This window comes from Streptomyces sp. E-08 (assembly GCF_049913095.1).
Taxonomy (GTDB): domain Bacteria; phylum Actinomycetota; class Actinomycetes; order Streptomycetales; family Streptomycetaceae; genus Streptomyces.
This window is the reverse complement of sequence record NZ_CP183971.1, coordinates 2,997,615-3,055,285: the sequence shown is the minus strand read 5'-3', so window position 1 is coordinate 3,055,285 and position 57,671 is coordinate 2,997,615. Positions and strand designations below refer to the sequence as shown.

Below are 57,671 nucleotides of genomic sequence, written 5' to 3'. Positions count from 1 at the left end.
GAGCTCAACACCCTCTTCCGCGCCGCCTGGCCCGGGCACCGGGACGCCGACTTCGGTCCCGTCCTCGCCCGCAGCCTGCTGCGGGTCACCGCCCGCCGCGCCGGACGGCTCGTCGGGTACGTGAACGTCGTCGGGGACGGCGGCGTGCACGCCTTCCTCCTCGACACCACCGTCCACCCCGACGAGCGCCGCCGGGGCCTCGGCGTCACCCTCGTACGGGCCGCCGCCGGGGCCGCCCGGGAGCGCGGCGCGCACTGGCTGCACGTGGACTTCGAGCCGCACCTCACCGAGTTCCACGAGCGGTGCGGCTTCCGGCCCACGGCCGCCGGGCTCATGGCGCTCGACGCCCCGACGAGCGACGACCCCACCGCCGGCTGACGCCCCGACCGCTCCGTCCCTCGGCGCCCCGACCGCCCCAGCCGCTCAGCCCTCCGCGTCGTCCGGCCAGACCCCGATGTGGTCCTGCTCCAGCTCCAGCGCCACCCGGTGCTCCATGCCCAGGGCCTGCGTGTACTCCGCCGGGAGCTGGAGCCGGCCCGCGCGGTCGAGCATCGCGTACTCCCGTGCCACCAGCGACTCCTGGCCCTGCGCATCGACCTCTGTGCGGCGCAGGACCTCCGAGGAGGTGCGGCCGTCGCGGATGGCGACCGTGCGGCGGACCTCGGAGGCGACCGCCTGGTCGTGGGTGACGATCACGATCGTCGTGCCCAGCTCCTCGTTGGCGCGGCGGAAGGCCGCGAAGACCTGCTCGCCGGTGGCCGAGTCCAGCTCGCCCGTCGGCTCGTCGGCGAGGAGCACCGAGGGGTTGTTGGCGAGCGCGACGGCGATGGCCACCCGCTGCTGCTGCCCGCCGGAGAGCTGGTGCGGCCGCCGGTCCCGGATCTCCGGGATGCCCAGCATGGCGAGGAGTTCCTCGGCCCGCTCCGTCTTCTGCCGGGAGCGGCCCCGCAACTGCATGGGCAGGGCCACGTTCTGGGCGGCCGTCAGGTACGGCAGGAGGTTCCGGGCGGTCTGCTGCCAGACGAAGCCGACGACCTCGCGGCGGTAGCGCAGCCGCGCCTTGCCGTCCATGCCGAGGAGGTCGCAGCCGGCGACGCGGGCCGCGCCGGCGGTCGGCACGTCCAGGCCCGCCAGGATGTTCATCAGCGTCGACTTGCCGGAACCCGAGGCGCCGACCAGGGCCATCAGCTCGCCCTCCTTCACGAGGAGGTCGAGCCCCTGGAGCGCCTGCACCTCCACGCCGTCCGTGGTGAAGATGCGGACGAGCCGGTCGCAGGCGATGAGCGCGTCATGACCGTAGGAGGGCCGGTCGCGGTGCGCCGTGGCCCGCCGCTCCAGCTCCTCCAGGGTCGTGTCGGACGGGGCCGTGTCGGTCTTCGTCATCGTGCGTCTCCTGCCCTGAGTTCCTTGATCGAGCCCCTGCGTCCCGCCCACCACGCCTGTCCGACCGCTGCGAGTCCCGTGAGGACGACGACGGCGAGCGCGGGCAGCACCAGGGACCACGGGTCCGCCCGCAGCGGGGCGCTGTCCAGCGGGGCGAAGCCCGGTGCCGTCGCGAGCGCCAGCCGGAAGAGGTCGATGCCCGGGGCGAGCAGCGGCACCGTCGCCCAGCCGACCAGCATGCCGCCGAGCGCGGCGAGGACCGCCTGCGGCAGGGCCTCCAGGCCGAGGAGGCGCCGCGACTGCTTCCGGGTGAGCCCCATGGTCCGCAGCCGCGCGAGGAAGGTGTTCCGCTCGGGCGCGCTCTGCAGCAGCGAGAGCAGCACGGCCACCACGGCGAGGGCGGCGCCCGCGCCGATCGCGCCCAGGTAGATCCGCTCGGCGCCGGACTGGAGCGGCGAGTCCACGTACAGCGTGCGCTCCTCGCTTCGCAGCTTCACGGCGAGGGAGTCCGACTTCGCCTTCACCGCGGCGCGCAGGGTGGCTCCTTCGACCGTCCCGCTGACGAGCAGCGAGGTGTCGGCCCGGTGGGTGAGGTCGGCGCTGTTGACGAGGAGGAAGTCGGCGTCGTCCAGGGCCGGGGTGGCCGAGCGGACCGCGACCACCTTCACCCGGAAGACACCGGCCGCGGACACGATCTCCTGCGGCGTGCGGCCGAGCCGGTCGGCGACGGCCGGGGAGGCGATCGCGGGCAGTACGCGCTCGGTGTCGGCGATGGCGCCCTCGCCGCCCCTGCCGATGGAGGCGAGGAGCCCGGCGGGGAAGGGGCCGAAGCCGGTCCGCTCCGCGAGCCGGGTGTACGAGGCGGGGTCGACGCCCACGATCGGCGCGCTCATCGGCAGTGCGGCGGTCCCCTGTGCCGACGGCAGGGAGACCCCGTACTCGATCTGCACCGGGGTCACGTCCCGAACGCCCTTCAGACCGCGCACCGACTCGGTGAGCCCGGCGGGCAGCGGGGTCCACTCGATCGGGCTGCCGATCCGGGCGTCCGCGCCGGTCGCCAGGAGCGCCGCCCGGTCGCGGGCGTCGGCGACGCCCGCGAGGACGGAGCCGCCGAAGGCCGCCGTGCTCAGCGCGAGCACGAGGGCGAGCAGCGGGAGGGTGCCCGAGGACGAGGCGCGTCCGGCCCGGGCCAGGGCCAGCGGCCCGACGGCCCCGCGCAGTCGGCGGGCCGGGCGGCCCAGCCACCGCAGGGGCAGCGGATAGATCCGTACGAGGACCATGGCGGCGATCAGGCCGACGAGCACGGGCGCGGCGCTCACCAGGTGGTCGCCGGAGTCGCCGGTGCCGCGCAGCCGCAGTGAGGCGACCGCGCCCACGGCGAGGACGAGCAGGGTGAGTTCGAGGACGGTGCGGCGCCGGGAGGGGCGCGCGGTGAGCAGGTCGTCGCGGCCGCCGTGCAGGCGCGGGCGCCGGTGCGCGACGACGGCCCGGACGGGCAGCACGAGGATCGCGAGCAGGGCGACGAGGGCGGTGGCGAGGACGGAGGGGGCGAGGGGGATGTCGCCGGAGCCGCCTTCGGGCGGCCGGACGGTCGTCACGGCGAGGACCAGGGCGAGTGCGGCGGCCGGCAGGACGACGGCCGAGGTCTCGCCGAGCAGGCGCAGGCCGATGCCGGTGAGGGAGGCGCCGCGGGAGCGGATCAGCGACAGCTCGCTGTCGCGGCGGGCGACGAAGAGGCCGCCGGTCATGGCGAGGACGACCGCGGCGACCGCGCCGATCCCGAAGACGGCGACGGCCACGACCGGGTTGATGGCCTCGCGCATCGAGCGGTACGACTCGACGATCGCGTCGAGCTGGGTGGTGAGGGTGGCGTTGCCCTTCACGGCCCGGCGCATCTTGACCAGGTCGGGGCCGCCGTTCGCCGAGTCCAGCGCGGCGGCGAGCATGTCGGTGTCCCGCCCGGAGAGGTGTCCGGCCTCCGGCATGTACCGGAAGAAGACCTCCGGGTCACCGGTGGTGGCGAGGACGGCGGGCGCGGACTCGGGGGAGAGCAGCAGGGCCGCCTGCCAGTAGTACTTCACCTCGTTGCCGACCATCGCGGCGAGCGCGGGGGTGCGCAGCAGCTGTTCGACCGCCCAGTACGGGGACTCGGGGGAGCGGGGCTCGATGATCCCGGTGACGGTCACGGCGATCGGCTCCGGGCTGAGCTTGCTCGGCACGTGCACGACGGAGCCGGGCTTCAGGTGCATGGCCTCGGCGGTCTTCGCGGTGACGACGGCTTCGGGGGCGGTGGCCGTCCCCGCGGCCGGCCGGCCCTTCCGCAGTGTGGAGTGCTCGGTGAGAGCGGACGGGGAGGCGAGCACGAACTCGGGCGGAAGCCCGTCGGGCCGGGGCAGCCACGGGTCGGTTCCGGTGACCCGCTTGACCGTGCGGACGCCGTACACGGTCTGGTCCGGGTCGGTCCGGAGCGGCGCGGAGAACTGGGCGCGCACGTCGTCGCGCTGTCTCTGGAGGACGTCGGTGGTCAGTCGGGCGCCGTGCTCGTCCACGGGGATCGGGTAGGTCAGTTCGAGGACGGAGCTGCGGGGTGCCGCGGTCCGGATGTCGTGGCGCAGGCCCTCCGTCTCGTACCGGTCGACGGCCCGCGGCAGCGCGGCCGCGAGGTACCCGGTGACGAGGACGAGCAGGGCGAGGGAGGCGGCGGCCCAGGGTGCGGTCCGCAGCCGGGTCCGCACCCAGGGCGCCACCGCGCGGGCGGGCTTGTCGGACCGGGGCATGTCGGGGGCCTTCCTGCGGACGGCGTGCGGGTCGGTGCCGTCGTCGTGGCTGTCGCGGTGCGGGGCGGTCGGCGGCATCAGTTGTCCCCCTGGTGGCGCAGGGTCACGGCCGGGTCGGCGCGGCGCAGGGCGATCGAGGCGACGATGGCCAGCGGCAGCGCGGCGACGCCGGCGAGCAGCAGGGCCACCTGGCCGAGGGGCAGTTCGACGAGGACCGGCGGGACGGGCCGGGTGGCCTGGCCGGTGAGGACGACGAGCGGGACGACGGCCCTGGCGAGGACGGTGCCGAGCCCGATGCCGACGAGCAGCCCGATGCCGATGAGGAGGCCCTGTTCGGCGGCGACGAGCCGGGCGAGCTTGCGGCGCGGTGCGCCGAGCGCGCGCAGCACGCCGAACTCGGCGGACCGTTCCCGCATCGCGCCGGCCGAGCCGACCGCGAAGCCGACGGCGGCGAGCGCGGCGGCGGCCGCGGCGACCGCCATCAGGGCGGCGTTGGGGCCGGCGCCGAGCGGGTCGCCGAGGAGTTCGTCGGCGACCTCGTCGCGGACGAGGACCTGGGCCGGGTCGGCGTCGGCGCGGGCGCGCAGGGCCTTGGCGACCTCGTCCGCGCGGCCGGGGTCGGTGGTCAGCCACCACTCGGTGGGCGGCAGGGTCGCGGTCCCGCCGGAGTCGGCCGAGAGGAACTGGTTGACCGAGGCCAGGTCGAGGAGGATCGCGCCGCCGTCCTCGGGGGTGGCGACGCCGGACGCGAGGGAGGCGGTCCGGCCGCCCGGACCGGTGGTCGGCAGCTCCTCGACGACGCGGTCGACGGTGACGTCGACCTGGCGGCCGGCGATGCCGATCTCGATCAGGTCACCGGTCTTGGCGCCGGTCGCCGTCATGAACGCCGAGGTGGCGACGGCCGTGAGCTTCTTGGGGGCCTTCGGGGCGGGGGCGTCCAGCCGCAGGGTGAACTCCGGCGGGCTCTGGAAGACGGTGGGCTTCACGCCGACGATCGGGTACGCGACGGAGTACGGGGCCGGGCGGCCGCCCGGCCCGGCGGAGCCGGCGCGGGCGAGCGAGGTGCCGCTGTTGCCGTCGGACTGCTCGAACCCGGAGGCCCAGGCCCCGAGGACCTGGCCGGGCGCGTGGGTGGTGGCGGTGCCGTCGGCCTTCACCGTGGTGAGCCGCTCCACGCGGAGGGTCTGGGTGGCGTCGACGCCGTCGGGGACGGTGCCGCTGAGCTCCAGGCCGGTGAGGGTGAGCAGACCGCCCGAGCCGCGGCTGCTGTCGGAGCCGGGCACGGCGGTGAGCGCGCCGAGGTCGATGGTCAGCCGGTGGGTGCGGTCGTCCGCGGGCAGTTGGCCCAGGGCCTGCCGGTACGGGATGCCGGTCGGGTCTTCCAGGACGGCCGTGACCCGGGTCACGGCCATGTCGGCGGACCGGGACAGGCGCAGGTCGGCGGTGAGCGTCCGGGTCCCCGCCGGCAGCGGGAGACCGGGGCGGGCGCCGGACCTGGGCGTCAGCGGGGCGAGCAGGGCCGGGGCCGGGACGCCGGCGAGGTCGGAGCGGAGCAGCAGCCCGCCCGCGTTGCGGGTGTCGACGGCCAGGACGGCGGCGTTCTTGCCGGAGACGTCCAGGGAGGTGCGGTGGACGGGGGCGGCGGCCTTGACGCCCGGCACGGTGGCGAGGCGTTCGGTCTGCGTCGGCTCGCCGGGGCCCGCGCCGAGGACGCGGATGTCCGTACCGACGCGGAAGTCGGCCTGGTCGCTCTGCGAGCGCTGCCACGAGCCGCTCTGCCCGATGGCGAGCATGCCCATCGCCACGGCGAGGACGAGGAGGAGGACGGGGCCCGCGCCGCGCAGCGGCCGGCGGCTGAACTGCCAGCCGGCGAGGGCGGCGGAGAGCCCGCGCCCGCCGGCCGCGCGCCGCTCGGCCAGCTTGGCGGCGGGCGGCAGCAGACGCAGCGTCAGGACGGTGCCGGCGAGGAGGGCGAGGGCGGGCGCCGCGACGAGCACCGGGTCGATGGAGCCGCCGTCGGTCCCGTCCGCGCCGAGGGTGCCGCCCGCGGCGGCCGGACGCTGGAGCTGCCAGTACGCGACGGCGGCGATGGCGAGGAGGCCGAGGTCGGCCCCGGCCCGGACCGGAGCGGGCAGCGCCGCCGAGCGGGCCTTGCGCAGCGAGACGACGGAGCCGTCCCCGGCGGCGAGCGCGGGGGCCACGACGGCCGCCGCGCAGCACAGGGCGACGACGGCGGCGACCAGCCACACCTGGGGCGAGGGCGAGGTGTCGAGGTGCACCCCGAGCTCGGAGAGCGCCGACCGCGCGGCGAAGAGCCTGGTCAGCGGCCCGGAGAGGAGCGGGGCGGCGAGCGCGGCGGGCAGGGCGAGCAGCAGTGCCTCGGCGGCGGCGAGCCCGGTGATCCGGGCGCGGGAACCGCCGCGGGCCCGCAGCAGGGCCGTCTCGCCGGCGCGCTCGGTGCTGAGCAGCCGGGCGACGAGCAGCAGGGCGTACGCGGCGAGCAGCACCAGCTGGACGGCGACGATCAGGAGGGTGGAGCGGGAGACGAGCAGGGCCCGCTGGGTCTGGTCGAGGACGGTGGGGAGCGCGGTCGACGCGGAGATCGTCGTGCCGAAGGCGTCCGTGGAGGCGGCCAGCCTCTTCGGGCCGTCGGTGGCCGTGGCGCGCAGGGCGTCCATCCGGTCGGTGGTGAAGCCGGTGAAGTCGGCGGACCCGACCCAGGTGGTGTCGCCGGAGCTGAGGACACCGGAGGTGAGGACGGCCGGGTCGACGTGGAGCGGGCCGTACGTCGTGAAGGCGACGGTCCGCACGCCGCGGCCGCCCGCCCGGTCCAGCTGCCAGTAGAGGTCGGAGGTGTCGACGGGCCGGTAGACGCCGGTGATCCGGGCCTTCACCTTCCGGTTCTCCAGCCGGTCGGTGAGGTCGAGCACGGTGCCGGGGCCGACCTTGAGGCGTCGGGCGGCCTCCTCGGGCAGCGCCGTCTCGACGACGCCGCCGGCCCGGGCGGAGGAGGGCCAGGCGCCCTTGACGAGCGTGAGCCGCGAGCGGTCGAGCGCGGCGAACTGTGTCAGGTCGGGGTCGCCCTTGCGGGCGGCGGGCGGCTGGAGGGTGCGGGGCAGCGCGTAAGGACCCGAGTGTTCGAGCCGCCGTACGGTCACCGGCAGACCGGCGAAGGTCTTCCGCGTGCCTTCCTCGACGGCGGCGTCGGCGCTCGCCCGCTTCCCGGCCGGCACCTGTCCGCCCACGTGCAGCGTGGTGGAGGCCGCGGACCGGCCCCGCAGGGTGGCCTGGAGCGCCGCGTCCCCGATCGCGCCGGAGAAGGCGGCGAGGGTCGCGAGCACGGAGGTCGTCAGGAGCACCGCGAGCAGGGCCGCGGCGAGCAGCAGCCGGTGCGCCCTGACGCGCAGAAATACGAACCCCGTCACCCATCCCCCTGGACCCGCTGAAGTTTCCTCGGATGCTTTCAGAGGGCACGCGCCGCTGGTAACCGCTTCCCTACGGACCTTGATGGGATCGTGACCGTTATTCGGCGTTCCGTGTCCGGAACGTTTCAGTCCGTGCCGCTGCGCGGCCGCTCGGTCAGCCGGCCGTGTTCACCATCGACGCCGCCGCGTACGTCAGGTAGCGCCACAGCTCGCTCTCGTGCTCCGGTGCGAGGCCGAGCGAGTCGAGGGCGTCGCGCATGTGCAGCAGCCAGGCGTCGTGGGCGGCCTGGTCCACGGTGAACGGGGCGTGGCGCATGCGCAGGCGGGGATGGCCGCGGTGGTCGCTGTAGGTGCGGGGGCCGCCCCAGTACTGCATGAGGAAGAGGGCGAGGCGCTCCTCGGCCGGACCGAGGTCCTCCTCGGGGTACATCGGGCGCAGCAGCGGGTCCGCCGCGACGCCCTCGTAGAAGCGGTGGACCAGGCGGCGGAACGTGTCCTCGCCGCCGACCTGCTCGTAGAAGGTCTGCTCCTGCACTGTTTCCCCGGGAATCTCGTTCACCGTTCCATCGTCTCAGATGCCCGGGCGGAGGACCGGAGGCCTAGGACCGCTCGAACGGGCGCTCGCCCGCGGCCCCGGAGGGCGGGAGAGTGGGGGCATGGGTGCGCTGCGGGACGAGTACGCCGAGGCGGGCGCGCGGGAGCGGCACGCGCTCGTGCGGGAGATCGAGGCGGAGGGCCTGCTGACCGATCCCGCCTGGCGCGCGGCCTTCGCCGAGGTGCCGCGCCATCTCTTCGTCCCGTACTACTACGTCTCCGCGCCCGGCGGCTACGAGCGGCTCTGGTCCGGCGACCCCGAGCCGGAGCGGCGGGACCGCTGGCTGCGCGGGGCGTACGCGGACACGGCGATCGCCACCCGGGTACGGGACGGGGACCTGGTCTCCTCCGCCAGCCAGCCCTCCCTGATGGCGCTGATGCTCGACGCCCTGGACGTACGGGACGGGGACGACGTCCTGGAGATCGGCGCCGGCAGCGGCTACCACGCGGCCCTGCTCTGCCACCGGCTCGGCGAGGAGCACGTCACCACCGTCGACCTGGACGAGGAGATCGCCGAGTCCGCCCGGACCCATCTGGCCGCCGTCGGCTACCGGCCCGCGGTGCTCGCCGCCGACGGCGCCCGCGGCTGCCCCGAGCGCGCCCCGTACGACCGGATCGTGGCGACCTGCGCGGTGCCCTCCGTCCCGTCCCCCTGGCTCGCCCAGTGCCGGCCCGGCGCACTCGTCCTCGCCCCGCTCTCCACCGGCCTGATCCGGCTGCGGGTCCACGACGCCGGGCACGCGGAGGGCCGGTTCCTCGCGACCTCCGCGTACTTCGTGGCGCTCCGGGGCGCGGCCGCGCAGGGGCCCGGGCGGCCCCCGCCGCGCCACGGCCCGGCCGGGGACGAGCGCTTCCTGTTCCTGTGGGGGCTCGTCGGCGGGACCCTCGACCGACGCGAAGCGCTCTCGCTCTGGCTGCGCGAGCGGCGGCCGGAGCGGGAGCGCTTCGGGGTGACGGTCAGCGGCGACCGGCAGTGGGCCTGGCTGGACGACCCCGGAGGGCCGTACGCCTGGCCCCTGCGCTGAGGCCGTCCGTCAGGAGAGGCGGATCGTGATCGTGGTCCAGGCGCCGACGTGCACCCGGTCGCCGTCCTGGAGCTGGACGGGGACGTAGGGCTGGATCGGCTCCTCGCCGCCGTTGACCGTGGTGCCGTTGGTGGAGTTCTGGTCCACCACCGCCCAGGAGCCGTCCGGCTGCTGCACGAGCACGGCGTGCTGGTGCGAGACGCCCGGGTCCTCCGGCGGCACCGACAGGTCGATGTCGGGGGACTCGCCGGTGGAGTGCCGGCGGCGGCCGATGGAGACCTGGTTGCCCTGGAGCGGCAGGTGCTTGTCCGGCGAGTACGCGGGCAGGTTCAGGCCCGTGGCCTCCGGACCGCTGCGCTGCATCATCGCCATGAAGTACTCGCGGTCCGGACCGATGACCGCCGTCCAGCTCAGGGGCTGCTGCGGCTGCGGAGGCGGCTGCGGCGGCTGGTACTGCTGCGGAGGCTGCTGCCCCTGGTGCGGGGGAGGGTCCTGGTGCTGCGGGGGTCCCTGATGCGACGGAGGGCCCTGGTACGGAGGCGGCTGCGGCGGCTGGTGCTGCTGCGGGGGCGGAGGCGGGGGCGCCTGGTGGGGCGCCGGTGCCTGCGGTCCCGGGTGCTGCGGCGGTGCCTGCGGTGCCTGGTGCTGCGGGGGCGCCTGAGGTGCCTGGTGGTGCGACGGCGGCGACAGGACCCAGTCGTCGTCCGCGCGCGGCTGCGGAGGCGCGGGCGGCGCGGGAGCCTGGGCCGGGGCCTGGAGGTACGCGGGCGGCGCCGGCGGCTGCTGCGCCTGCGGGCGCTGCGGCGGGGCCTGGTGGTGCGTGGGCTCGGCGCCCAGCGGCTCGGCCGGCCGGTTCACCTGCGAGGGCCGCGAGCCCTGGTAGCCGAACGGGTCCGCCTGCTGCGGGGGCTGCTGCTGCGGAGGCGAGGGCGGCGGGGACTGGAAGCCCGGCGGCAGGTTCAGTCCGGGCGGCGGCCCGGGCTGCTGCGGCGGGGCGTTGTGCGGGGCCAGCGGCGTGTACGAGGTCGCCGTGTTCGTGAGGAAGTTCCAGCGGCACTCCTCGCAGAACGGCGCCATGTGCTCGCGCGGCGTACGGCACTGCGGGCAGAGCTCCGCCTGGGCCGTCGCGTTCGGGTCGCCACCGGGGCCGAAGCCGCCGGGAGCCGCGGGCGCACCCGGGCCGAAGCCGCCCGGACCGCCCTGGGGGCCGCCGGGACCGCCGGGCGCGCCCGGCGGCGGGCCCATCGGGGGCTGGCCGGGGCCGCCGGGGCCGGGGTATCCGTACGCGGGGGGCGGCGGCGGGGGAGGCGGCGGTACGGCACCCGTCGGCGCACCCGCCCCGGCCATGCGATGGCCGCAGACCTCGCACCAGTCGTCGGAGACCGACTGGTGTCCGTTCGGGCAGGTCGGCATGTCGGTGCTTCCCCCTCTCGTCGTCCGGCCCGGTGGCCGGGCTACCTCTTGACGCGAACGGTCTTGGTGGAGCGGGTCTCGAGTGTCATCTCGTCCGCTTCCGCGACCTTCGCCTTCAAACGCACAGTACCGGTCGCCGCGTCGACGACGTCGACCACCTTCGAAAGCAGTTTCGCCGTATCCGCGTTGCCGGAGGCCGCCGCGAGCTGCACGGCACGGCCCAGTTTGGCCGTCGCGCCGTCCCGATCGCCCGATTTGCGGGCATCGAGACCCTGCTGGATGACGTCCGCCAGCTCCGCCTGGCCCGTGTAGTGGGCGACCTGCGGGTTGATCGACGTCGACATCGCGAGGTCGTCCGTCCACACCGCCCGTACCAGCCCTTGAGACAGCGGGCGCGGGTCGCCGCCCGCCGGGTCCGGGGCGATCAGGGAGACCCGGGCGGCGAGCATCTCCTGGCCGACCGCCGCCTGCGGGACCCGCACGCTCACGTGGTAGTCGCGGGACTCGTCGCCCCACGAACCCGTCGGGTAGTCCCCGGCGCGCGGCCCGGCCTCGGTGCGCCGCCCGGTCAGGTCCTCGACCGCGGGCGCCACCTGCTTCACGAACATGATCTCGACCCCCACCGGGGTCCACAGGCGCAGGGCGACGTCCGCGACGCCCTTGCCCATCGCGTGCTCCATCATCGCCGTGAAGTCGGCCGTGAGCCCGGCGGGGTCGGCGACGATGTCGGCGGTGCCGAGGAGCGCCGAGGCGATCCCGGTGACCTCCTTGACCTCCCAGTCCGTGCCGACCCCGCGCGCGTCGCAGGTGAACCGGCCCGCGCAGGCGTCGAGCGCGGCGCGCAACTCCTCCGGCGACTCGTGCTCGTTGCGGCCGTCGGTGAGCAGGATGCCGTGCCGGATGGTGAGTTCGGCGGAGGAGAGCAGCCGGTCCGCGAGCCGCAGCCAGGTGCCGATCGCCGTGCCGCCGCCCGCCGAGAGCCGGCGCAGAGACTCCTTGGCCTCGGCGCGGGTGCGGGCGTCGGCGACGGCGAGGCCGCCGTTCCCCGGGTAGACCTCCTTGGCCACGTGCGTCCCGGCGACGAGGGCGAAGCGGGTGCCGTCGCGCAGGGTGTCGACGGCGGCGGCGGTCGCCTCGCGCGCGCCGCGCATCTTGGTGGCGGGGTAGTCCATCGAGCCGGAGCAGTCGACCATGATGACGACGCCGGCCGCGGCGGGGCCGCCGCTCGCGAAGCCTCCGGTGGTGCCGCCGCCGGTCGAGGTGACCGTGACGATCGCGCTGACGTCCCGGCCGCCCTCGGGCAGGAACTCGTTCTGGTAGACGTCCACCGAGAACTGCGGCACGGTCGACTTGGAGAAGTTCGCCATCTGTTTCGGGCTCCTCAGGGCAACGACTTTGAAGGGGACGGGGATCGGCGACCGCTCTCAGGCGGATCCTGCCCCTTGCGGTGCGACGGTGAACGGGACGAGCGCGACCGTGATGTTGTCGTGGCCTCCGCCGTCCAAGGCGTGGCCGACGAGGACCTGCGCGCCGTGCAGCGGGCGGTCCGCCGCGTCGGCCGGGACGACCCTGGCCATGTCGTCGGCGCCCTCCGCGTAGTTCCACAGGCCGTCCGTGCAGACCACCACCACACCGGAACGGTCCGGCTTGAACGCGGCGGTGTGCGGGTCCAGTTCGTACGAGTCGGCGCCGAGCCAGCCGGTGATCGCGTGGGCGCGCTCGTCCGCGTACGCCTCGGCCTCGTTCATCAGGCCCGCCGCGACCATCTGCGCGGCCCACGAGTCGTCCTCGGTGAGCCGGGCGGGCGGGGTGCTGCGGTCGTCCGGCACCCAGTAGGCGCGGCTGTCGCCGACCCAGCCCACGACGAGCAGACCGGCGGCGACGACGGAGCCGACGATCGTGCAGGCCGGGGCGTTGCGGTGGCGGTGCGGGTCGTGCTCCGCGCCGTCCTGACCGGGCTCCTCCGCGAGGGAGTTGACGGCCTCGGCGGCGGCCACGATCGCCTCGTGCATCGCCTGCTGCGGGTGCGTGCCCCGGGGGAGCGCGGCGAGCAGCGAGGCGCCGGCCGCCTCGGCGGCCGCGGCGGAGGCCTCGTCGGGACGGGTCGCCGAGGAGACGCCGTCGCAGACGATCGCGAGGATGGCGGGGGAGCCGTCGGGCAGGGTGGTCGAGGAGACGGCGAACGCGTCCTCGTTGCGGTGGTGGCGCAGCCCGCGGTCGCTGACGGCGGCGACGCCGGTCAACTCCCGCTCCATGTGGTCGCGCTCGCGCGGCTGGGCGTGCCCGCAGTTCTCGCAGTACCCGTCGGAGTCCACCCGCCCGGCCCGGCAGGCCACGCAGAGGACGGGGGCGCCCGCGGCGACGGGGGCGGCCGGGGAAGCCGGGGCGGCCGGGGCGGGATCGGCGCGCACGGCGGTACGGGGGTCGGGCGCGGCGAGCTCGAAGTCCCCGTCGGGGGTGGCGCCGGGAACCCCGGGCGCGGGAGCCGTGGCCGCGGGGCCAGTGCCGGGGGCCGGCTTCCCGCCGGGCGCTGGAGCCCCGTCCGCGGTGCCGGCTGCTCCGGCCGTGGTGCCTGGCGCCCCGCCCGCGGTGCCGGGAGTCCCCGCCGCCGCGCCTGTCCCGCCCTCCGCCGGAGCCGGGCCGTCCGTGTGGACCGCCATCGTCGGGAGGTCGTGGCCTCCGGAGTCGGTGCCCGGGAGGTCGCCCGGGTGCTGGGTCGCCGTCGAGAGCGAACCGGGGTCGCGCGGCGGGGCGTCCGGCCAGGTCACGGGGGTGCCGATCGCCACGGTCGGGCGATCGGAACCGGCCTCGGCGGCCGGTACGGCCGACAGGTCGTAGCCGCACGCCCCGCAGAACCGGTCACCCGACTCCAGCGGCTCAGCGCAGCCCGGGCAGGCGGCGAGTCCGTGCGACGGCTTCGGCTTCTGGGACATCCTCACACCCACGTCCGGGGGCGGAAGCGGTTGGCCCGCTCCACCAGTTCGATCCTCTCCTCGCCCCGCTGGGCGAGCCGGGCCAGCACCCGGTACGAGCGTTCGAGGCCGAAGCGCAGTCCGCGCTCGTCCAGTTCACTGCCGAGCAGCAGCGCGCCGCCGCCCGGTGCCGCACCGGGACTCCCGGAGAGTACCCAGTCGAGGGCCGTCCCGAGGACCTCCGTCGACAACCGCTCCCGGCGCACCGCGTCCAGACCGAAGCCCTGGAGCGCGGAGACCTGCGCGGCGGCCGCCGTCAGATCGGCGCCGAGCGGCTCGTGCGCCGGGCGCCTCCGCAGCCGCGCCCGCACGGCCGCGACCCGCGCCGCCGTGTAGTGGATCGACGCCTCCGGTACGGACTCCAGCGTCTGTACGGCTCCGGTACGGTCGCCCGCCGCGAGCCGCACCCGGGCGAGCCCGAAGGCCGCGCTGACGAAGCTCGGGTCCGTCGCCCACACCAGGCGGTAGTACTCGGCCGCGTTGTCCAGCTGGCCGAGGACCTCGGCGCAGATCCCGAGGGCCAGCTTCGGCGCCGGCTCGCCCGGGAAGGCGTCGTACACCGCGTCGAAGGCCAGCGCCGCGTGCTCGTGGTCCCCGGTCACCAGGGAGGCGATGCCCCGGTACCAGACGACCCGCCAGTCGTCCGGGTCCCGCTCCTCCAGACCGGCGAGGGTCCGCGCGGCGGAGGGCAGGTCGCGCAGCTCCAGCTGGGCCCGCAGGGTGCGCAGCCGCAGCTCCGCGGAGGGTGCGGGCGCGCTCTGGAGCGCCCCGAGGAGCTCGCCGGGGGCGGCGGCCGCGAGACCGGCGAGGAGACCGGCGTTGGGGTCGCCGGTGTCGACGCGCGGCACGGGCAGCGCGAGTGCGGTGGCGGCCGCGTCGACCGGCGCGAGCAGCGCGCCGAGCCCGGGACCGGGGAGCGCGGTCGCCCCGGCGGGCGGCGCCTGGCCCGGAATCGCACCGGGCGGCAGCTCGCCCGGAGCCGTCCCGGACCGCCTGCGGCCCCGGCGGGCGCCGAGCAGTGACACGGCCTCGGTCAGTTCGGCGAACAGTGCGGTGTCCGTGACCCGCACCTCCGTGCCGAACAGCGTCGAGAGGGCCGGGCGCGGCCGCCCCGACTGGAGGGCCACGACCTCGCGCAGCACGCCCGTCAGCTGCTCCGCCATCTCCTGCGCGGAGGCGAACCTGCGGGCCGGGTCCGGGTCGGTCGCGCGGACGAGGAAGCGGTAGAACGACTCGTACGTCCGGAAGACCTGGATGTGCTCGGGGTCGGGCAGCGAGTCCAGGAAGACGTTCGTGTAGCCCTGGAAGTCGAAGGTCATCACGGCGAGCGTGCGGGCCACCGTGTACAGGTCGCTCGCCACCGACGGGCCGACCTCGGCCACCTCGGGCGCCTGGTAGCCGACCGTGCCGTAGATCGCGGACTCGTCGTCGTCCATCCGCCGGACCGCGCCCATGTCGATGAGCTTCAGCTGGTCCTCGGACTGGATGGCGTTGTCGACCTTGAAGTCGCAGTACAGCAGGTTCCTGCTGTGCAGGTGCCCGAGCGCCTCCAGGGCCTCGATGCCGTACGCGCAGGCCTGCTCCACCGGCAGCGGGTCGCGCCGGCCGTCGGGGGTGCGCCGGTCGTTGGCGATCTCCTTGAGCGACTTGCCGCCGACGTACTCCATGACGATGTAGCCGTCCAGGGAGCCGGTGCGCTGGTCGAGGTGCTCGACGAAGTTGTAGATGCGGACGATGTTGGAGTGCTCGATCTCGGCGAGGAAGCGGCGCTCGGAGATCGCGGCGGCCATGGCGTCCTGGTCGCCGGTGTCGAGCAGGCCCTTGAGGACCACCCACCGGTCGGAGACCGCCCGGTCCACCGCGAGGTAGATCCAGCCGAGCCCGCCGTGCGCGAGGCAGCCCGCGACCTCGTACTGCCCGTGCACGATGTCCCCGGCGCGGAGCTTCGGCACGAAGGAGTACGGGTGCCCGCACTTGGTGCAGAAGCCCTCCGTACGGCCCGGCCGGTCGCCCCGCGAACGGCCCACCGGAGCCCCGCAGTCCGAACGCGAGCAGAAACGCTTCCGCTCGGGAACCTCGGCGTTCTCCATCACCGCGCCCCGCGGGTCCGGCCGCGGCACCTCGGGGATCGTCACCAGACCCGCGCCCAGCCGGTTCCGGGCGGACTGCCCGGTCGACGAGCCCGAGCTGCGCACCGACACCGAGCGGCCCGTGGAGGCACCGGACAGCGAGCGCGAGAGCCGTCCCGAGACCGAACGCCGGGAGGTCGACGAACGGGACGAGGCGCGCGAGGAGGCACGCGAACTGCTCCGCGAGGAGCCCGAGTCCGGGCCCCCGACGCCGCCCGCCCCCCTGCCGGGCACGGCCATCCCGGTCGGGGTCGACCCGATCAGGCCTCCGGGCGCGACGACCGGCGCGAGCCCGCAGGTGTCGCAGTACAGCTCGCCGCCTCCCATGTCCTCGTACGAACCCTCGCACGAAGGACGCTGACAGCTCCCCACACCCGTCTCCCCGCTCACCACTGTCGTCCTCCCGCGTCTCCCGCGCCCCGCGTGTCCCTCGGCCCGGACAACACGTCCGCCACCGCCTGCTGGTAGCGCAGCACCGCCTGCTCCGCGACCCGCAGATCGCAGGGCGCGCTCCACAGCATCCGGCGCGCCGCGTCGTACCGCTCGACGAGCAGCGGGTCCTCCGCCGCGCCGAGCCGCGCCACCTTCGCCTTGTACGCGTCGAGCCGGCCGCGCAGCTCGGCCCGGACCGCGAGCGGCGCGGTGACCGCCGTCAACGACTCGCGAGCCCGCATCAGTTCGTCCTCCGCCTCCCGCTCCAGGGACTCCAGGAGCGGGGAGAGCCGATGCCACTGGGCGTGCCTGCGGTACTCGGCGGCGGCCGCGAGCCGCTCCTGCAGCACGATCGGCGGCCCGCTGACGGCCGGCACCTCGGAGGCGGCGATCTTGGCGAGGACCTCGCCGCGCGCCGACCGCGCCTCGGCGAGCGTCCGGTCCGCCCGCGAGAGCACGTCCCGCAGCCGCAGCAGCCGGTCCTCGGAGTCCTGCCGGACCGCGAGGACCGCCTCGATCTCGCGCCGGACCTCCTCCAGGGCCAGGGCGGCCCGGTCGTACCGCTCGGTGTCGGGCCGTCCGCCGCCGGGCGCCGAACTCCCCGCCGCCGGCCGCCAGAACGCCAGCGGGTCGGTCACCACCTGGGAGCGCAGCGCGGTCAGCTCGGCCGTGATCGCCTCCAGTTCGTCCCCCGCCGGGTGCTCCCCGGGCCGCACGCCGACCGAGTGCGCCAGCGAACGCGTCCGGCCCAGCTCGGCGGCGAGCAGGTCTATCCGCGCGGGCAGCGCCGACCAGACGGCGTCGGCGGTGACGACCAGGTCGAGCGAGGAGGCGTACAGCTCGTTCATCCGCCGGACGAGGCCCTCCAGGCTGAACCGCTCGGTGAGCAGGGCGCCCTCGGCGGCCCCGCCCGGGACGAGCACGGTGTCGCCGCGCAGCCGGTCGGTCAGCTCGACGAGCTCCTCCCGGCCGGGCCAGCGGCGCCGCGCGCGCAGCTCACGGGCGTCCCGCAGGGCGCCGGTGTACACGTCGAAGCAGGTCCAGAGCAGGGTGATGGTCCGCTCGGCGGCCGCCCAGCGGTCCCGCGTCGTGCCGGTCAGCTCCGCCCCTTCGAGCAGCCTGCGGCCCGCGTGGTCCTGGAGCGCGAGGAGCGAGTCCTCGACCGCCTTGTGCTCGGCGCCGAGCCGCGCCAGCGCACGGTCCACCTCGTCCCGGTCCATCACCGGCCCGGGGGGTCCCGTGACGCCCATCGGTCAGTCCTTCCGCTTCGTGTACAGGGTTGTTCCTCTGGAGCGCGTGCCGGTCACTTGTACAGCGGGGCGGGCGGCCCCGTTATCCCCGGCAGGTCCTTCGCCAGCCACTCCTGGTACGCCTTCTGCCAGGGGCCCTGCCGGTAGCCCACCAGGACCTGGTTGACCCGGCGGACCAGGTCGTCGTTGCCGAGCTTGGCCGCCACCCCGTAGTACTCCTCGGTGAACGGCCTGCCCTTGAGCTCGACCGCCGGGTCCTGCGCGGCCTGGCCGGCCGCGAGGGCGTTGTCGGTGACGACGGCGTCGACCTCGCCCATCTGGAGCCGCGCCAGGCAGTCCAGCTGGTTGGGGACGGTCAGCAGGTCCTTGTCGTCCTTGGTGCCGTCGCCCTCGTCCTTGAAGACCGCGCCGAAGGACTTCTCCTCCAGGGCGTCGTAGGCCGTGGAGCCCTCGGCGGTGCAGACCCGCTTGCCGCTCAGCGAGGAGTCGTAGCCGGTGATGCTCCGGTCGAGCTTGGGCGCCAGGACCTGCTGTCCGGCCCGGAAGTAGGCGGTGGAGAAGGCGACCTGCTCGATCCGCTTGCAGTTGATCGTCATGGTGCGCACGACGAGGTCGACCTTGCCGCTGTCCAGCGCGGCGATCCGCTGGTTGGTGGGGATCGTCCGGAAGATGATCGCCTCGGGGTCGCCGAGGACGTCCTTGGCGACGGCCCGGGCCAGGTCGATGTCGAAGCCCTCCAGGACGCCCTTCTCCGGGTTCCGGTAGCCCCAGCGGTAGCTGGACTGGTCGACGCCGACGATCAGCTTCCCGCGCTCCTTGATCGCCCGGATCGACGGGCCGTCCGCCGACGAGGGCGTGAGAGAGGCCTCGGGGTGCTCGCAGGTGTCGGCCCTCACCTGGACGCCGGTCCCCACGCCGGGGCCGCTCGTCCGCGGCGCGGCCGCCGCGTCGCTGCCGCCCTGCGCCAGGGGCAGCAGGGTGAGCGAGGCGGTGAGCCCGCAGGCCACGGCCATCGCGGCCACCCCGCCCCAGCCCCGAAGCCGCCCGACCGCCCGCCGCACCAGCGGGTCCGTGCCGCTCGCGGTCCGCCGCACCAGCGGGTCCGTGCCGCTCGCGGTCCGCCGTGCACGCGGGTCCGTGCCGCTCGCCGTCCGCCGCACCAGCGGGTCCGTGCCGTTCGGCATCCCGCCCCCTCTCACCGGTACTCCGACAGTCTGCGGTTGATGCCGAGCACGGCGCCCGCCGCACCCAGGATCCCGAGGGCCGCCGCGCCCAGTGGCAGCGCGGTCAGCGCGTCCCTGGCGTCCCCGGCGGAGCGGGTGAACTCGTTCTGCTCGTGCGCCAGGGCCTTCTCCAGGGCCGCGTCGACCTCGTCGAAGGACCGGCCCGTGGAGTCCTTGGCGCCGACGACCCGGCCGAGGGCGCCCTCGTAGTCGCCGGCCTCGTCCTTGGCGCGGGCGTCCTTGTGGCGCTCCCGCCATTCGGCGGCGTGCTCGGAGGACTCGTCGACCGGGCCGCGCCCGGCGTCGTCGTCGGCGAGCTCGCGGGCCTTGGCGAGCGCCGTCGTCAGGGAGCCCATGCTCGCGGTGTAGTCCGCCTCGTACTTGTCGTTCCTGCCGTCCTCGGTGAGGACGGCGCCCCGGGCGACCAGGGTCAGGTTCTCGTTGGCACGGGCGGTGAGCGAGCTGATCCGGGCCGTGTTGAGGACCTGGAGGGACTCCTGCCCCTGCGCCCGCGCGCTGTCGAGACCGCTCCGCGTCACGGTGTGCGCGGCGACGAGCCAGAGCAGGACGACCACCGTGGCGGCGGTGGCGGCGAGCAGCCCGTGGTTGAAGACCCGGTTGGTCCGGGCGTAGGTGCGGCGCTGGGCCCAGAGGAGCACGCCGAGGGAGAGCAGCCCGAGCGCGAGCGACAGGTAGGGCCGGGTGCGGGCCGAGTCGTCGTCCCGGTGCAGCCGCTCCGTCTCGGCCGCGTACAGCCGCTCGGCGGCCGGCAGCAGCGAGGTGGACATCTGCTGGTTGGCGTACCGCAGATAGGCGCCGCCGAGGGGCAGGCCCTGCCGGTTGGCCGCCCGGGCGCGCTCGATCAGGCCCGTGTAGCGCGGGAGCTGTTCGTTGAGGGTGGCGATCTCGCGGGCCGAGTCGGACGAACCGTCGGTGTTCGCCGCGGCCTTGACGAGGAGCCGGGAGGCGGTGGTGATGTCCCGGGTGTACCGCTCGCGGGACTCCGCGGGCTCCAGGGTGCCTGCGAGGAACCCGGCGGCGGCGGTGGTGTCGGCGTCGGCGAGGGAGCGGTAGACGGCGGCCGCGTCGGCGCTCAGGGGCTGGCTGCGGCTGACCACGTCGTCGGCGGCGGCGGCCCGGTCGGTGACCTCCAGGGCGGTGACCGCCCCGAACGCGACGACGAGCAGCGCCAGTACGGCCCCGAGGATCTGGAGCCGGCCGGGCTCGGTGGTCGCGGCCTCCCGCAGGCGCTCACGGCCCACGGCCCAGGCGCCGCGCCCCGCGGGCGGTGTGGCGGCGGGTGCGGGCGACGGCTGCCCGGGCACCGTGCGCGGACGCGCGGACGCCGGTGCCGTGCCCGGCGCCGCCGAGGCGGCGGACGCGTTCGGCGGGTGTGTCACTTGACCTCCCCCTCGGTCGCTGACGTCGGCCCGTCCGGCCGGGGGCCGGTGGGACCGGTTCCGGTGGAGGAGCACCCGGCCAGCAGTATGGCCTCAGGGGGCCGTCCGCACACCGGGATTGACTGGATCTTGTGCCTATCGTGCCGCATGCCTCCCGTGCCCCAGTAGGCGAACCCCCTCACCTTGAATACGCCTTCAGGCGGGAATCGGTTCCGTACCGGCCATCGCTCGAACAGGTGAACATGCGTGCGGGGCGCCCCGTCGCCCGACGGAACACCCCGCACCCACCCCGCGATCAGACCTCGTACCGCGCCCGCAGCCGGGCCTTCGCCTCCGGGCCCGCGGACGCCTCGTCCAGGGCGAGCAGCCCCGCCCCGAGCACCGGCGGCGCGGTCACGAAACCGATCACGGCCTTCGGCGCCCGCGCCGCCAGGAGTTCGCGGATCCGCTCCTCCAGCCGCGGGTGGCGGGCGGCGAGCACGCTGCCGCCCAGCATCACCGGGGCCTCCTCGTGGTGCAGCCCGAGCCGGCGGAGCGCGACCGCGGCCATGGCGACGACCTCCTCGGCGAGCCGGTGCACCAGCGACAGCGCGATCGGGTCGCCCGCGGCCGCGACGGCGAACAGCACCGGCGTCAGCTCGTGCCGCCGCTCGACCGTGATCCGGCCCAGGTGCAGCGCCTCGATCAGCGCGTACATCGACTCCAGGCCGAAGTGCGCGGGCAGCGCGTCGGCGAGGGCCGTGGGCAGGCCCCGCCCGTCCTCGGCCCGCGCGGCGAACCACAGGGCCTCGTCGGCGAGTCCGCCGCCCCCGCCCCAGTCCCCGGAGATCTTCCCGATCGCGGGGAAGCGCGCGGTCCGCCCGTCCGGCGTCATCCCGACGCAGTTGATCCCCGCCCCGCACACCACGGCGACGCCGCGCGGCTCGTCGAGCCCGGCCCGCAGGATCGCGAAGGTGTCGTTGTGCACCCGCACGGACCGGCTCCAGCCCCGGCCGAGCAGCTCCGCCTGGAGCGCGGCCTCCTCCACGGGCAGGTCGGCATTGGCCAGACAGGCCGCGACATGGGCGAACTCCACCGGCACACCGGCCTCGGCGCACGCCCGGCCCACGATCTCCGCGAGCCCGTCGACCGCCGTCGCCACCCCCACCACCGGCGGCTGGAACCCGCCGCCGCGCGCCGACCCCAGGACGGTGCCGTCCTGGGCGAGCACCGCGACGTCGGTCTTGCTGTTCCCCGCGTCGACCGCGAGGAGAACCCCGTTCGCGCCCCCGTTCACACCCACGCGAGGTGCTCCCGGTTGTGCGCGATCAGCCGGTCGGTGAGCCCGTCGGCGTAGGCGTACTGCCCGACCAGCGGGTGCGCGAGCAGCGCCTTGAACACCCGGTCGCGGCCGCCGCGCAGCGCCGCCTCCAGGGCCAGGTCCTCGTAGGCCGTGACGTTCGCGATCAGACCGGCGTACAGCGGGTCCACCGGCGCGACCGGCAGCGGTGTGGCGCCGTGGGCGCCGACCGCGGCCTGCGTCTCGATCACGGCGTCGTCCGGCAGGAACGGCAGCGTGCCGTTGTTGTACGTGTTCACCACCTGGTACGGCGATCCCCCGCTGCCCAGCAGCGAGGCGGCGAGGTCCACGGCCGCCTCCGAGTAGAAGGCGCCGCCCCGCTTGGCGAGCAGCGCCGGCTTCTCGTCGAGCGACGGGTCCCCGTACATCTCCAGGAGCTCCCGCTCCATCGCCGCGACCTCGGCCGCCCGCGAGGGCTTCGTGCCGAGCTCCCGCACCACCTCGTCGTGCGCGTAGAAGTACCGCAGGTAGTACGAGGGGACGACGCCGAGCCGGTCGAGGACCGGGCGCGGCAGGCGCAGGTCGTCGGCGACGGCGTCGCCGTGCTCGGCGAGCAGCCGGGGCAGCACGTTCTCGCCCTCGGGGCCCCCGATCCGTACGGCCCGCTCCCAGGTCAGGTGGTTGAGCCCGACGTGGTCGAGGTGGACCTCGGACGGGGCCACGCCGAGGAGCCTCGCGAACTTCCGCTGGAAGCCGATGGCCACGTTGCACAGGCCGACGGCCTTGTGCCCGGCCTGGAGCAGCGCGCGCGTGACGATGCCGACGGGGTTGGTGAAGTCGATGATCCAGGCGTCCGGGTTGGTACGGCGGACCCGCTCGGCGATGTCCAGGACGACCGGGACCGTGCGCAGCGCCTTGGCGAGGCCGCCGGCGCCGGTGGTCTCCTGGCCGACGCAGCCGCACTCCAGCGGCCAGGTCTCGTCCTGCTCGCGGGCGGCCTGCCCGCCGACCCGCAGCTGGAGCAGGACGGCGTCGGCGCCCTCGACCCCGGCGTCGAGGTCGGCGGTGGTGACGATCTTCCCGTCGTGGTCCAGCTTGGCGAAGATCCGCCGGGCCAGTCCGCCGACGAGTTCGAGGCGCTCGGCGGCCGGGTCGACGAGGACGAGTTCGGTGATGGGCAGGGTGTCGCGCAGGCGCGCGAATCCGTCGATCAGTTCGGGGGTGTAGGTGGAACCGCCCCCCACGACAGTGAGCTTCATGAGATGACTCAGCCCTTCACTCCGGTCAGTGTGACTCCCTCGACGAACGCCTTCTGCGCGAAGAAGAACACGAGGATCACGGGGGCCATGACCAGGACGGTCGCGGCCATGGTCAGATTCCAGTCGGTGTGGTGTGCGCCCTTGAAGGACTCCAGGCCGTAACTGAGCGTCCAGGCGGCCGCGTTCTCGGAGGCGTAGATCTGCGGCCCGAAGTAGTCGTTCCAGCAGTAGAAGAACTGGAACAGGGCCACGGCGGCGATGCCGGGCTTCGCCATCGGGATCACGACCCGTATCAGGGTGCGGAACTCGCCGCACCCGTCGATCCGGGCGGCCTCGACGTACTCGTTCGGGATCGTCAGCAGGAACTGGCGCAGCAGGAAGATGGCGAAGGCGTCGCCGAAGGCCATCGGGACGATCAGCGGCCACAGCGTGCCGGAGAGGTCCATCTGCTTCGCCCAGAACAGGTACATCGGGATGATCACGACCTGCGGCGGCAGCATCATCATCGAGATGACGAGCAGTAGCGACAGATGGCGGCCGCGGAAGCGGAACTTCGCGAGCGCGTACGCCACGGGGATCGAGGACACCACGACGAGGACGGTGCCGAGACCCGCGTACAGCAGGGAGTTCTTCCACCAGGTGAGGAAGCCCTCCGTCTGGAAGACCCGGACGTAGTTGTCCCAGTGCCAGGAGTTCGGCGTCAGGTCCCGGGTGAGCGCCTGCTCGTCGCTCATCAGGGAGGTCAGGAGGACGAAGACGAACGGGAGCACGAAGAACAGGGCGGCGGCGATGCCGAGCGAGTGCACGGCGATCCAGTGCAGCAGCGACCTGCGGCGGGCCCGCTTCTCGGCGGGGCTCGGCACGGTCCGGACGGGGGCGGTTGCGGTCGTCATGGTTCAGTCACCCGAGCCGATCAGGCCGCCGCGCCGGCGCATCAGCAGCGCGGTGAAGGCCATGGAGAAGGCGAAGAGCACGAGCGCCACCACGCAGGCCGCGCCGTAGTTGAACTGGTTGAAGCCGAGGCTGTAGACCAGCTGCGGGAGGGTCAGCGTGGAGTCGTCCGGGTAGCCGGGCTGGAAGGCGGCCCCGGATCCGCCCATCTTTCCCGAGGCGACCTTGGCGGCCACGATCGGCTGGGTGTAGTACTGCATCGCGCCGATGATCCCGGTGACGACCGCGAAGAGCACGATCGGTGAGATGTTCGGCAGCGTGATGTAGCGGAACCGCTGCCACGGGGACGCGCCGTCCAGCTCGGCGGCCTCGTACTGCTCCTTCGGCACGTCGAGGAGGGCGGCCATGAAGATGACCATGAGGTCGCCGACGCCCCACACGGCGAGGACCGTGAGGGCCGGCTTGGCCCAGTCCGCGTCGTTGAACCAGGAGGGGGCGGGGATGCCGACCGTCTCCAGGAACGCGTTGACCGGCCCGGTGCCGGGGTTGAGCAGGAAGACGAAGGCGAGCGTGGCGGCCACCGGCGGGGCCAGGTACGGCAGGTAGAAGAGGGTGCGGTAGATCCCGGCGCCCTGCTTGATCTTGGTGATCAGCATGCCGATGCCGAGGCCGAAGACGACCCGGCAGGTCACCATCACCACGGCCAGCCAGAGGGTGTTCTGCAGGGCCGGCCAGAACTTCGGCATGTCGGAGAAGACGTACGTCCAGTTCTCCAGGCCCCGCCAGGTCGGCGGGTTGAGGCCGTCGTACCGCATGAACGAGAAGTACAGGGTGGAGATCAGCGGATAGGCGAAGAAGAAGCCGAATCCGATCAGCCAGGGCGACATGAACAGTGCGGTGCGCAGCGCGTTGCGCCGGCGCTTGGACCGCAGGGTGTTCCGCGCCTCCGGGGAGGCGGCGGCCGGGGCGGCCGCCTCCTTCGCGGTCAGGGTGTCCGTGCTCATGAGGGGGGACCGGCCGTCACTTCGCCGCGGCGATGTCGCGGTCGATCTGGGCCGCCGCGTCCGCGAGGCCCTTCTTGAGGTCGGTGACCTGGCCGTTCTCGTACTTGTGGGCGAGGTCGGACAGGGTCTCCTGGTAGGTGGGGCCGTTCACCGCGCCGTCCATGGTGGTGGACTGGGGGTGCCGGGCGATGTCCAGGAAGACCTTGAAGCGGTCGTCGAACTTCAGCTTCGGGGACTTCAGCGCCTCCAGGGTGGAGGGGACGTTCCCGATGTCGTTCGCGAAGCCCACCACCGCGTCGGTGTCCGTGGTCATGTACTTGACCAGCTCCCAGGCCGCGTTCTGCTTCTTGCTCTGCGGCGCGATGCCCATGATCGTGCCGGAGAGGTAGCCCTTGCCGTACTCGGCGATCTCGTCGTCGGCGACCGGCAGCGGCGCGATGCCGACCTCGAACGGCACCTTGGCGTCCTTGATGAAGTTCAGCCGCCACTCGCCGTCCAGCTGCATGGCGACCTGCCCGGTCTGGAAGGGGTGCTTGGCGCCCCACTCGTCACCGAAGGTGGTGCGGTACTTGTCGAGCTTCTTGAACCCGCCGAGGGAGTCCACCAGGGACTTCTGGTACGTCATCATCTCGGCGAAGGCCGGGTCCTTGGCGACGTTCGACTTGCCGTCCTTGTCGAAGTACGTGTGGTCCCACTGCGACATGTAGTGCTCGACGACGGTCTCGTAGCCGAGGTAGTTCGGCATGAAGCCGAGCTGCTCGTACGAGTCGCCCTTGGGCTTGGTCAGCGCCTTGGCGACCTGGGCGAACTGGGACCAGGTCTTCGGCGGCGCCTCCGGGTCGAGACCGGCCGCCTTGAAGGCGTCCTTGTTGTAGTACAGCCCGTACGCGTCGGACAGCAGCGGCAGCGAGCAGCGCCTGCCCTGGAACTGGGTGTACTCCTGGAGGACCTTGGGGAAGGTCTTGTCCAGGTCCAGCTTCGACTTCTCTATGAAGGGCTTGAGGTCGGCGAGCGCGCCCGAGGCGCAGAACTTGCCGACGTTGGAGGTGGTGAACGAGGAGACGACGTCCGGCCCGTTCGAACCGCCCGCGCGCAGCGCCTGGCCGAGCTTCTCGTCGTTGATGTCGCCGACGACCTTCACCTTGATGTTCGGGTGGGTCTTCTCGAAGCGGGCGACGTTGTCCTCGATCGCCTTCACCTCGGCGGGTGCCGACCAGCCGTGCCAGAAGGTGATCGTCGTCTGCGCGTTCGGGTCGTCCGTGGCCGCGTTGTTCGCGGAGCCGGTACAGGCGGTGGCGAAGAGGGCGATCGAGGCGGTGGCGGCGAGCGCGGCGGCGGCTCTGCGGGGTACGGGCATGACGGTGTCTCCCTGGGGCGGAGGGGCTACGGGGCAGGAGGTGGTGGTCGGTGGGTCAGCGCGAGGTGTCGAAGACCTCGTCGCGTGTGGTGGCGAGGGCGCTTTCGAGGGCGCCGCGCAGCACCGGGCGCCGGGGCACGGCCGCGAGGACGAGACGCGGCCGGGCGGCGGCGAGGTCGGCGAGTTCGGACTGCACCCGCGCGCGCAGGGGTTCGCCCCCGGCGACGAGGACGTCGCCGGAGAGCACGATCAGTTCGGGGTCGAGGACGGCGACGAGGGAGGCGAGTCCGGTGGCGACGCGCTCGGCGTAGCGGTCGAGCAGCTCCGCGTACCGTGGGTCCTCGCCGTGCGCCTCGGCGGCGTGCGCGAGGAGTCCGCAGGCGACCGGCACGTACGGCTGCTCGGGGGTGTCGATGCCGACGGCGCGGGCGATCCGCGGCACGGCCTGGACGCCGGCGAGCTCCTGGTAGCCGCCGGAGTTGGCCTTGGCGACCTGCCGTACGAGCGGGGTGCCGGGCACGGGCAGGAAGCCGACCTCGCCGGCGCCGCCGGTGAAACCGCGGTGCAGCCGCCCGCCGAGGACGAGGGCGGCGCCCATGCCGGCCTCGTTCCAGAGCAGGGCGAAGTCGTCGTGGCCCCGGGCGGCGCCCAGGCGCTGCTCGGCGAGGGCGACGAGGTTGACGTCGTTCTCGTACTCGAACGGCATGGGCAGGACGGCGGCCAGCTCTTCCAGGAGGGTGGGGGAGTGCCAGCCGGGCAGGTGGGAGGCGTAGCGCAGGCGTCCGGTGGCCGGGTCGAAGGCGCCGGGGGTGCCGATGACCAGGCGCCGCACGTCCTCGCGGGTGATCCCGGCCGCCGCGACGGCCCCGTCGAGGGCCTCGGTGACCTGGCGGACGACCCCGGAGGCGGCGCGGCCGGGCGTCCGCAGCTCGAACTCGCCGGTGATCTCGCCCGTGATGTCGGCGACGGCGGCGTGGATGCGGAACTGGTTGACGTCGAGTCCGGCGGCGTACGCGGCCCGCGCGTCGACCGCGTAGAGCTGGGCGTTCGGTCCGGGCCGGCCCTCGGTGGTGCCGGTGGCGACGACGAGCCCGGCCGCTTCGAGCCGGGCGAGGAGCTGGGAGGCGGTCGGCTTGGACAGGCCGGTGAGCTTGCCGATCCGGGTGCGGGAGAGAGGGCCGTGCTCCAGGAGCAGGTCCAGGGCGGCACGGTCGTTCATGGCCCGCAGGACGCGCGGCGTGCCGGGGGTTCCCGGGGTCGTACCGGCCATGATGATCCACCTGCTCCTGCCTGAGCCACACTGTTAGGAAAGTTTCCTATTGGGTTGGGAGGAAGGTAAGGCGGCCGTCACCGGGGCGTCAATACCCGGGAACGCGACACGCCCCCGAAGGCAACCAAAGCGTTACCCGCGGGAGCGTGAAGGGGGAGGGGGTTACTTCGAGAGGTCCGGCCTCGGCAGCGGGGTCGCCGCCGCCGACTGCGGCGAGGTCGCCGAGGCGAACGCCGAAGGGGCCGCAATGCCGGCCGTCGGGTCGGCCGCCGACTCCTCGGCCTGCGGCGGAATCCCGCCCACGATCCGGATCCCGGCCTCGTCCAGACCCCGCTTGATGCGCCAGCGCAGCTCCCGCTCCACACCCAGCTTCTTGCCCGGCATCGTCTTCGCCGAGACCCGGACCGTCATCGAGTCCAGCAGCACCTCGCTCAGGCCGAGCACCTCCACCGGACCCCAGAGGCGCTCGTTCCACGGCTCGTCCTTCGCCATGGCGTCGCCCGCCTCCGTGATCACGGCCCGCACCTTGTCCAGGTCCTCCGTCGGCCGGACGGTGACGTCCACACCGGCCGTCGCCCAGCCCTGGCTCAGGTTCCCTATCCGCTTGATCTCGCCGTTGCGGACGTACCAGATCTCGCCGTCCACCCCGCGCAGCTTGGTCACCCGCAGGCCCACCTCGACGACCTCGCCGGAGGCCACGCCCGCGTCGACCGAGTCGCCGACGCCGTACTGGTCCTCCAGGATCATGAAGACGCCCGACAGGAAGTCCGTCACCAGGTTCCGCGCGCCGAAACCGATCGCCACACCGGCCACACCGGCCGAGGCGAGCAGCGGCGCCAGGTCGATCTTGAAGGCGCCGAGGACCATCAGCCCGGCCGTGCCCAGGATCAGGAAGGACGCCACCGAGCGGAGCACCGACCCGATCGCCTCCGAGCGCTGCCGCCGCCGCTCGGTGTTCACCAGGAGACCGCCGAGCGCCGTCCCCTCCACCGCCTGTGCCGAACGGTTCATCCGCTCGATCAGCTTCGTCAGGGCCCGCCGCACGGCCATCCGGAGCAGCAGCGCGACGACCAGGATCAGCAGGATGCGCAGCCCGGTGTTCAGCCAGGTGGACCAGTTCTCCTCCACCCAGCTCGCCGCGTTGGTGGCCTTCTCCGCGGCCTCGTCCAGGGTCACCGGCATCGGATCGGGTTCGGTGGCAGCCGCAAGGGCGGACCAGGACACGGGACAACCTCCAGGCATCGCGTACGCAGGCCATCCACACTAACGGGGCGTCGGACGTGGTCCCGTAGCCGTGTTCGAGGGAGAGACGGACCTCACCTGGGCACATACCGGGGAGAGATGCCGATGTGGTCGAGAACACCCCCGGGGCCGTCACCCCGATTCCGGTACGTGGTGGCGCCGCGACCAGGCATGAGGAGAGACTGAGAGCAGTTCGTCCCGGCGCGAGCCACGCGCCGCCGGCGTCATAGGAGGCATCCGTGCCGCATGTCCTGGTCCTCAACGCGTCGTACGAGCCGCTCGGCGTCGTACCGCTCCGCCGCGCACTCGTCCTCGTACTGGAGAACAAGGCTCTCCTTCTCGAGGAGTCCGGCGCCTTCCTGCACAGCGAGACCCAAGTCCTCCCCGCTCCCAGTGTGGTGCGACTGAAGCGCTTCGTGCGGGTCCCCTACCGGGGGCCCGTTCCCCTGACCCGCAGGGCGCTCTTCGCGCGCGACGGCGGGCGCTGCGCGTACTGCGGGGGCGTCGCGACCAGCGTCGACCACGTCGTCCCGCGCAGCCGCGGGGGCACGCACGCCTGGGAGAACGTGGTGGCGGCCTGCCGTCGCTGCAACCACGTCAAGGCCGACCGGCACCTGCGCGAGCTGGGCTGGCGGCTGCGGCACCAACCCGCCCCGCCGACCGGCCTGGCCTGGCGGATCATCGGGACCGGACACCGGGACCCCCGCTGGCTGCCGTACCTGGAGCCGTACGGCGCCGAGGACGTCATGGCCCGGATCGACTCCGTCGCAGACACCCCCGTGAGGGCGCTGACGACGGGTTGAGCCGGGCCTTTCGCGTACGCGGAGGCCTCCGGTCGGAGCGGCGCGCCCCTCAGGGGGCGGGCCGCTCCTCCGGCGTGTCCTCCGCGGGCGTGCCCTCGGCCGGTGCGCCCTCCGCGGGTGCGCCCTCTGCCGCCGTGCCCGGTGCGGGCGTGTCCTCCGCCGGTGCCCCGGGCTTCTTCTGCGGGGCCACCGCGTACGTCTCCACCGACCAGAGCGAGTAGCCGAAGCGGGTCGCCCGCGTCTCCCCCTGGACCCGTAGGAAACGGGTGTCCGCCGCGTCCATCCGGACCGACTCCCGGCCGCCCCGGCCGTCCGCGACGGTCGCCGCCGTCCGCCAGACCCGCCCGTCGGCGGAGACCTGCACCCGGTAGCGGGAGGCGTACGCGTCCTGCCAGTGCAGCACCACCTGCCCTATCCGGGCCGGCTCGGGCAGCTCCAGCTGCCACCAGGCGCCGTCCTCCGCCGGGGACGACCAGCGGGTCGCCGGGTCGCCGTCCACCGCCGAGGCGGCCGGGAAGTCCGGCGTCTCGTCGCCCGAGGAGGAGGCCGTCGCCGACCGCGCCAGGTCCGGGCCCGCCGTCCGGGGGAAGGCCCGCACCGTCAGGACCCGCTCCTCGCCCGCGAACGACACCGGCACCCGGTACGAACCGGCCGGCACGCCCGCCGCCACCGACACCTCCAGAGGGACGCTCGTCCGCGCGCCGCGCTCCACCACGGCCTGCTCCGGCAGCCGCACCACGATCCCCTTCGGCGCCTTCGCCGTCAGCGCCCCGCGCACCTCGCCCGCGCGCCGGCCTGTCAGCTCCACGTCCACCCGCTGCGCCGGGCCGCCGATCTCCGCGTCCGTCTCGGTCCTGGCCAGATCGAGACCGGCGCGCGGCCCGTCCGCGAACCACGGCACGAGCGAGCGCACCCCGGGCGCCGGGCCGTCGCCGCTCCACACCACCCGCAGCGCCTCCGCCCGCAGCCCCTTCAGCTCGGTCTGCGTCCACCCGGACGCCGACAGCGGGCCGAGCGGCCGCCAGCCCTCGCCGGGAACGTACGCCTCCACGCGCGCGTCTCCCGCCGTGTCCGGCGCGGTCATGACCGTCAGCGCCTCCACGGACCGCGCCCGGTCGAGCCGCACGGTGTACGAGCCGGGGGCGCGGTCGGCCGGTGCCGCCGGGGTCCGGTCGGCGCCGGTCCAGGCGGCCGACTCCTTCACCGCGCGCGTGAGGAACGGATCGAGGACCCCGGAGCCGACCGTGACCCGGCTCGTCCCCAGGACCTTGCGCTGCCCCTCCAGGTCCAGCTGTGCCCGCCAGGCCGCGGCGCCGTCGCCGCGGGCCTGCGCGAGGAGCATGTCGACCGCCGTCTCGCCCGCCCGGCCGTACCGGGAGAGCTGCTCGAGCCAGGGGCCCGTCTCGTCGTCGAGGGTGCCGCCGGCCGTGGCCGTGAGCCGTTCGGGGGCCCGGCGCATCACGGTGAACGCGGCCCGCAGCTCGCGCGCCGCCCTCTCCCGCCCGGATGTGCCGGTGCTCGTGCGGGACGCCCAGAACGCCGCGAGGAGCGGCTTCAGGTAGGCCGATTCGCCGGCCGGGTCGAGGATCGACGAGGAGCCGTTCCCGGCGAGCGCGCGCAGCGCCCCGCGGGCGGCGGGGTCCGGGCCCGCGAGGTCGTCCACGGCCGCCTGCCACGACTCGCGGGGCCGGTAGCCCCTCGGGTTCCAGGCGTAGTCGGCGGCGGTGAAGAGCGGGACGCGGGAGGCCGCGGACTGTTCCATGGCGTGCGCGAGGTAGGCGGCGGAACCGGCGGCCACGGCCGGCTCCCGGCCGGTCGCGGGGCCGAGGAACAGCCGGTCCTGCGCGTAGTCGTTGACCGGGTAGTTGTCCATGGTGACCAGCGGGTGGCCGCCCAGGGCCTCGCGCGTCCCCGCCAGTTCGCCGCCGGTGATCGTGCGCGGGACGACGCCGACGCCCGTCCAGGCCACCCGGACGCCCGTGTCGAGGGCCTCGGCGAGCGCCGTGCGGTACGCGCTCGTGCCGTCCTGGTAGTACTCCGTCGGCATCACCGTCAGCGGTTCGGCGTCCGGGTGCCGCTCGGCGAGGTGCCGGGCGACGGCGTTCGCCACGCGCGCGTGGGCGGTGGCCGCGGCCTCCGGTCCGCGCCCGAAGACGTCGGCGTCCTTGTCGCAGTGCCACTCGTCGTACGAGGAGTCCTGGAACTGCAGCTGGAAGGAGCGCACCCCGAGCTCCCGCATCGCGTCCAGCTTGCCCGTGAGCGCCGCCACGTCGCGGGCCGAGGACAGGCACATGGACTGGGCGGGCGCCACGGCCCAGCCGAGCGTCACGTGGTTGGCGCGGGCCCGCTCGGCGAGCGCCCGGAACTCGTCCCGCTGCGCGGCCGGGTAGGGCTCGCGCCACTGTGCCTGGCGGTACGGGTCGTCGCCGGGCGCGTACAGATAGAGGTTCTGCTTGGTCCGGCCCAGGAAGTCCAGCTGGGCGAGCCGCTGTTCCCGGGTCCAGGGGCGGCCGTAGAAGCCCTCCGTGACGCCGCGCTCGACCGTGCCGGGCCAGTCGCGGACGACGACGCCGGGGACCTCGCGGCCGGTGCCGAGGAGCTGACGCAGCGTCTGGACGGCGTGGAACAGGCCGTCCTCGCCGACCCCGTCCAGGACGACGGTGTCCCGGCCCTGGAAGCGGCCCGTCGCGAGCCGGTAGCCGCCGCGGGGCAGATCGAGGCGCTCGGGCACGCGCAGGGCGGTCAGCGCCTCTTCGGCGCGAGAGCCGGTGCCGGTGCCTTCGGTGTCGCTCTCGCCGGTGGGCCCGGCCGCCCGCAGGACCGGGCCCCGGCCCGGCAGCGCGGTGTGGACGGTCCGTACCCCGGCGGCCCGCAGCACCTCGCGCAGGGCGGCGAGGGCGTACGGATCCGCGTCGGCGTCCGCGAGGAGCGTCACCTCGTCCCCGAGGCGTACGGAGGGCCCGGCGGCGTTCAGGGACTGCGGCCGGGGCCAGACGGCGGGCACGCGCGCGGTGTCGGGGGAGTCCGCCCGTGACGTGGTCGGGGGCGCGGGAGCGGACGGAGAGGACGGCGAGGACGGAGCCGCCGGAGCCGTGGGAGTGGCCGGGGCCGTGGGTGCCGCCGGGGTCGCGGGAGCCGTCGGGACGGCCTGCGCCGAGCCCGGCACCGCGCCGCCGAGCAGGCCGCCGATGACGGCGGCGGCCACGGCCGTCGCGGTGCGGTTCCTGCGCCCGAGGTGCACGGGGTCTCCCTTCGGCCGGGGCCGGCGGCTCCGCCGGTTGGTCACGATCGGGTCACGAGCCCACCACCCGTCGCACGGGGGTGTCAATGCACGTGGCCGATGTGTCGGCTTTGCCCGGCGAGCCGTCGGCGAGGTGACGTCACTTCGCCGCGTTCCGCCGGTAAAACGAGGTGGGGTGGGTAGGGCTCTGTCGTTGCTCAGGTACCACCTTGTCGATACGAACCGGGAGATCCCCGTGACCACGACCGCCCCTCACCTCGGACGGATACGCATTCCCCAGCAGTCGGCGCCGGCCGGTGAGCCGCTGACCAGCGAGCCGCCCCTGCCCGACGCGTCGCCCCTCACCAGCGAGCCGCCCCTGGCCGTGGCGGCCCCCCTGACCAGCGAACCCACCGCCCCCGGCAGCGCGGGCGGCCCGGAGTCCCCCGGAGTGTGAAGTGACCCTGGCCCGTCTCGCCGCCCGTCACGGCGTCGCCACCGCCCACAGCCCCTCGGAAGGCGTCACGGTGCCCGTGCCGGACGCCACCGTGGTGGCCGTCCTCGCAGCCCTGGGCATCGACGCGGCCACCCCGGAGGCGGTCGTCGCGGCACTCGACGCGGCCGAACGGGCCGACCGGGAGCGCCTGCTGCCCCCGACCCTGGTCCACCACCACGGCGACGGACCGGTCCGCCCGCCGGAGGGCCTGCCGCCCGGCACCCGCCTCCGGGTCACCACCGAGGACGGGGCCGTCGTCACCGGCCAGGACTGGTCGGAGCTGCCGCTCGGCGTCCACACCGTGGAGGCCGAGGCCCCCGACGGGCGCGCGGCCACCGGCACCCTGATCGTGAGCCCCGCGCGCGTGCCCGGCCCCGGGCGGCGCGCGTACGGGCTGCTCGTCCAGCTGTACTCGCTGCTCTCCACCCGCTCCTGGGGCATGGGCGACCTCGGCGACCTGAGGGAGCTCGTCACCTGGGCGGGCCGCACGCACGGCGCCGGGTTCGTCCAGGTCAACCCGCTCCACGCGGGCGTGCCCGGCGCGCCGGGCGACCCCTCCCCGTACCGCCCGTCCTCGCGCCGCTTCCCGGACCCCGTCCACCTGCGGATCGAGGAGATCCCCGAGTACGCCCTCCTCGGACCCGAGCGCCGCGAGGAGCTCGACCGGATCCTCGCCGAGGCGGCCGAACTGCGCGAACGGGTCCTCGGCAAGGGCGCCCTTATCGACCGGGACGCCGTGTGGGAGGTCAAGCGGCGGGCCCTGGAGCTGGTGCTCGGCGCCGTCGAGCCCGGACCCGGCCGCCGCGCCGAGTTCCACGACTTCCTCGCCGAGCGGGGCCGCGCCCTGGAGGACCACGCCACCTACCAGGCCCTCGCCGAGCGCCACGGGCCCCACTGGCGGAGCTGGCCCGAGGAGCTGCGCACCCCGCGCGGGGCGGAGACCGCCGTGCGCGACGATCCCGCCCTGGCCGCCCGGGTCGACTTCCACTGCCGGCTGGCCTGGCTGACGGACCGGCAGCTCGCCGCCGCCGCCGGGGCCGCCCGCGAGGCCGGCATGGCGGTCGGGATCGTCCACGACCTGGCGGTCGGCGTCCACCCCGAGGGCTCGGACGCCTGGGCCCGGCAGGAGGCCTTCGCCGCCGGCATGTCGGTCGGCGCCCCGCCCGACGCCTTCAACTCCCGGGGCCAGGACTGGGGACTGCCGCCCTGGCGGCCCGACGCCCTCGCCGCCACCGGCTACGCCCCGTACCGGGGACTCCTGCGCGAACTCCTCCGCCACGCGGGCGCGCTGCGCATCGACCACGTGATGGGCCTGTTCCGCCTGTGGTGGGTGCCGGAGGGCCGCGAGCCCACCGAGGGCACGTACGTCCGGTACGACGCCGAGGCGATGCTCGCGGTCCTCGTCCTGGAGGCCCACCGGGCCGGCGCCCTCGTCATCGGCGAGGACCTCGGCACGGTCGAGCCGGGCGTACGGGAGGAGCTCGCCCGGCGGGGGGTGTTCGGGACCTCCGTGCTCTGGTTCGAGCGGGACTGGGCGGGCACCGGCCGGCCGCTGCCGGCGGGGGAGTGGCGCGCGGAGTGCGTGGCCACGGCCACCACCCACGACCTGCCCTCCACGGCCGCCCGGCTCTCGGGCGAGCACGTCGCCCTGCGGCACCGGCTCGGGCTGCTCGCCGGCGACCTGGAGCGGGAGCGCGCGGCGGACACGGCGGAGACCGCCGAGTGGCTGGACCTGTTCGAGCGGAAGGGCCTGCTTCCGGAGGGGCCGGGGGACGAGGAGGCCGAGATCAGGGCCGTCCACCGGTTCCTGCTCGCCACCCCGGCCCGGATGGTGGGCGCCTGGCTGCCGGACGCGGTGGGGGACCGGAGACCGCAGAACCTGCCGGGCACCTGGGACGAGTACCCCAACTGGCGGCTGCCGCTCGCGGGTCGGGACGGCCAGCCGCTGACCCTGGAGCAGCTCGCCGCCTCGCCCCGGGCGCACGCCCTGCTGCGCGAGCTGCGGGCCCGTACGGAAGCGGAGAACGCCCGTTCGGCACCCCCGGGCGCGCGGCCCGATTAGGTGTTCGCTACGTTTGCTCCGTGGACAAGAAGAACGCTCTGCGCGCCGGCTCGATCGCGGCCGGTACGACGCTGATGATGCTGCTCATGTCGTCCCCCGCGCTCGCGCTCACCCGCGACGACGGTGACGACCCGGCCCCCAAGCTGAGTGTCGTCGAGACCCTCGGCCTGTTCGTGGCGGCGCCGCTGGTGCTGTTCGCGGTGATCGCCGGTCTGGTGATGGTGCTCGACAAGTCCAAGAAGGCGTAACCGCCTCACAGGTCTCCGCCGAGGGCGCCGCACGGTACGAGGTACCGCGCGGCGCCCTCGCGTGCGTCGGGACCGTTTCAGACGGTGGTCGCGAGCAGCTTGCGCAGCAGCCCGGCCAGCTGGTCCGCCTCCTCCGGGGTGAGCGCGGACTCCAGGGCGGCCCGCTGTTCCCCGAGACCGGCCCCGACGGCCTGGTCCACCAGTTCCCTGCCGCGCTCGCTGAGGGTGACGCGCAGTCCGCGCCGGTCGTTCGGGTCGGGGCTGCGGGTGAGCAGCCCGGCCTTCTCCAGCTTGTCCAGCCGACCGGTCATGCCGCCGGTGGTGATCATCAGCGTGGCGGTCAGCTCGCGCGGCGAGAGCGTGTACGGCTCTCCTGACCTGCGCAGCGTCGCGAGCACGTCGAACTCCCCGAGCGCCATGCCGAAGGGCGCGTACGCCTTGTCCACCCTGCCGCGCATGGCGTTGGCGAGGCGGTAGATCCGTCCGAACACCGCCATGGGGACGGTGTCCAGGTCGGGGCGGACGGCCGCCCACTGGTCGGTGATGGCGTCGACGGCGTCGTGGCCGGGGGTCTGCGTGTTCATGTCCTCAGTGTTCCCTCCTCCGGTCCTCGATCGCAAGAAAGTCAGTTACGAGGAAGTCACTTACCAAGAAGCCTCTTGCGAAGAAGTAGCTTAGTGGTAAGTTAATCACCACGAAGCCAGTCGGCGCCCGCCGGTCCGGCCCATCGCAGCAGGGGGAACCGTCATGTCCCGCAAGGCCGCAGTCGTCGCGCTGACCGCCCTCGCCCCGATCTCCTGGGGCTCCACCTACTTCGTCACCACCGAGTTCCTGCCGGCCGACCGGCCGCTCTTCACCGGCCTGATGCGCGCCCTCCCCGCAGGCCTCGCCCTCCTCGCCCTCACCCGCAAGCTCCCGCAGGGCGCCTGGTGGTGGAAGTCCGCGGTCCTCGGGGCGCTCAACATCGGCGCGTTCTTCCCGCTGCTCTTCCTCGCCGCCTACCGGCTGCCCGGCGGCGTCGCCGCGGTCGTCGGCTCCGTCGGCCCGCTCTTCGTCGTCGGCCTCGCGGCCCTCTTCCTCGGCGAGAAGCCCACGGTGAAGAGCCTGCTCACCGCGGTCACCGCCGCCTTCGGCGTCAGCCTCGTCGTCCTCAAGGCCGGGGCCGCGTTCGACACGATCGGCGTGGTCGCCGGACTGCTTTCCTCCCTCTCGATGTCCGCCGGCATCGTCTTCACCAAGCGCTGGGGTCGCCCCGAGGGCGTCGGCGCCCTCGCGCTCACCGGCTGGCAGCTCACCGCGGGCGGCCTGGTCATCCTGCCCATCGCCTTCCTGATCGAGGGCGCCCCGCCGGTCCTGACCGGCGCCAACCTGGCCGGCTACGCCTACCTCGCCTTCGGCAACACCGCCATCTCGTACTTCCTCTGGTTCCGCGGCATCGAGCGGATGAGCGCCTCCTCGGCCACCCTCCTCGGCCCGCTCTCCCCGATCACCGCGGCCGTCATCGGCTGGGTGGCGCTCGGTCAGGCCCTCGGCACGGTGCAGGTCCTGGGCATGCTGGTCGCCTTCGGCGCCACCCTGGCGGGCCAGCTGAGCCCCCGTACCGCCAAGACCCCCCAGACCCAGGCCCCCGAGGCCGAATCGTTCAGCGCAGCTGAAAAGAACGGTCAGGAAGTTTCGATGGACCTGGAGGTTTCGGAGGTGCGACGGTAACGGACATGAAGCTGATCACCGCCCGGAACCCGACCGCCACCGACAGAACCACCGCCACCACCGAGAGGCCGGCACCCGTCAAGGGCGCCGGCCTCGGCGTGCTTCTCGCCCTCGTCGCCACCGTCGTCTGGTCCGGCAGCTTCGTCGTCGCTCGCGCCCTCCACGACACCGTCCCCCCGGTCCAGGCCGCCTTCTGGCGCTGGATCGTCGCCCTCGTCGCCGTGGCCCCGCTCGCCGCCCGCGAGACCTGGCGGCAGCGGCACCTGATCCGCCGCCACCTCCGCTTCCTCGCCCTCGCCTCGCTGCTCGGCATCACCGTCTACAACACCCTGGTCAACCAGGCAGGGACCGCCACCTCCGCCGGAAACATGGGCATGATCATGGCCGCCTCGCCGGTCCTGATGGCCCTCTTCGCACGCCTCGGCGGCAACCGCCTCGGGCCGCGCCGCACCACCGGCATGCTCATCGCCTGCGCCGGGGTCCTGCTCCTCGTCAGCAAGGGCTCCCTCGCCCCGGACCTCGCCGTCGGCGACCTCTGGGTCATGGCCGCGGCCGTCTGCTTCGCCTCCTACAGCGCGCTGCTCAAGCGCCGCCCCGCCGAACTCGGCGGCCTCGCCTTCCTCTTCACCACCTTCGCCCTCGGCGCGCTCATGCTCCTCCCCGCGTACGGGATCAGCCTCGCCGTCCAGGGCGGCTTCGAGCCCACCACCGGCACCGTCGGCCCCCTCGTCTACGTCGGCGTCCTCTCCTCCGCCGTCGCCTTCTTCGCCTGGAACAAGGCCGTCACCCTGATCGGCGCGGCCCGCGCCGGGATCGTCTACTACCTCCAGCCCGTCTGCGTCGCCCTCCTCTCGTACGCCCTCCTCGGCGAACAGCTCGGCCTCCTCGGCGGCGCGAGCATGGTCCTCATCCTCGGCGGGGTGGCGCTGAGCTCGGCCGGGTAGCCGGGGCCGGATATGTTGCGCCCCATGACCGAGTGGGACATCAAGAAGCTCCAGATCCTCCGCACCCTCCGCGACCGCGGCACCGTCACCGCGACCGCGGAGGCGCTGCTCATGACCCCCTCGGCCGTCTCGCAGCAGCTCACCAACCTCGCCAAGCAGCTCGGGGTGCGGCTCCTGGAGGCCCAGGGCCGCCGGGTCCGCCTCACCGACGCCGCCCACCTGGTGCTGCGCCACGCCGAGGTGGTCTTCGCACAGCTGGAGCGCGCCGACGCCGAACTCGACGGCTACCTGCGGGGCGAGGCGGGCCAGGTCCGGGTGGCGGCCTTCTCCACGTCCGTGCCCGCGCTGCTCGTGCCCGCCGTGCGCCACCTGCGCACCGCCCACCCCGGGCTCGACGTCCGGATCCGGGAGGCCGAGGCGGCGGAGGCGTACGAGCTGCTCACCGCCGGCGAGGTCGACCTCGCCCTTTCGCTCGCCGCCCACGCGCCGTCCGCGCGCGACCCCAAGTACAGCCGGGTGCCGCTGCTCGCCGACCCCCTCGACGTCGCCCTGCCCGCCGGCCACCCGCTCGCCGACGCCCCCGGCCTGCGGCTCGCCGACCTCGCCGCCGAGCCCTGGATCTTCGGCGGCTCGGGGCCCTGGTCCGAGATCACCACCGCCGCCTGCGAGGCCGCCGGCTTCGTGCCCGAGCAGGCCCACAGCGCCTCCGGCTGGACCGCGATCCTCGCCATGGTCGAGGCCGGCCTCGGGATCGCGCTCGTGCCCCGCATGGCCTCCGCGGACCGCCGGGGCGGCAGCGGGGTCGTCATGCGGGTCCTCTCCGCCGACCAGCCGCGCCGCCACGTCGTCGCGGCGGTACGGAGCGGGGCGGAGGAGGGTCCGGCGGTGGCCCGGGTGCTCGCCGCGCTCCGGCAGGCGGCGGCAGCCCGGGAAACCGTTCAGCAGAACTGAACGGCATCGTCGAAAACATTCGATGGACCGTGGGGCGGGCGGCGCGGGAGAGTCGACGCCATGAGCAGCCTCGACGCGAACCAGGACCCGCACGCCAACGACGCCGCCCCCTACTCCGGCGGGGACCCGTACGCCGACTACCGCACCGGTGACTTCCCCTTCACCGAGCTCGTCGACCTCGCCGACCGCCGCCTCGGCGCCGGGGTCGTCGCCGCCAACGACGAGTTCTTCGCCGAGCGCGAGAACCTCCTCGTCCGCGAGCGCGCCGTCTTCGACCCGGAGCACTTCGGCCACAAGGGCAAGATCATGGACGGCTGGGAGACCCGCCGCCGCCGTGGCGCCGACGCCGAGAACGTCTTCCCCGCCCCCGAGGACCACGACTGGGCGATCGTCCGCCTCGGCGCCCCCGGCGTGATCCGCGGGATCATCGTCGACACCGCCCACTTCCGCGGCAACTACCCGCAGAAGGTCAGCATCCAGGCCACCGCCGTCGAGGGCTCGCCCAGCCCCGCCGAGCTCCTCGACGCGAAGTGGGAGGAGCTCGTCCCGCAGACCCCCGTCCGCGGCCACGCCGCCAACGGCTTCACCGTCGACGCCGAGCGCCGCTTCACCCACGTACGGCTCTGCCAGCACCCCGACGGCGGCGTCGCCCGGCTCCGCGTCCACGGCGAGGTCGTGCCCGACCCCGAGTGGCTGGAGCTCCTCGGCACCCTCGACCTGATCGCCGTGCTCAACGGCGGCTCCTACGAGGACGCCTCGGACAAGTTCTACTCCTCGCCGACCCAGATCATCCTGCCCGGCACCTCCCGCAAGATGGACGACGGCTGGGAGAACCGCCGCCGCCGGGTCCGCGACACCAACGACTGGGTCCGCTTCAAGCTCGCCGCCCAGGGCGCCGTCCGCGCCGTCGAGATCGACACCGCCTACCTCAAGGGCAACTCGGCCGGCTGGATCGCGCTCCAGGGCCGCAACGGCGAGTCGGGCGAGTGGTTCGAGATCATCCCGCGCACCCGCCTCCAGCCCGACACCCTGCACCGCTTCAAGCTGCCCGCGCAGGCCGTCGTCACCCACGTCCGGCTCGACGCCTTCCCCGACGGCGGCGTCGCCCGGATGCGCATCCACGGCGCGCTCACGGAGCAGGGCGCGGCCGACCTGCGCGCCCGGTACGCCCGCCTGGGCGGCTAGGGAAACGCTTCCGCCCGGCGGCGCGGCCGCGCGCCGACGCCCGCCCGCCGGGCGGACTCCAAGCACGGCGAAGGGGCGCCTCCGTGGGGGAGGGCGCCCCTTCGTCGTTCACCCGGTACGGACTACTTCGCGGCCGCCGCGTCCGCCGCCCGCGCCCGCAGGGCGCGCTCGACGCCCGCACGGGACTCCGTCACCATGCGCCGCAGCGCCGGGACCGGGTCGTGCTCGGCGATCCACGCGTCCGTCGCGTCCAGCGTCTCCTGCGAGACCTGGTGCGCCGGGTAGAGACCGACCACGATCTGCTGGATCATCTCGTGGCTGCGGGTCTCCGAGACGCCCTTGATCGACGCGAAGTACTTCGCGGTGTACGGGGCGAGCAGCTCGCGCTGGTCGGCCTGGACGAAGCCGCCGATGACGGCCTCCTGCACCGCGTTCGCCAGCTTGTCGTCCTCGACGACCGAGGCCCAGGCCTCCGCCTTCGCCGCCTCGGTCGGACGGGCCGCGCGTGCGGTCGCCGCGTGCCGCTCGCCCGCCGCCGTACGGTCGCGCTCCAGCTCGGCGGCGATCTCCGCCTCGTCGATCCGGCCGGTGGCCGCGAGGCGCTGCACGAACGCCCAGCGCAGCTCGGTGTCGACGGCGAGGCCCTCGATGACCTCGGAGCCGTCGAGCAGCCCGGCGAGCACGTCGAGCTCCGCGTCCTCGCGGGCCGTCGCCGAGAACGCCCGCGCCCACGCCAGCTGGTGGTCGCCGCCGCCCTCGGCCGCGCGCAGCTGCTCCTGGGCGAAGGTCCCCCAGCGGGCCAGGCCCGTCGCGCGCCACTCCGGCGCCGCGTACAGGTCGAGGGCCGCCTTCACCTGGCCCTGGAGCGACTGCACCACGCCGATGTCGGACTCCTTGGCGATGCCCGAGAGCACCAGGTCCAGGTAGTCGCGGGTGGCCAGCTCGCCGTCGCGGGTCATGTCCCAGGCCGAGGCCCAGCACAGGGCGCGCGGCAGGGACTCGGCGAAGTCGCCGAGGTGCGCGGTGACGTTCTTCAGGGACACCTCGTCGAGGCGGACCTTCGCGTACGACAGGTCGTCGTCGTTGAGGAGGACGACCGCCGGGCGCGACCTGCCGACCAGCTCCGGCACGGGGGTCAGCCCGGCCGCCGCGATGTCCAGCTCCAGGCGGTGGGTGCGGACCAGCTTGCCGCCGTCCAGGTCGTAGAAGCCGATCGCGATGCGGTGCGGGCGCAGCACGGCCTCGCCCTTGGCGCCGGCGGGCAGGGCCGGGGCCTCCTGCCTGACGGCGAACGAGGTGATCGAGCCGTTCTCGTCGGTCTCGATCTCCGGGCGGAGGATGTTGATGCCGGCCGTCTCCAGCCACGCCTTCGACCAGGTCTTCAGGTCGCGGCCGGAGGTCTCCTCCAGGGCGCCGAGCAGGTCGGACAGACGGGTGTTGCCGAAGGCGTGCGCCTGGAAGTACGCCTGGACGCCCTTGAAGAACTCGTCCTGGCCGACGTACGCCACGAGCTGCTTCAGGACCGAGGCGCCCTTGGCGTACGTGATGCCGTCGAAGTTGACGAGCACGTCCTCCAGGTCGTTGATCTCGGCCATGATCGGGTGCGTCGACGGCAGCTGGTCCTGGCGGTAGGCCCAGGTCTTCTCCGCGTTGGCGAAGGTGGTCCAGGCGTTCGGCCAGCGGGTGCCGGACACCGAGGCCTGGCAGGCGACCGAGGTGTAGGTGGCGAACGACTCGTTCAGCCACAGGTCGTTCCACCACTCCATGGTGACGAGGTCGCCGAACCACATGTGGGCGAGCTCGTGGAGGATGGTCTCGGCGCGCCGCTCGTACGCCGCGTCCGTCACCTTCGAGCGGAAGACGTACTGGTCGCGGATGGTGACCGCGCCCGCGTTCTCCATCGCGCCCGCGTTGAACTCCGGTACGAACAGCTGGTCGTACTTGGCGAAGGGGTAGTCGTACGCGAACTTCTCCTGGAACCAGTCGAAGCCCTGGCGGGTCACGTCGAAGATGTGGTCCGCGTCCAAGAACTCGGCCAGCGACGGACGGCAGTAGATGCCCAGCGGGACGACCTGGCCGTCCTTCTCGTACGTCGAGTGCACCGAGTGGTACGGGCCGACGATCAGGGCCGTGATGTACGTGGAGATGCGCGGGGTCGGCTCGAAGACCCACACGTCGTTCTCGGGCTTCGGCGTCGGCGAGTTCGAGATCACCGACCAGCCGCTCGGCGCCTTCACGGTGAACTGGAAGGTCGCCTTCAGGTCGGGCTGCTCGAACGAGGCGAAGACCCGCCGCGCGTCCGGCACCTCGAACTGGGTGTACAGATAGGCCTGGTCGTCGACCGGGTCGACGAAGCGGTGCAGGCCCTCACCGGTGTTGGTGTACGCGCAGTCGGCGACGACCCTCAGCTCGTTGCGCCCCTGGACCAGCCGGTCCAGCGCGATCCGCGAGTCGCGGAAGACGGCGGCGACGTCGAGCGAGCGGCCGTTGAGCACGACCTCGTGGACGGCGGGGGCGACGAGATCGATGAAGGTCTCGGCGCCGGCCTCGGCGGAATCGAAGCGGACGGTGGTGACGGACCGGTAGGTGCCGCCCTCCTGCGCACCGGTGAGGTCGAGGTCGACCTCGTACGCGTCCACGGTCAGCAGCGCCGCCCGCTGCTGAGCCTCTTCACGGGTCAGGTTGGTCCCAGGCACCCGGTCAACTCCTCGGTTTCGTGACGTTTGGGCCATCCTTCCACGGGCCGGCTCAGCGGCGCACGGAACATTTCCACGGCCCGTCCCCGCTGATCCGCAACAGCCCCGGCCCCGGCACCGGAACGCTCACCCGGACCTCGCCGATCTCGTTGACCAGCAGGTCCTGCTCCTCGTCGTCGTAGAGCGGGTCCAGCGGCGGGGTGTGCTGATGGACGGTGAAGTTCGACTCCCCGTGGTGCGCGAAGTCCAGCACCCCGGCCGGCCCCTCGTAGATCACCAGATCGTGCGCGAGGCCCTCCGCGTGGCTGTCGAAACGGCGCGCGTGGGACAGCGGCAGCACCCGCAGCGTCCAGGGCGTCTCGGCCTCCACCCGCAGGGTCAGCGGGCGGGCGCGCGGGACGAGGGCGACCGTACGCGCGCGTACGTCGTCCTCGTACGCCGTGAGGAGGTAGTCCTCGGCCCGCCCGTACGCGTCGCAGGACTCGATCGTGGTGGAGAGCGAGTGGTACGACTCGATCTCCAGGAGCACCCAGTGACCCGCCGGAAGACCCGGGTCGCAGTGCACCGTCTCCTTGCCGCGCCCCTGGTGGACGGAGGACCGGAACTCCCCGCCGTACGGGTCGGACACCGGCACGGGCGGCGCGGCGGGCGCCGGGGGCGGAAGCGGCGGGACGTAGCCGGGGCCCGGGATCGGCGGCGGCGGCGACTCCACCACGATGCCGAAGTCCGTCGCGAGCCCGGCGAGACCCGAGGTGTACCCCCGGCCGTCCGCGCGGAAGAGCCAGCCGCCGTCCCACCGGTGGAACTCCCCGCACACGAAGGCGGTCTCCGCCGTCGCGCCCCCGATCGCGCGGTACGCCACCGGGTTCCCGGCCCCGTCCGCGACCCGCACGCCGAGCCCGGGCACCTGCCCGAAGGCGCCCCCGTCCACGGAGGCGGCGATCACCAGACGTCCGACGTCCGGCTCCACGCGCGCGAGGTCCAGCCACAGCCAGTCCGCGGCCGGGCTGCCGGGCGCGCCGGGGGCCGACCTCCCCAGGTGCCGGACGGCCCCGGAGGGGTGCTCGGCGTGGTTGTAGAAGACCAGATCGGCGTCGCCCCGCACCCGCTCCCCGGCCCCGAGGAGCAGCGCGGAGACGTCCACGTCGGGCACGCCGTGCCCGGTGCGCCAGCCGACCGCGACGTGAAGGGCCTGCGGGGGCACCGGGACGCCGGCGCCCGTGGGTATCCGGTTCATGGGGGAACTCTGGCACGGCCGGGCACGCCGGAGGGGCGGCTCCCCGCAACGGGAAGCCGCCCCTCTCGGATCGTGACTAGCCCTTGAGCTCGGCCGCGACGAGCTCCGCGATCTGCACGGCGTTCAGCGCCGCGCCCTTGCGCAGGTTGTCGTTGGAGAGGAAGAGCGCGAGGCCGTTGTCGACGGTCTCGTCCACGCGGATGCGGCCCACGTAGGAGGCGTCCTTGCCGGCCGCCTGGAGCGGGGTCGGGATCTCGGAGAGCACGACGCCCTCGGCGTCCTTCAGGAGCTCGTAGGCGCGCTCGACGCTGATCGGGCGCTCGAAGCGCACGTTCACCTGGAGGGAGTGGCCGGAGAAGACCGGGACGCGGACGCAGGTGCCGGAGACCTTGAGCTCCGGGATCTCCAGGATCTTGCGGGACTCGTTGCGGAGCTTCTGCTCCTCGTCGGTCTCGAAGGAGCCGTCGTCGACGATCGAACCGGCCAGCGGGACCACGTTGAACGCGATCGGACGCTTGTAGACGGCGGGCTCGGGGAACTCGACGGCCTCGCCGTCGAAGGCCAGCTGGTCGGCGGTCTCGGCCACGGCACACGCCTGATCGCGCAGCTCGGCGACACCGGCCACGCCCGAGCCGGAGACGGCCTGGTAGGTGGTGGCGATCAGCGCGGTGAGGCCGGCCTCCTGGTGGAGGGGCTTGAGGACCGGCATGGCGGCCATCGTGGTGCAGTTCGGGTTGGCGATGATGCCCTTGGGGCGGTCCTTGATCGCGTGCGGGTTGACCTCGGAGACCACCAGCGGGACCTCGGGGTCGCGGCGCCAGGCGGAGGAGTTGTCGATCACGACGGCGCCCTGCGAGGCGACCTTCTCGGCGAGGGCCTTGGAGGTGGCGCCACCGGCGGAGAAGAGCACGATGTCGAGGCCGGTGTAGTCGGCGGTGGAGGCGTCCTCGACCGTGACGCCGTCCAGGACGGTCCCGGCGGAACGGGCGGAGGCGAAGAGCCGCAGCTCGTCGAGCGGGAACTCGCGCTCGGCCAGGATGCTTCGCATGACTGTGCCGACCTGACCGGTGGCTCCGACGATTCCGACCTTCACGGGGACTCCTCCGTACGTATGTGCAGGGTGCTGCCGGTCCATGATGCGTATGTCCCGGGGCGCCTTGTCCAATCCATTGTCCACAGGTCGGGACGAGTGTCGGGACGTGAAAGGGGCGGGTGCCGGTTCCGGCACCCGCCCCTTCACCTGCGTGGTGCTACGGGGTGACCGAGCCGATCAGGACGCTGCCGGTGCCCGCGACGGTGCCGCGCGCGTTGAGCAGCTGGACCTCGCCGAAGAACTGGCGTCCCTCGGGGGCCGCGCCGGCGACGAGGACCTCGGCCGCCACCGGGGCGGAGGCGCCGTTCGCCAGGACGACCGGCTTCGAGGCGTCGACCTTCACGGTGCCGAGCGCGGACGAGTAGTACACGTCCTTGTAGTCGTACGTGGTGCCGCCCGCGGCACCGACCGAGTAGCCGTCGATGACGACGGTGTACGTGCCCGCGGCCGGGTTCGCGAGGGAGACGGACTCCTCCGAGTCGCCGTCCGCCGACTGGCCGACCTGCTTGCCGTCCAGGAGGACGGTGAGGTCGAGGTCGGCGGCCTTGTCGGAGGTGTTGCCGATGCCGATGTCAAGCCGCTCCACGCCCTCACCGATGGTGACGGTCTTCGTCTGCTGCTCGTGGTGCTGGATGGTCGGCGTCTCGCTCTTCTGCGAGCCGAGCGAGCCGCCCTTGAGGGTGCCCGTGATGCCCGCGAAGCGGTTGGCGACCTGCCACTGGACGGCGGCCGGGGTGCCGATCTTCGCCTCCGGGACCGTCTGGACGGCCGGGTCGAAGTCGACGCCGAGGGCGGTGACGTTCAGCTTGTACGGGTTGTCCAGGTCCGGCGACGTGCGACGGGCCTCGACCTCGATCTCCCAGACGCCGGGCGTCGGGTTCGCGTAGGACCGCAGGTCCGGCCGGCAGGTGTTGGCCGGGTTGTAGTGCGGGTAGCACATGGTGGTGGCGCTGTCCTCCATGCCCACGCCGACCGGGTGGATGGAGATGAACCGGGTCTGGCTCTTCTCCTTCAGACCACCGAGCGCGACCTCCAGCGTCTTGGCGCCCTCGGGCACGGTGACGAAGTAGGAGGTGCTGCTGTTGCGCTGCACCGAGCCGGTGGCCGAGAAGCCGTAGCCCGGGCCGACCAGGTCACTGGAGACGATCGAGGTGGCGAGGATCTGCTTGTCGACGCCCTCGGTGCGCTCGTCGTCGGCCTCCAGGATGACGCTGTGCGCGCCGGCGGTGGCGGCGCGGGCCTGGAGCTTGACGGTGACCGGCTTGTTCAGCGGCAGGTCGATCTCGTCGTCGCCGAGGATGCGGAAGGTGCCGTCGTTGTACTTGAGGTCCAGCTCGTGCTCGATCGGCCGGTTCGGGCCGCTCGTGCGCGTGATGGTGACGTCGTAGACCCGCTTCTGGCCGACCTTGAGGCCGCCCTCGCGGTCGTACACGCCGGTGCCGGTGTGCGGGGCCGGGAAGATCACGGTGTCGACCGGGGCCTCGACCTTGTAGTCGTGGGCGGTGGCACCGTCCTTGATCGACTCCCAGGCCTCCTCGATGTCCATGAGGCCCGAGCCCTGCTCGTGCGCCGCGACACCGGGGATGCGCTTCGCGGTCGAGGTCAGCGCGGTCCGCAGGGTGAGCGGGGAGAGCGCGATGCCCTTCTGCTTCGCGGCCGAGATCAGCAGCGCGCTCGCGCCCGCCGCCTGCGGCGAGGACATCGAGGTGCCGTTGAGCATGCCGTAGCCGGCGGGCAGGGTGTAGCCCGCCTCGGCGACGCCGGCGCCCGGCTGCCAGGTCGGGATGGTGTTCACGGCCGAGCCGGGGGCGGTGATCGTCGGGGTGAAGCCGCCGTCCTCACGCGGGCCGCGCGAGGAGAAGGGGAACATGGCGTACTTCTTCTCGACGGCCGATCCGTAGTTGGCGGCCCAGGTGTCCCGGGAGACGGCCGCGCCGACCGAGAGGACCTTGTCGGCCAGACCGGGGTCGCCGATCGTGTTGATGCCGGGGCCCTCGTTGCCGGCCGAGATGACCAGCTGGACGCCGTACTGGTCGATCAGGCGGGTGTAGAGGCGCGAGCGGACGTTGTCGCCGTCGTTCTGCTGCGGCAGCCCGCCGATCGACATGTTGACGATGTCGACGCCGCGGTTGACGACGAGGTCCGTCATGCCCTCGGTCAGGGCGGTGTTGGTGCAGCCGCCGGACCAGGTGCACGCGCGCGCGGAGACGATCTTCGCGCCGGGCGCGGCGCCGTTCATCCTGCCGCCGAAGAGGCTGTGGGCGGCGGTGATGCCGGCGACGTGCGTGCCGTGCGAGGACTCGACGAGACCGACGTTGACGAAGTCGCGCTTCTGGCCGACCCAGGTCCCGCCGAGCGGGTCCATCGCGACGTCCTTGCGGATCTCCACGACGAACGGGGTCTTCTCGACGACCTCGGTGGCCGGGTTGTCGGTGCCGAAGTAGCCGACCTGGTACCCGTCCTTGTACGGCTTCATCGGCGCGTTGTCCGTGAAGTCGTTGTTCTGGTCGGTGTCCACGCGGACGGTTCCGGCGGCCGGGTCGTACAGCATGCCGAAGACGTCGGTGGTGTCGCCGTCCCGGTTGATGTCGCCCTTCGGGTCGCCGCCCGCGGTGACCGCCTCGGTGAAGCGGCTGAACTGGTACGAGCCCGCCGGGGCCTTCCAGCTCTGCGTGGAGGCGGTGAAGACCGGGCCGGTGACCGGGGTGACCTGGGCGCGCCAGGTGCCGTCGCCCTCGGTCAGCGGATCGGTGGCGGTGACCCAGTCGACGATCTTGCGCTCGCCGGTGGAGGTCTTCTGCAGGGCCGGGTGACCGAGGTCGACGCCGGAGTCCAGGATGCCGATGGTCACGCCGCGGCCGTCGGCCTTCGGGTGCTCCTTGACGAAGTCGACCGCGCCCGTCTCGTACGAGGGGTTGTACGGGTTCTTCGCCGGGGTGTCCTTGCCCGGGGCCGGGTAGGTCCGGGTGACGGTGGTGCCGGCGACGGCACCCGTCGTGGCGCCCGCGTCCGGCGTCGGGTCGTCCAGCGGGATCTCCGCCTGGAGGTCGACGGACTGGACGGAGGAGAGCTGGGTGGCGGCCTTGATGGCGGCGGCGGCCTTGGCCGTCGGCAGCGTGGCGCGGACGTAGCCGAGCGCGTCCTGCTGCTTGCCGACGGAGGCGCCGGTGACGGCGTCGAGCTGCGCCGCGACCTGCTCGGTGGCGCCGGGGGCGGTGGCGACGAGAACGGTGACGTTCTTCTCGCCGCTCGCCTGGGCCTCGGTGAGCCGCTGGGCGTCGATGGCGCCGAGCTTGTCGGCGGGGTCCGAGGACTTGACCGGGGGGTGCTCGCCGGCGCTTCGGCGGCGAGCACGGGCGCGGCACCGGTCGCGACGAGCGCGGCGACGAGTCCTGCGGCGGCGGCGATGCGGGCCGCGCGTCTGGGCCCGTGCGTCGCGCTTCCGGGTATGGAGCTCCGAGTTTCGGGGGTGGTCATCTACATCCCTGTTTGTGAAAGGAGGGTGTCCGGATACTGATGCCGGATGACCGCTCAGCCTTTCGCAAGTCACAGGGGTTTGTGGAGAGTTGCCCGGGGTCGGATTGCCGCCGCGGCGTAAACCCGCCAGCGCCGTGGACCCGCCAGGCGGGACGAATCCGCCTGGACGGGGGTGAGTCGCCCCTCTCGGGAGCTCAGCTCTCCTTCGTGCGGGCGTAGTGGCGGGAGGCCTTGGCGCGGTTGCCGCAGACCGCCATCGAGCACCAGCGGCGGGTGCCGTTCCGCGAGGTGTCGAAGAAGTGCAGGATGCACGCCTCGTGGGCGCAGGCCCGGATCCGGTCGGGCGCCGTGCGCAGCAGGTCGAGGTAGTCGCGGGCGGCGGTCCAGCCGGGGCCCCGGGTGGGATCGGCGAACTCGGCCTCCTCGCCGGGGCCTTCGGTGGTGAGCGTGGCCCGGATGCGGCCGTGGCCGAGCACGGCGTCCACGCGCGCGGTGGCGGCGGGGTCGCCGGGCCGGTCGACGAGTGCGGCGAGCGCGTCCCGGGCGGCGAGGGTGTGCCGCAGGGTGGCCGCGTCGGCGGCGAACCGTCCGTCCAGGCCGTTGGCGGCGAGCCAGACGGCGAGCCCCTCGACGTCCGTCAGCAGGTCCTGGCGGACGCCCTCCAGGTTCCAGCGGGTGTTCAGCAGGTCCAGGGAGACGGGCTCGCCGGTGAGTGGCCGGGGGTCGATGGCGGTCATGGCGGGCACCCTCCTCGAGGAACTAACCCCTCAAGAGTACGTGAGCGGTTGACTCTCGCCATCGCTAACCCCTAAAGTCGAATTAAGCGGTTAGCCCGAGGGGGGTGGCCGCATCGAGAGAGGGAACCCTCATGTCCGCGATCGGCACGCTCGCCACCCACCACGTCGGCCTCAACGTCACCGACCTGGCACGCTCGCTCGCCTTCTACGGCGACGTCCTCGGCTTCGACGTCCTCGGCGAGGGCGAGGAGAAGGACAGCCGCTACGCCTTCCTCGGCCAGGACGGCCGCCTGGTCCTCACCCTCTGGCAGCAGGCCGAGGGCACCTACGACTCCGGCCGGCCCGGCCTCCACCACCTCGCCTTCGAGGCCGAGTCCATCGAGCACGTCCGCGCCGCCGAGGCCGCGCTCACCGCGCGCGGCGCCTCCTTCGCGTACGAGGGCGTCGTCGCCCACCGCGAGGGCGCGGCCTCCGGCGGCATCTTCTTCCACGACCCGGACGGCACCCGCCTGGAGATCTCGGTCCCGAAGGGCGCGGAAGACGCGGAAGCCCCGTCCGAAACGGCCCCGACCTGCGGATTCTTCTAGCCGCGCCCGGGTTGTGGGCACCCGCTCCGCAGGGCGGAACGGGTGGGCACGACCCGGAACGCGCCGGCCGCGCCGAGGCGCGACACCCGCACCCCTACGCACCCGCACCCGAGTGAGGCCCGCCATGGACCCGTACAACCCCGGCTCCCTCGCCGTACAGGCCCGCGTCGGCGTCCGCGACCTCGCGGACCACGTAGGCCGCTCCATCACCCCCGGCATCCGCCCCGTCGCCGCCGCCTTCCTCGAAGCACAGCCCATGCTGATGCTCGGCGTGGCGGATGCCGAGGGCCGCGTCTGGGCCCGCCTGCTCACCGGAGCGCCCGGCTTCGTCCGGGCCACCGGCCCCCACACGGTCTCGGTGGCCGCCGCGCTCCCCGAGGGCACGCCCGAGGGCGCCCCCGTCGGCACCCTCGCCCTCGACCCCCGCACCCGCCGCCGCATGCGGCTCAACGGAACCGCCAGGACCAGCCCGCGCGGCTTCACGATCGAGGCCGAACAGGTCTTCTCCAACTGCCCGAAGTACCTCCAGAAACGGGAGTGGTACGGCTCCGAGCCCGCCGGCCCCGAGGCCGGTGCCGCGCGCCACGGCGAGGCGCTCACCCCCGACCAGGCGCGCCGGATCCGGGCGGCCGACACCTTCTTCATCGCGACTGCCGCCCTCGACGGTCTCGACGCCAGCCACCGCGGCGGCAACCCCGGCTTCGTCCGGGTCGACTCGCCCGGGGAGCTCAGCTGGCACGACTACCCGGGCAACGCGATGTTCCTGACCCTGGGCAACCTGGAGTCGGACGGCCGCGCCGGACTGCTCTTCCTGGACTGGGAGACGGGTCTCACCCTCCGGCTCAGCGGCCTCGCGCACACCGAGTACGGCCCCGGGGGCCGCGTGGTCCGCTTCCGGATCGACCGCACGGTCGAGACCCCGTACGGCAGCCCCCTGCGCTGGTCGCCACCGGAGTACTCCCCGTCCAACCCGACCCCGCCCTGACCCCGCCCGCGCCCCGAAGGCCGACTCCCGAGGACCGCCCGTGACCACCGCCCCGGCCCCCGAGGCCACCGTGCCCGTTCCCGAAGCCACGGGGGAGGCGGCCCCCGCCCCCACCCGCCTGCGCCCGCCGCCCCGCCCCCGCCCCCGGACCGTGCTCACCTCCACCGCGGCCGCCGTCGCCGCGCTCCTCCTGCTCGTCGCCCTCGGCGCGCTCCTCCACCAGCCCCTGCTCGTCCCGCCGCTCGCCGCGAGCATGGCGCTGGTGGCGGGCGCCCCCGACCTGCCGCTCTCCCAGCCGCGCTCGGTCCTCGGGGGTCAGCTGCTCTCGGCCCTGACCGGCTTCGCGGTCCTCGCCGCGGCCGGGCCGGGCCCGTGGGGCGCCGCCGTCGCGGGCGGTCTGGCCCTCGGCGTGATGATGCTCGCCCGGACCCCGCACTCGCCCGCCGCGGCCACGGCCGTGATCGTCGCCCTCCAGGCCCCGCCCTTCTGGTCGTTTCTCGGCCTTCTCGCCCTCGCCTCCCTCCTCCTGGTCGCCGCCGGGCTCGGGGCCGCCCGTGCCACGGGGCGGACGTATCCCACGTACTGGCTCTAACCTCGGTCCATGCAGAAGGAGTTGAGGGTGGCGGCCTACGCCGTGTGCGTCCGGGACGACGAGATGCTCCTCGCCCGCTGGGTCGCGAAGGACGGCGTCAAGCGGTGGACGCTGCCGGGCGGCGGCATGGACCACGGGGAGGATCCCGTCCACACCGTCGTCCGCGAGGTCGAGGAGGAGACCGGGTACCTGACCGAGCCGACCGCGCTCCTCGGCATCGACTCCATCCGGCGCTCCTGGCTCCGCAGGCTCGGCGGCCCCGGCGACTGGCAGGGGCTCCGGATCGTCTACGAGGCCCAGGTCACGGGGGGTGCCCTGCGCAACGAGACGGACGGTTCGACGGACCTCGCCGCCTGGCACCCACTCGCCTCCGTGCCCTCCCTCACCCGCGTCGAACTCGTCGACATCGGCCTCGACCTGTGGCGCGCGAGGCCCCCGGTGGGCCGCTCCCGTCTCACCGATCCGGCGAACGGCTGAAAAGGGCTCAACCGCCGGACCGCCCTCAACCCGCCCCCTTTCCCCGCGGTCCCCTCCCGTGACCGATCACGTCCGTACGTCAGGGGAGCCCCGCATGTCAGCCGCCCGCACCGCCCGCACCGTCGTCGCCGCCATCCTCGTCGCGGGCCTCGCGGCCACCGCCCTCGCCACCCCCGCCCTCGCGGCCGGCGCGGCGCCCGCGAAGGCGCACCACACGGCCACCCAGCAGGCCCTGGACGCGGCCGTCGCCGACGGAGTCCCCGGCGCCGTCGCCCAGGCTCGCGACGGGCACGACCGCTGGACCGGCACCGCCGGCGCGCGCGGCGGCGACGACCGCTACCGCGTCGGCTCCATCACGAAGACCTTCACCGCCACCGTCCTCCTCCAGCTCCAGGCGGAGGGCCGCATCGACCTCGACGACCCGGTCGACAAGTGGCTCCCCGGCGTCGTCCGGGGCAACGGCCACGACGGCCGCCAGGTCACCGTCCGCCAGCTCCTCAACCACACCAGCGGCATCTACAGCTACACCTCGGACCCCGGCTTCCAGTCCAAGGTCTTCGGCCCCGGCTTCCTGGAGCACCGCTACGACACCTGGACCCCGGAGCAGCTCGTCGCCGTCGCCATGGCCCACGAGCCCGACTTCGCGCCCGGCACCGACTGGAACTACTCCAACACCAACTTCGTCCTCGCCGGCATGGTGATCGAGAAGGTCACCGGCCGTTCCTACGGCAAGGCCGTCGAGAACCGGATCATCAAGCCGCTCAAGCTCCGCGCCACCACCGTCCCCGGGACCCGGGCCGCCATGCCGCGGCCCAGCAGCCCGGCGTACTCCAAGCTCTCCCAGGACGTGAACGCCCCCGTCCACGACGTCTCCACGCTCAACCCGAGCATCGCGGGCGCGGCGGGCGAGATCATCTCCGACTCCCGCGACCTGCAGACCTTCTACCGCGCCCTCCTCCAGGGCCGGCTGCTCACGAAGGGCGGTCTGAAGGAGATGACCACCACCGTCCGGATGTCCCCCGAGCTGCCGGACATGGGGTACGGCCTCGGGCTCATGAAGGAGAAGCTGAGCTGCGGCGTGGAGGTCTGGGGCCACGGCGGCGGCATCCACGGCTCCTCGTCCCTCGCCCATGTGACCCGCGACGGCGAGCACTCCCTCGCCGGCAACTTCAACGCCGACTGGGCGGGCGACACCCAGAAGGTCGTCGAGGCCGAGTTCTGCGGCACGAGCGGCACGACCGGCACGACCGGCGCCGCCCCCAAGAAGTAGCCCCCAGCCGCCCTCCTGGCGCGCCCTCACCTCGGCAGGACGACGACGTACGTGGCGGGCTGCCGGTCCGGCGCGGCCATCAGCGCCGTACGGACCACGGTGGCCTGCTGGTCCATCGCCTCGCGCAGCTTGCGCGGGGTGAGGTGGACGACCGTGATGCCGAGCCGCTCCAGGTGCTCCCGCTTGCGGGTGTACTCGGTCCACAGCTCGTCGTCGTCCTGCCGGGGCGCCCGGGTGTCCAGCTCCACGGCCACCGCCTGGTCCGGCCAGTAGGCGTCAACGCCGCCCAGGTGCGGGCCTCCCGGCAGCCGCAGGTCCACGTTCCACAGCGGGTCCGGCAGTGCGAACTCCCGCACCATCTCGTAGAGCCGCTGCTCGGACAGCGAGCGCCCCTCGGCGAGCAGCGCGTCCACCGCGTCCACCACGTGCGGCCGGGAGAGCAGCCGGGCCCGGCTCAACTCCCGTACCACCACGCCCGGTTCGCAGTGGCCGCCGCGCACCGCCTCGGTGAGCAGCCGGCGTACCGTCTCCGCGTCCGTGAGGCCCGACACCGCGTCGGCGACGGCGCGGGCGACCGGGGCGACGGGGACGCCCGTCAGCTCCACCGGCTCCGGCGACTCGGGGGCGCGCACCACCCGCACCCACCCCGTCGAGCGCAGCCGCCGGGTGCGCGGCACCAGCACGTCGATCCGGTCCAGGGCGGTGAGCGGGGGAGCGGAGGGGAAGCGGTGCAGGGTCAGCGCGGCGAGCCCGGTGATCATCGCGTCCGGGCCCTGCGGGGGGACGGCCCCGGCCCTGCGGGCGTAGAGCAGCGCGGCCTTCAGCCGGTCCTCGCTGGTGGGCGGCCCGGGGTGGAGCAGGAAGACGCCGGGCAGCAGCTGCTGCCAGCCGTCGGGCCGGCAGTGCGCGGCGACCTCGGCGGCGGGGACGCCCTGGGCCCTCAACTGGTCGGCGGACGCGAGGCGTTGCGCACGACCGGTGCGGGAGGAGAGGGGGAGGGGGCGGGGGGTGATGGGGGTGTTGTGGTTCATGCCGGGGGTCTTCCGCTCCCGAAGGCTCCCCTAACCCCTGTTACACGCTCGTCGACAATTGGGGACAAGCTCGCCCTAAAGTACGCACGTTCGAGTGCCGATGGGGGCCGCGTCCGCGACCCCCACCGGCCGGGACCTCAGGCCGCCAGGCCGTCGCAGGCCTGCGCGCGCAGCGCCCGCGCCAGGTCGTCCCGCGCCTCCAGGACGAGGCGGCGCAGCGCCGGCGCGGCCGACGCGTGCTCCGACAGCCAGGCGTCCGCCGAGGCCAGCGTCGCCTCGTCGTCCTGGAGCCCCGGGAACAGGCCCCGGACCACGTCGATGCCGATCTGGATCGACCGCTCGCCCCACAGCCGCTCGATCGCCGCGAAGTACTTCTCCGCGTACGGCGCGATCAGCTCGCGCTGCGAGGGCTGGACGAAGCCCGCGATGGTCGCCTCGACCAGCGCGTTCGACAGGGTGTCCGACTCCACGACCTGTGCCCAGGCCTGTGCCTTGACCGCCGCCGAGGGCCGCGAGGCCAGCAGGCGGGTCTGGTGGCGCTTGCCCGTGGCCGTGTCGTCCCGGGCCAGCTCCTCGCCGATCCGGACCTCGTCCGCGCGGCCGTGCGAGGCCAGCGGGGAGAGCAGCGCCCAGCGCAGTTCCTGGTCGACGTCCAGGCCGTCGATCTTCGCCGTGCCGTCGAGCAGCCCCTCCAGGAGCTGGAAGTCGGCGTCGGAGGCGGCGGTCGCCGCGAAGAACCGCGCCCAGGTCAGCTGGTGCTCGCTGCCCGGCTCGGCCAGCCGCAGCTCGCGCAGCCCGCCCTCGGCGAGCAGCCGCCCGCCCTCCTCGCGCCACGCGGGCGCCGCGTAGAGGGTGACGGCCGACTTCGTCCAGCCGTGCACCATCTGCAGGACGCCGATGTCGGTCTCGCGGCCCGAGAAGGCGAGCGCGACGGAGACGAAGTCCCGGGCGGGCATGAGCCCGTCACGGGTCAGGTTCCACAGCGCCGACCAGCACAGGGCGCGGGCCAGCGGGTCGGTGATGTCACCGAGGTGCGCCCGCAGGGTCGCGAGCGAGCCCTCGTCGAAGCGGATCTTGCAGTAGGTCAGGTCGTCGTCGTTGACGAGCACCAGGTCGGGCTTCTCCGCGCCGGCCAGCTCGGCGACGACCGTCCGGGCGCCGGTGAGGTCGGCCTCGGCGCGCGCGTACCGCACGAGCTCCCCGCCGGAGAGCCGGTAGAGGCCCACGGCCGCCCGGTGCGGACGCAGCTCGTCGCCCTCCTGGAGGACGGCGAGCTCGGTGATCCGGCCCTCGGCGTCGTAGGTGACGGCCGGGGTCAGGCTGTTGACGCCGGAGGTCTGGAGCCAGGACTTCGCCCAGGACTTCATGTCCCGCCCGGAGGTCTCCTCCAGGATCGACAGGAGGTCGGCCAGGCGCGTGTTGCCGTAGGCGTGGCGCTTGAAGTAGCGGCGCGCGCCCTCCAGGAACGCGTCCCGCCCGGCGTACGCGACGAGCTGCTTGAGGACCGAGGCGCCCTTGGCGTACGTGATGCCGTCGAAGTTGAGCTTGGCGGCCTCCAGGTCACGGATGTCGGCCGTGATCGGGTGCGTGGACGGCAGCTGGTCGGCGCGGTACGCCCAGGCCTTGCGGTTGTTGGCGAAGGTCACCCAGCTGTTGGTGAAGCGGGTGGCCTCGGCGTTCACGAAGGAGCCCATGAAGTCCGCGAAGGACTCCTTCAGCCACAGGTCGTCCCACCACACCATGGTGACCAGGTCGCCGAACCACATGTGCGCCATCTCGTGCAGGATGACGTTGGCCCGGCTCTCGTACGCGGCCTGGGTGACCTTGCCCCGGTAGATGTACTCCTCGCGGAAGGTCACCAGGCCCGGGTTCTCCATCGCGCCGAGGTTGTACTCGGGGACGAAGGCCTGGTCGTACTTCCCGAAGGGGTACGGGTAGTCGAAGTTGTCGTGGAAGAAGTCGAAACCCTGCTTGGTGATCAGGAAGACGTCGTCCGCGTCGAAGTGCTTCGCCAGCGACTTCCGGCACATCGCGCCGAGCGGGATCTCCAGGTCGCCGCGGGTGTAGCTGTCGGTCACGTAGTGGTACGGACCGGCCACGACGCACGTGATGTACGTGGAGATCGGCGCCGTCTCGGCGAACCGCCACACGCCCTCGGCGTCCCGCTCGCCCGCGCCGTTCGACCAGACCGTCCAGCCCTCGGGCGCGGTCACCGCGAAGCGGTACGGGGCCTTGAGGTCGGGCTGCTCGAAGTTGGCGTACACCCGGCGGGCGTCGGCCGGCTCGTACTGCGTGTAGAGGTAGACCTCGCCGTCCTCCGGGTCGACGAAGCGGTGCATGCCCTCGCCGGTCCGGCTGTAGGCGCACTGCGCGTCCACCACGAGCGTGTTCTCGTCGGCGAGGCCGTCGAGCGCGATCCGCGCGCCGTCGAAGACCACCGCGGGGTCGAGGGAACGGCCGTTGAGCGTGACCGCGGTCACCGACGGGGCGATCAGGTCGACGAACGTGCTCGTGCCCCCGCCGGTGCGGCGGAAGCGGATCGTCGTCTCCGAGCGGAAGGTGCGCACCACCTCGTCGGAGTCGCCGACCGCCGACCGGAGGTCGAGGACGACCTCGTACCCGTCGACGGACAGCAGCGCGGCCCGCTCGTGGGCCTCGTCGCGGGACAGATTCTCACCGGGCACGGTCACTCCTTCGTGGCGCGTTCGAAACAGCACCGATCCTCCCATGTGCAGCTGTCACCCGGGACACGGGAATGCCGTCGCACCTCCGCGGGTTGGCTCCTTTCGGCGCACCACCTTCTTCTTCCCGCGGCCTCACCGAGGAGTGACATGTCCGAGAGCAGGACCACCGCCGACTTCTACTTCGACCCGCTGTGCCCGTGGGCCTGGATGACCTCCCGCTGGATGCTGGAGGTGGAGCGGGTGCGCCCGGTCGACGTGCGCTGGAAGGTCATGAGCCTGGCCGTGCTCAACGAGAACCGGCTCGACGAGGTCCCCGCCGAGTACCGCGAGATGCTGGAGACCCAGGCCTGGGGTCCGGTCCGCGTGGTGATCGCCGCCCAGCAGCTGCACGGCGACGAGGTCGTCGGCAAGCTCTACACGGCGCTCGGCACCCGCTTCCACAACAACGGCGAGGGCCCGACCCGCGAGGCGATCGCCGGCGCCCTGAAGGACGTCGGCCTGCCCGAGGACCTGGCGGACTTCGCCGACAAGGACACGTACGACACCGAGCTGCGCGCCTCCCACACGGAGGGCATAGAGAAGGTCGGCCAGGACGTCGGCACGCCGGTCATCGCGGTGCCGGGCCCGACGGGCGACGAGGTCGCCTTCTTCGGCCCCGTCGTCACCCCGACCCCGCGCGGCGACGACGCGGCCCGGCTGTGGGACGGCACGCTGCTCGTGGCGTCCACGCCGGGCTTCTACGAGATCAAGCGCACCCGGACGGCGGCGCCCAGCTTCGAGTAGTCCCCGCCCCGCCCGTACGGAAGAACCCCCGCGATTGGGGGCACCCCCAAAGGCAGCTTTGGGGGAGTCATCGCGGGG

The 57,671-nt window shown here is 73.8% G+C and carries 42 protein-coding genes and 1 pseudogene (1 of these 43 only partly in view); 16 read left to right on the top strand and 27 right to left on the bottom strand.

What is annotated here, in order from left to right; all coding sequences use genetic code 11:
- Positions 1-378: the 3' portion of a GNAT family N-acetyltransferase gene (locus ACN9MM_RS13885; RefSeq protein ID WP_426363907.1), read on the top strand. Its footprint begins 42 nt before the window's first position; only the last 378 of its 420 coding nucleotides appear in the window; its start codon lies off the left edge, out of view; the stop codon is at positions 376-378.
- Positions 379-423: 45 nt separating this feature from the next.
- Here the strand turns inward: ACN9MM_RS13885 and ACN9MM_RS13880 are convergent, their stop codons facing one another.
- The 4 genes from ACN9MM_RS13880 to ACN9MM_RS13865 all read right to left on the bottom strand — a co-directional run bounded on the left by ACN9MM_RS13880 (position 424) and on the right by ACN9MM_RS13865 (position 8,144).
- Positions 424-1,383, bottom strand: coding sequence for an ABC transporter ATP-binding protein (locus ACN9MM_RS13880; RefSeq protein ID WP_426363906.1), 960 nt, complete (start codon positions 1,381-1,383; stop codon positions 424-426).
- Positions 1,380-4,160: an FtsX-like permease family protein gene (locus tag ACN9MM_RS13875; protein WP_426368736.1), complete on the bottom strand. Its 2,781-nt coding sequence runs from the start codon at positions 4,158-4,160 to the stop codon at positions 1,380-1,382. The genes ACN9MM_RS13880 and ACN9MM_RS13875 overlap by 4 nt, the downstream gene beginning before the upstream one ends.
- Positions 4,161-4,237: 77 nt before the next feature.
- Complete coding sequence (locus tag ACN9MM_RS13870) at positions 4,238-7,585, bottom strand: FtsX-like permease family protein (RefSeq protein ID WP_426363905.1); 3,348 nt, start codon at positions 7,583-7,585, stop codon at positions 4,238-4,240.
- Positions 7,586-7,739: 154 nt separating this feature from the next.
- Positions 7,740-8,144: a globin gene (locus ACN9MM_RS13865; protein WP_382855807.1), complete on the bottom strand. Its 405-nt coding sequence runs from the start codon at positions 8,142-8,144 to the stop codon at positions 7,740-7,742.
- Positions 8,145-8,241: 97 nt separating this feature from the next.
- Between ACN9MM_RS13865 and ACN9MM_RS13860 the strand changes: the two genes are divergently transcribed.
- A complete protein-coding gene (locus ACN9MM_RS13860; protein ID WP_426363904.1) occupies positions 8,242-9,204 on the top strand; it encodes a methyltransferase domain-containing protein in 963 nt (320 codons plus the stop codon).
- A gap of 9 nt (positions 9,205-9,213) precedes the next feature.
- On the opposite strand, the gene ACN9MM_RS13855 is transcribed toward ACN9MM_RS13860, so the two are convergent.
- The 14 genes from ACN9MM_RS13855 to ACN9MM_RS13790 form a co-directional block, all read right to left on the bottom strand.
- A complete protein-coding gene (locus ACN9MM_RS13855) occupies positions 9,214-10,617 on the bottom strand; it encodes an FHA domain-containing protein (RefSeq protein WP_426363903.1) in 1,404 nt (467 codons plus the stop codon).
- A 41-nt stretch (positions 10,618-10,658) separates the two neighbouring features.
- Positions 10,659-11,984 (bottom strand): vWA domain-containing protein, encoded by a 1,326-nt coding sequence (locus ACN9MM_RS13850; protein ID WP_382856409.1) that lies wholly within the window; start codon positions 11,982-11,984, stop codon positions 10,659-10,661.
- 57 nt (positions 11,985-12,041) lie between these two features.
- Complete coding sequence (locus tag ACN9MM_RS13845) at positions 12,042-13,550, bottom strand: PP2C family serine/threonine-protein phosphatase (protein ID WP_426363902.1); 1,509 nt, start codon at positions 13,548-13,550, stop codon at positions 12,042-12,044.
- 2 nt (positions 13,551-13,552) lie between these two features.
- Positions 13,553-16,045: a tetratricopeptide repeat protein gene (locus ACN9MM_RS13840; protein ID WP_426363901.1), complete on the bottom strand. Its 2,493-nt coding sequence runs from the start codon at positions 16,043-16,045 to the stop codon at positions 13,553-13,555.
- 59 nt (positions 16,046-16,104) lie between these two features.
- Positions 16,105-17,400 carry a hypothetical protein gene (locus ACN9MM_RS13835; RefSeq protein WP_426363900.1) on the bottom strand — a complete coding sequence of 432 codons (1,296 nt, stop codon included), beginning with the start codon at positions 17,398-17,400 and terminating at the stop codon, positions 16,105-16,107.
- A 53-nt stretch (positions 17,401-17,453) separates the two neighbouring features.
- Complete coding sequence (locus ACN9MM_RS13830) at positions 17,454-18,413, bottom strand: glutamate ABC transporter substrate-binding protein (RefSeq protein ID WP_426368735.1); 960 nt, start codon at positions 18,411-18,413, stop codon at positions 17,454-17,456.
- Between the two features lie 182 nt (positions 18,414-18,595).
- On the bottom strand, positions 18,596-20,023 hold the full coding sequence (locus ACN9MM_RS13825) for a hypothetical protein (protein WP_426363899.1): 1,428 nt from the start codon (positions 20,021-20,023) through the stop codon (positions 18,596-18,598).
- A gap of 295 nt (positions 20,024-20,318) precedes the next feature.
- Positions 20,319-21,305, bottom strand: coding sequence for an N-acetylglucosamine kinase (locus ACN9MM_RS13820; protein ID WP_426363898.1), 987 nt, complete (start codon positions 21,303-21,305; stop codon positions 20,319-20,321).
- Positions 21,296-22,561 (bottom strand): 6-phospho-beta-glucosidase, encoded by a 1,266-nt coding sequence (locus tag ACN9MM_RS13815; protein WP_426363897.1) that lies wholly within the window; start codon positions 22,559-22,561, stop codon positions 21,296-21,298. The genes ACN9MM_RS13820 and ACN9MM_RS13815 overlap by 10 nt, the downstream gene beginning before the upstream one ends.
- 8 nt (positions 22,562-22,569) lie before the next feature.
- Positions 22,570-23,454 (bottom strand): carbohydrate ABC transporter permease, encoded by an 885-nt coding sequence (locus tag ACN9MM_RS13810; protein WP_426363896.1) that lies wholly within the window; start codon positions 23,452-23,454, stop codon positions 22,570-22,572.
- A gap of 3 nt (positions 23,455-23,457) precedes the next feature.
- Entirely contained in the window at positions 23,458-24,339 is an 882-nt protein-coding gene (locus tag ACN9MM_RS13805) for a carbohydrate ABC transporter permease (protein WP_426368734.1), read from the bottom strand.
- A gap of 133 nt (positions 24,340-24,472) precedes the next feature.
- On the bottom strand, positions 24,473-25,813 hold the full coding sequence (locus ACN9MM_RS13800) for an ABC transporter substrate-binding protein (protein WP_426363895.1): 1,341 nt from the start codon (positions 25,811-25,813) through the stop codon (positions 24,473-24,475).
- Between the two features lie 55 nt (positions 25,814-25,868).
- Entirely contained in the window at positions 25,869-27,083 is a 1,215-nt protein-coding gene (locus ACN9MM_RS13795) for an ROK family transcriptional regulator (RefSeq protein ID WP_426363894.1), read from the bottom strand.
- A gap of 162 nt (positions 27,084-27,245) precedes the next feature.
- The gene (locus tag ACN9MM_RS13790; RefSeq protein ID WP_426363893.1) at positions 27,246-28,325 is read right to left on the bottom strand and encodes a mechanosensitive ion channel family protein; all 1,080 of its coding nucleotides are present in this window, start codon (positions 28,323-28,325) and stop codon (positions 27,246-27,248) included.
- 239 nt (positions 28,326-28,564) lie between these two features.
- On the opposite strand from ACN9MM_RS13790, the gene ACN9MM_RS13785 reads away from it, so the two are divergent.
- Positions 28,565-29,128: an HNH endonuclease gene (locus ACN9MM_RS13785; protein WP_382855847.1), complete on the top strand. Its 564-nt coding sequence runs from the start codon at positions 28,565-28,567 to the stop codon at positions 29,126-29,128.
- Between the two features lie 49 nt (positions 29,129-29,177).
- Here the strand turns inward: ACN9MM_RS13785 and ACN9MM_RS13780 are convergent, their stop codons facing one another.
- Positions 29,178-32,369 (bottom strand): beta-N-acetylglucosaminidase domain-containing protein, encoded by a 3,192-nt coding sequence (locus ACN9MM_RS13780; RefSeq protein ID WP_426363892.1) that lies wholly within the window; start codon positions 32,367-32,369, stop codon positions 29,178-29,180.
- Between the two features lie 235 nt (positions 32,370-32,604).
- Between ACN9MM_RS13780 and ACN9MM_RS13775 the strand changes: the two genes are divergently transcribed.
- The 3 genes from ACN9MM_RS13775 to ACN9MM_RS13765 are packed head-to-tail and all read left to right on the top strand — an operon-like array spanning position 32,605 to position 35,154.
- On the top strand, positions 32,605-32,805 hold the full coding sequence (locus ACN9MM_RS13775) for a hypothetical protein (RefSeq protein ID WP_352017939.1): 201 nt from the start codon (positions 32,605-32,607) through the stop codon (positions 32,803-32,805).
- Between the two features lies 1 nt (position 32,806).
- Positions 32,807-34,906: a 4-alpha-glucanotransferase gene (gene malQ / locus ACN9MM_RS13770; RefSeq protein ID WP_426363891.1), complete on the top strand. Its 2,100-nt coding sequence runs from the start codon at positions 32,807-32,809 to the stop codon at positions 34,904-34,906.
- Positions 34,907-34,926: 20 nt separating this feature from the next.
- Positions 34,927-35,154 (top strand): hypothetical protein, encoded by a 228-nt coding sequence (locus tag ACN9MM_RS13765; protein ID WP_426363890.1) that lies wholly within the window; start codon positions 34,927-34,929, stop codon positions 35,152-35,154.
- 77 nt (positions 35,155-35,231) lie between these two features.
- Here ACN9MM_RS13765 and ACN9MM_RS13760 read toward each other — a convergent pair whose 3' ends face one another.
- A complete protein-coding gene (locus ACN9MM_RS13760) occupies positions 35,232-35,738 on the bottom strand; it encodes a MarR family winged helix-turn-helix transcriptional regulator (protein ID WP_426363889.1) in 507 nt (168 codons plus the stop codon).
- A gap of 163 nt (positions 35,739-35,901) precedes the next feature.
- Here ACN9MM_RS13760 and ACN9MM_RS13755 point away from each other — a divergent pair, with 163 nt between their 5' ends.
- The 4 genes from ACN9MM_RS13755 to alc are packed head-to-tail and all read left to right on the top strand — an operon-like array spanning position 35,902 to position 39,944.
- Positions 35,902-36,864, top strand: a complete 963-nt coding sequence (locus tag ACN9MM_RS13755; RefSeq protein ID WP_426363888.1) for an EamA family transporter — start codon at positions 35,902-35,904, stop codon at positions 36,862-36,864.
- 5 nt (positions 36,865-36,869) lie between these two features.
- Positions 36,870-37,808, top strand: a complete 939-nt coding sequence (locus tag ACN9MM_RS13750) for a DMT family transporter (protein ID WP_426363887.1) — start codon at positions 36,870-36,872, stop codon at positions 37,806-37,808.
- 24 nt (positions 37,809-37,832) lie between these two features.
- A complete protein-coding gene (locus ACN9MM_RS13745) occupies positions 37,833-38,759 on the top strand; it encodes a LysR family transcriptional regulator (RefSeq protein ID WP_382855869.1) in 927 nt (308 codons plus the stop codon).
- Between the two features lie 60 nt (positions 38,760-38,819).
- Positions 38,820-39,944 carry an allantoicase gene (gene alc / locus ACN9MM_RS13740; RefSeq protein WP_426363886.1) on the top strand — a complete coding sequence of 375 codons (1,125 nt, stop codon included), beginning with the start codon at positions 38,820-38,822 and terminating at the stop codon, positions 39,942-39,944.
- Positions 39,945-40,066: 122 nt separating this feature from the next.
- Here the strand turns inward: alc and pepN (ACN9MM_RS13735) are convergent, their stop codons facing one another.
- From pepN (ACN9MM_RS13735) to ACN9MM_RS13715, 5 genes and pseudogenes are all read right to left on the bottom strand, one after another.
- The gene (gene pepN / locus ACN9MM_RS13735) at positions 40,067-42,640 is read right to left on the bottom strand and encodes an aminopeptidase N (RefSeq protein WP_426363885.1); all 2,574 of its coding nucleotides are present in this window, start codon (positions 42,638-42,640) and stop codon (positions 40,067-40,069) included.
- A gap of 52 nt (positions 42,641-42,692) precedes the next feature.
- Complete coding sequence (locus ACN9MM_RS13730) at positions 42,693-43,877, bottom strand: TerD family protein (RefSeq protein WP_426363884.1); 1,185 nt, start codon at positions 43,875-43,877, stop codon at positions 42,693-42,695.
- Positions 43,878-43,953: 76 nt separating this feature from the next.
- A complete protein-coding gene (locus tag ACN9MM_RS13725) occupies positions 43,954-44,970 on the bottom strand; it encodes an aspartate-semialdehyde dehydrogenase (protein WP_426363883.1) in 1,017 nt (338 codons plus the stop codon).
- 157 nt (positions 44,971-45,127) lie between these two features.
- A pseudogene (locus tag ACN9MM_RS13720) lies at positions 45,128-48,447 on the bottom strand (S8 family serine peptidase).
- A 194-nt stretch (positions 48,448-48,641) separates the two neighbouring features.
- Positions 48,642-49,184 carry a CGNR zinc finger domain-containing protein gene (locus ACN9MM_RS13715; RefSeq protein WP_426363882.1) on the bottom strand — a complete coding sequence of 181 codons (543 nt, stop codon included), beginning with the start codon at positions 49,182-49,184 and terminating at the stop codon, positions 48,642-48,644.
- A gap of 131 nt (positions 49,185-49,315) precedes the next feature.
- Between ACN9MM_RS13715 and ACN9MM_RS13710 the strand changes: the two genes are divergently transcribed.
- From ACN9MM_RS13710 to ACN9MM_RS13690, 5 genes are all read left to right on the top strand, one after another.
- Positions 49,316-49,771 (top strand): VOC family protein, encoded by a 456-nt coding sequence (locus tag ACN9MM_RS13710; RefSeq protein WP_382855890.1) that lies wholly within the window; start codon positions 49,316-49,318, stop codon positions 49,769-49,771.
- 124 nt (positions 49,772-49,895) lie between these two features.
- Positions 49,896-50,756 (top strand): pyridoxamine 5'-phosphate oxidase family protein, encoded by an 861-nt coding sequence (locus ACN9MM_RS13705; protein ID WP_426363881.1) that lies wholly within the window; start codon positions 49,896-49,898, stop codon positions 50,754-50,756.
- 40 nt (positions 50,757-50,796) lie between these two features.
- Positions 50,797-51,348 (top strand): HPP family protein, encoded by a 552-nt coding sequence (locus ACN9MM_RS13700; protein WP_426363880.1) that lies wholly within the window; start codon positions 50,797-50,799, stop codon positions 51,346-51,348.
- Between the two features lie 9 nt (positions 51,349-51,357).
- Positions 51,358-51,825: an NUDIX hydrolase gene (locus ACN9MM_RS13695; RefSeq protein WP_426363879.1), complete on the top strand. Its 468-nt coding sequence runs from the start codon at positions 51,358-51,360 to the stop codon at positions 51,823-51,825.
- A 94-nt stretch (positions 51,826-51,919) separates the two neighbouring features.
- The gene (locus ACN9MM_RS13690) at positions 51,920-53,095 is read left to right on the top strand and encodes a serine hydrolase domain-containing protein (protein ID WP_426363878.1); all 1,176 of its coding nucleotides are present in this window, start codon (positions 51,920-51,922) and stop codon (positions 53,093-53,095) included.
- A 26-nt stretch (positions 53,096-53,121) separates the two neighbouring features.
- Here the strand turns inward: ACN9MM_RS13690 and ACN9MM_RS13685 are convergent, their stop codons facing one another.
- Both ACN9MM_RS13685 and pepN (ACN9MM_RS13680) read right to left on the bottom strand, forming a co-directional pair.
- Complete coding sequence (locus tag ACN9MM_RS13685; RefSeq protein ID WP_426363877.1) at positions 53,122-54,126, bottom strand: hypothetical protein; 1,005 nt, start codon at positions 54,124-54,126, stop codon at positions 53,122-53,124.
- 137 nt (positions 54,127-54,263) lie between these two features.
- Positions 54,264-56,810 carry an aminopeptidase N gene (pepN, locus tag ACN9MM_RS13680; RefSeq protein ID WP_426363876.1) on the bottom strand — a complete coding sequence of 849 codons (2,547 nt, stop codon included), beginning with the start codon at positions 56,808-56,810 and terminating at the stop codon, positions 54,264-54,266.
- Between the two features lie 147 nt (positions 56,811-56,957).
- Here pepN (ACN9MM_RS13680) and ACN9MM_RS13675 point away from each other — a divergent pair, with 147 nt between their 5' ends.
- Positions 56,958-57,593 carry a DsbA family protein gene (locus tag ACN9MM_RS13675; RefSeq protein ID WP_426363875.1) on the top strand — a complete coding sequence of 212 codons (636 nt, stop codon included), beginning with the start codon at positions 56,958-56,960 and terminating at the stop codon, positions 57,591-57,593.
- Positions 57,594-57,671 lie beyond the last annotated feature (78 nt).

Bases quoted from the DNA above. Each gene is read 5' to 3' on its own strand.
- ACN9MM_RS13880 (WP_426363906.1), bottom strand. From the start codon at position 1,383: ATGACGAAGACCGACACGGCCCCGTCCGACACGACCCTGGAGGAGCTG.
- ACN9MM_RS13875 (WP_426368736.1), bottom strand. From the start codon at position 4,160: ATGCCCCGGTCCGACAAGCCCGCCCGCGCGGTGGCGCCCTGGGTGCGG.
- ACN9MM_RS13860 (WP_426363904.1), top strand. From the start codon at position 8,242: ATGGGTGCGCTGCGGGACGAGTACGCCGAGGCGGGCGCGCGGGAGCGG.
- ACN9MM_RS13855 (WP_426363903.1), bottom strand. From the start codon at position 10,617: ATGCCGACCTGCCCGAACGGACACCAGTCGGTCTCCGACGACTGGTGC.
- ACN9MM_RS13850 (WP_382856409.1), bottom strand. From the start codon at position 11,984: ATGGCGAACTTCTCCAAGTCGACCGTGCCGCAGTTCTCGGTGGACGTC.
- ACN9MM_RS13845 (WP_426363902.1), bottom strand. From the start codon at position 13,550: ATGTCCCAGAAGCCGAAGCCGTCGCACGGACTCGCCGCCTGCCCGGGC.
- ACN9MM_RS13840 (WP_426363901.1), bottom strand. From the start codon at position 16,045: ATGGGAGGCGGCGAGCTGTACTGCGACACCTGCGGGCTCGCGCCGGTC.
- ACN9MM_RS13835 (WP_426363900.1), bottom strand. From the start codon at position 17,400: ATGGGCGTCACGGGACCCCCCGGGCCGGTGATGGACCGGGACGAGGTG.
- ACN9MM_RS13830 (WP_426368735.1), bottom strand. From the start codon at position 18,413: ATGGCCGTGGCCTGCGGGCTCACCGCCTCGCTCACCCTGCTGCCCCTG.
- ACN9MM_RS13815 (WP_426363897.1), bottom strand. From the start codon at position 22,561: ATGAAGCTCACTGTCGTGGGGGGCGGTTCCACCTACACCCCCGAACTG.
- ACN9MM_RS13810 (WP_426363896.1), bottom strand. From the start codon at position 23,454: ATGACGACCGCAACCGCCCCCGTCCGGACCGTGCCGAGCCCCGCCGAG.
- ACN9MM_RS13805 (WP_426368734.1), bottom strand. From the start codon at position 24,339: ATGTCGCCCTGGCTGATCGGATTCGGCTTCTTCTTCGCCTATCCGCTG.
- ACN9MM_RS13800 (WP_426363895.1), bottom strand. From the start codon at position 25,813: ATGCCCGTACCCCGCAGAGCCGCCGCCGCGCTCGCCGCCACCGCCTCG.
- ACN9MM_RS13795 (WP_426363894.1), bottom strand. From the start codon at position 27,083: ATGGCCGGTACGACCCCGGGAACCCCCGGCACGCCGCGCGTCCTGCGG.
- ACN9MM_RS13790 (WP_426363893.1), bottom strand. From the start codon at position 28,325: ATGCCTGGAGGTTGTCCCGTGTCCTGGTCCGCCCTTGCGGCTGCCACC.
- ACN9MM_RS13760 (WP_426363889.1), bottom strand. From the start codon at position 35,738: ATGAACACGCAGACCCCCGGCCACGACGCCGTCGACGCCATCACCGAC.
- ACN9MM_RS13755 (WP_426363888.1), top strand. From the start codon at position 35,902: ATGTCCCGCAAGGCCGCAGTCGTCGCGCTGACCGCCCTCGCCCCGATC.
- ACN9MM_RS13750 (WP_426363887.1), top strand. From the start codon at position 36,870: ATGAAGCTGATCACCGCCCGGAACCCGACCGCCACCGACAGAACCACC.
- ACN9MM_RS13745 (WP_382855869.1), top strand. From the start codon at position 37,833: ATGACCGAGTGGGACATCAAGAAGCTCCAGATCCTCCGCACCCTCCGC.
- alc (WP_426363886.1), top strand. From the start codon at position 38,820: ATGAGCAGCCTCGACGCGAACCAGGACCCGCACGCCAACGACGCCGCC.
- ACN9MM_RS13730 (WP_426363884.1), bottom strand. From the start codon at position 43,877: ATGAACCGGATACCCACGGGCGCCGGCGTCCCGGTGCCCCCGCAGGCC.
- ACN9MM_RS13715 (WP_426363882.1), bottom strand. From the start codon at position 49,184: ATGACCGCCATCGACCCCCGGCCACTCACCGGCGAGCCCGTCTCCCTG.
- ACN9MM_RS13710 (WP_382855890.1), top strand. From the start codon at position 49,316: ATGTCCGCGATCGGCACGCTCGCCACCCACCACGTCGGCCTCAACGTC.
- ACN9MM_RS13705 (WP_426363881.1), top strand. From the start codon at position 49,896: ATGGACCCGTACAACCCCGGCTCCCTCGCCGTACAGGCCCGCGTCGGC.
- ACN9MM_RS13695 (WP_426363879.1), top strand. From the start codon at position 51,358: ATGCAGAAGGAGTTGAGGGTGGCGGCCTACGCCGTGTGCGTCCGGGAC.
- ACN9MM_RS13690 (WP_426363878.1), top strand. From the start codon at position 51,920: ATGTCAGCCGCCCGCACCGCCCGCACCGTCGTCGCCGCCATCCTCGTC.
- ACN9MM_RS13685 (WP_426363877.1), bottom strand. From the start codon at position 54,126: ATGAACCACAACACCCCCATCACCCCCCGCCCCCTCCCCCTCTCCTCC.
- ACN9MM_RS13675 (WP_426363875.1), top strand. From the start codon at position 56,958: ATGTCCGAGAGCAGGACCACCGCCGACTTCTACTTCGACCCGCTGTGC.